48 protein-coding genes and 3 pseudogenes (1 of these 51 running past the window's edge) are annotated in these 57,671 nt (G+C 47.4%); 29 read left to right on the top strand and 22 right to left on the bottom strand.

The genetic code is table 11. The features are described 5' to 3' along the window. The 3 genes from BEA93_RS02465 to bioD form a co-directional block, all read left to right on the top strand. Positions 1-608, top strand: partial view of a LysR family transcriptional regulator gene (locus BEA93_RS02465; protein ID WP_001516353.1) — the 3' portion only. 283 nt of this gene lie to the left of the window's left edge; only the last 608 of its 891 coding nucleotides appear in the window; its start codon lies beyond the left edge, outside the window; the stop codon is at positions 606-608. Positions 609-745: 137 nt separating this feature from the next. Continuing rightward, positions 746-1,966, top strand: coding sequence for a sugar metabolism global transcriptional regulator Mlc (gene mlc / locus BEA93_RS02460; protein WP_000225254.1), 1,221 nt, complete (start codon positions 746-748; stop codon positions 1,964-1,966). A 125-nt stretch (positions 1,967-2,091) separates the two neighbouring features. Then, complete coding sequence (bioD, locus tag BEA93_RS02455) at positions 2,092-2,787, top strand: dethiobiotin synthase (RefSeq protein ID WP_000919218.1); 696 nt, start codon at positions 2,092-2,094, stop codon at positions 2,785-2,787. On the opposite strand, the gene clcB is transcribed toward bioD, so the two are convergent. The 6 genes from clcB to BEA93_RS02425 form a co-directional block, all read right to left on the bottom strand. Next, positions 2,740-4,032, bottom strand: a complete 1,293-nt coding sequence (gene clcB, locus BEA93_RS02450) for a voltage-gated ClC-type chloride channel ClcB (protein WP_105224341.1) — start codon at positions 4,030-4,032, stop codon at positions 2,740-2,742. The genes bioD and clcB overlap by 48 nt on opposite strands. Positions 4,033-4,189: 157 nt before the next feature. Further along, a complete protein-coding gene (gene dmsD / locus BEA93_RS02445) occupies positions 4,190-4,804 on the bottom strand; it encodes a Tat proofreading chaperone DmsD (protein ID WP_000148720.1) in 615 nt (204 codons plus the stop codon). A gap of 42 nt (positions 4,805-4,846) precedes the next feature. Next, the gene (gene ynfH, locus BEA93_RS02440) at positions 4,847-5,701 is read right to left on the bottom strand and encodes a selenate reductase membrane anchor subunit YnfH (protein WP_105224325.1); all 855 of its coding nucleotides are present in this window, start codon (positions 5,699-5,701) and stop codon (positions 4,847-4,849) included. 1 nt (position 5,702) lies between these two features. After that, positions 5,703-6,320 (bottom strand): DMSO reductase like molybdoenzyme iron-sulfur subunit YnfG, encoded by a 618-nt coding sequence (gene ynfG, locus BEA93_RS02435; RefSeq protein WP_038354333.1) that lies wholly within the window; start codon positions 6,318-6,320, stop codon positions 5,703-5,705. Positions 6,321-6,330: 10 nt separating this feature from the next. Then, positions 6,331-8,757 (bottom strand): selenate/tellurate reductase subunit YnfE, encoded by a 2,427-nt coding sequence (gene ynfE / locus BEA93_RS02430; RefSeq protein WP_105224326.1) that lies wholly within the window; start codon positions 8,755-8,757, stop codon positions 6,331-6,333. 197 nt (positions 8,758-8,954) lie between these two features. Next, positions 8,955-9,263: a DUF1161 domain-containing protein gene (locus tag BEA93_RS02425; protein ID WP_105224327.1), complete on the bottom strand. Its 309-nt coding sequence runs from the start codon at positions 9,261-9,263 to the stop codon at positions 8,955-8,957. 106 nt (positions 9,264-9,369) lie between these two features. Between BEA93_RS02425 and BEA93_RS02420 the strand changes: the two genes are divergently transcribed. After that, on the top strand, positions 9,370-10,080 hold the full coding sequence (locus BEA93_RS02420) for a YnfC family lipoprotein (RefSeq protein WP_085947941.1): 711 nt from the start codon (positions 9,370-9,372) through the stop codon (positions 10,078-10,080). Between the two features lie 2 nt (positions 10,081-10,082). Here the strand turns inward: BEA93_RS02420 and speG are convergent, their stop codons facing one another. Together speG and BEA93_RS02410 are read right to left on the bottom strand one after the other, a co-directional pair. Next, entirely contained in the window at positions 10,083-10,643 is a 561-nt protein-coding gene (speG, locus tag BEA93_RS02415; RefSeq protein WP_000199502.1) for a spermidine N1-acetyltransferase, read from the bottom strand. 34 nt (positions 10,644-10,677) lie between these two features. Further along, positions 10,678-11,019: a DUF1283 family protein gene (locus BEA93_RS02410; RefSeq protein WP_001027860.1), complete on the bottom strand. Its 342-nt coding sequence runs from the start codon at positions 11,017-11,019 to the stop codon at positions 10,678-10,680. Positions 11,020-11,153: 134 nt separating this feature from the next. On the opposite strand from BEA93_RS02410, the gene BEA93_RS02405 reads away from it, so the two are divergent. The 5 genes from BEA93_RS02405 to BEA93_RS02385 all read left to right on the top strand — a co-directional run bounded on the left by BEA93_RS02405 (position 11,154) and on the right by BEA93_RS02385 (position 16,920). After that, on the top strand, positions 11,154-11,480 hold the full coding sequence (locus BEA93_RS02405; RefSeq protein WP_001516354.1) for a YnfA family protein: 327 nt from the start codon (positions 11,154-11,156) through the stop codon (positions 11,478-11,480). Positions 11,481-11,695: 215 nt separating this feature from the next. Further along, positions 11,696-12,910, top strand: a complete 1,215-nt coding sequence (gene rspA / locus BEA93_RS02400; protein WP_000706280.1) for a starvation-sensing protein RspA — start codon at positions 11,696-11,698, stop codon at positions 12,908-12,910. Positions 12,911-12,921: 11 nt separating this feature from the next. After that, positions 12,922-13,941 carry a Zn-dependent oxidoreductase gene (locus tag BEA93_RS02395; protein ID WP_105224328.1) on the top strand — a complete coding sequence of 340 codons (1,020 nt, stop codon included), beginning with the start codon at positions 12,922-12,924 and terminating at the stop codon, positions 13,939-13,941. A gap of 57 nt (positions 13,942-13,998) precedes the next feature. Then, complete coding sequence (gene ydfJ, locus BEA93_RS02390) at positions 13,999-15,366, top strand: MHS family MFS transporter YdfJ (RefSeq protein WP_105224329.1); 1,368 nt, start codon at positions 13,999-14,001, stop codon at positions 15,364-15,366. 93 nt (positions 15,367-15,459) lie between these two features. After that, complete coding sequence (locus BEA93_RS02385) at positions 15,460-16,920, top strand: mannitol dehydrogenase family protein (protein WP_105224330.1); 1,461 nt, start codon at positions 15,460-15,462, stop codon at positions 16,918-16,920. Between the two features lie 35 nt (positions 16,921-16,955). On the opposite strand, the gene ydfZ is transcribed toward BEA93_RS02385, so the two are convergent. From ydfZ to ydfG, 3 genes are all read right to left on the bottom strand, one after another. Then, positions 16,956-17,159 (bottom strand): putative selenium delivery protein YdfZ, encoded by a 204-nt coding sequence (ydfZ, locus tag BEA93_RS02380; protein WP_000214710.1) that lies wholly within the window; start codon positions 17,157-17,159, stop codon positions 16,956-16,958. Positions 17,160-17,333: 174 nt separating this feature from the next. Beyond that, positions 17,334-18,020, bottom strand: coding sequence for a GntR family transcriptional regulator (locus BEA93_RS02375; RefSeq protein ID WP_000215557.1), 687 nt, complete (start codon positions 18,018-18,020; stop codon positions 17,334-17,336). Between the two features lie 88 nt (positions 18,021-18,108). After that, positions 18,109-18,855 (bottom strand): bifunctional NADP-dependent 3-hydroxy acid dehydrogenase/3-hydroxypropionate dehydrogenase YdfG, encoded by a 747-nt coding sequence (gene ydfG, locus BEA93_RS02370; protein WP_000636576.1) that lies wholly within the window; start codon positions 18,853-18,855, stop codon positions 18,109-18,111. 129 nt (positions 18,856-18,984) lie between these two features. On the opposite strand from ydfG, the gene dcp reads away from it, so the two are divergent. Continuing rightward, positions 18,985-21,030: a peptidyl-dipeptidase Dcp gene (gene dcp / locus BEA93_RS02365; RefSeq protein ID WP_105224331.1), complete on the top strand. Its 2,046-nt coding sequence runs from the start codon at positions 18,985-18,987 to the stop codon at positions 21,028-21,030. Positions 21,031-21,407: 377 nt separating this feature from the next. Beyond that, positions 21,408-22,298, top strand: a complete 891-nt coding sequence (gene dgcZ / locus BEA93_RS02360; RefSeq protein WP_000592792.1) for a diguanylate cyclase DgcZ — start codon at positions 21,408-21,410, stop codon at positions 22,296-22,298. Between the two features lie 114 nt (positions 22,299-22,412). On the opposite strand, the gene mgtT is transcribed toward dgcZ, so the two are convergent. From mgtT to ydeE, 4 genes and pseudogenes are all read right to left on the bottom strand, one after another. Then, positions 22,413-22,517: a protein MgtT gene (mgtT, locus tag BEA93_RS25515; protein WP_214678605.1), complete on the bottom strand. Its 105-nt coding sequence runs from the start codon at positions 22,515-22,517 to the stop codon at positions 22,413-22,415. Next, on the bottom strand, positions 22,517-22,612 hold the full coding sequence (gene mgtS / locus BEA93_RS02355) for a protein MgtS (RefSeq protein ID WP_000901364.1): 96 nt from the start codon (positions 22,610-22,612) through the stop codon (positions 22,517-22,519). The genes mgtT and mgtS overlap by 1 nt, the downstream gene beginning before the upstream one ends. A gap of 107 nt (positions 22,613-22,719) precedes the next feature. Then, positions 22,720-22,902, bottom strand: a pseudogene (locus BEA93_RS02350) (helix-turn-helix domain-containing protein); the annotation flags it as partial. Positions 22,903-22,943: 41 nt separating this feature from the next. Further along, entirely contained in the window at positions 22,944-24,131 is a 1,188-nt protein-coding gene (gene ydeE, locus BEA93_RS02345; RefSeq protein WP_105224332.1) for an efflux MFS transporter YdeE, read from the bottom strand. Positions 24,132-24,325: 194 nt separating this feature from the next. Here ydeE and eamA point away from each other — a divergent pair, with 194 nt between their 5' ends. Beyond that, a complete protein-coding gene (gene eamA / locus BEA93_RS02340; protein ID WP_000087186.1) occupies positions 24,326-25,225 on the top strand; it encodes an O-acetylserine/cysteine exporter in 900 nt (299 codons plus the stop codon). Positions 25,226-25,255: 30 nt separating this feature from the next. Here eamA and marB read toward each other — a convergent pair whose 3' ends face one another. Genes marB through marR form a run of 3 tightly spaced genes read right to left on the bottom strand, consistent with a single transcriptional unit; the run spans position 25,256 to position 26,344 of the window. Beyond that, entirely contained in the window at positions 25,256-25,474 is a 219-nt protein-coding gene (gene marB, locus BEA93_RS02335; protein WP_000803534.1) for a multiple antibiotic resistance protein MarB, read from the bottom strand. 31 nt (positions 25,475-25,505) lie between these two features. Next, complete coding sequence (gene marA, locus BEA93_RS02330; RefSeq protein ID WP_000091195.1) at positions 25,506-25,889, bottom strand: MDR efflux pump AcrAB transcriptional activator MarA; 384 nt, start codon at positions 25,887-25,889, stop codon at positions 25,506-25,508. A 20-nt stretch (positions 25,890-25,909) separates the two neighbouring features. After that, complete coding sequence (gene marR, locus BEA93_RS02325; protein ID WP_000843428.1) at positions 25,910-26,344, bottom strand: multiple antibiotic resistance transcriptional regulator MarR; 435 nt, start codon at positions 26,342-26,344, stop codon at positions 25,910-25,912. Positions 26,345-26,555: 211 nt separating this feature from the next. On the opposite strand from marR, the gene marC reads away from it, so the two are divergent. Beyond that, entirely contained in the window at positions 26,556-27,221 is a 666-nt protein-coding gene (gene marC / locus BEA93_RS02320) for an NAAT family transporter MarC (RefSeq protein WP_000885037.1), read from the top strand. Between the two features lie 159 nt (positions 27,222-27,380). Here marC and ydeA read toward each other — a convergent pair whose 3' ends face one another. Both ydeA and ptrR read right to left on the bottom strand, forming a co-directional pair. Further along, on the bottom strand, positions 27,381-28,571 hold the full coding sequence (ydeA, locus tag BEA93_RS02315; protein WP_000210461.1) for an L-arabinose MFS transporter: 1,191 nt from the start codon (positions 28,569-28,571) through the stop codon (positions 27,381-27,383). A gap of 169 nt (positions 28,572-28,740) precedes the next feature. Continuing rightward, a complete protein-coding gene (gene ptrR / locus BEA93_RS02310) occupies positions 28,741-29,601 on the bottom strand; it encodes a putrescine utilization regulator PtrR (RefSeq protein WP_016248687.1) in 861 nt (286 codons plus the stop codon). A gap of 100 nt (positions 29,602-29,701) precedes the next feature. Between ptrR and sad the strand changes: the two genes are divergently transcribed. From sad to BEA93_RS02270, 6 genes are all read left to right on the top strand, one after another. Then, positions 29,702-31,090 carry a succinate-semialdehyde dehydrogenase gene (gene sad / locus BEA93_RS02305; protein WP_001516363.1) on the top strand — a complete coding sequence of 463 codons (1,389 nt, stop codon included), beginning with the start codon at positions 29,702-29,704 and terminating at the stop codon, positions 31,088-31,090. Between the two features lie 63 nt (positions 31,091-31,153). Next, positions 31,154-32,080 carry a glutaminase B gene (gene glsB / locus BEA93_RS02300; protein ID WP_000257432.1) on the top strand — a complete coding sequence of 309 codons (927 nt, stop codon included), beginning with the start codon at positions 31,154-31,156 and terminating at the stop codon, positions 32,078-32,080. Continuing rightward, positions 32,080-32,439, top strand: coding sequence for a DUF4186 domain-containing protein (locus BEA93_RS02295; RefSeq protein ID WP_105224333.1), 360 nt, complete (start codon positions 32,080-32,082; stop codon positions 32,437-32,439). The genes glsB and BEA93_RS02295 overlap by 1 nt, the downstream gene beginning before the upstream one ends. Before the next feature lie 138 nt (positions 32,440-32,577). Further along, positions 32,578-33,996: a sensor domain-containing diguanylate cyclase gene (locus tag BEA93_RS02285; RefSeq protein ID WP_001516364.1), complete on the top strand. Its 1,419-nt coding sequence runs from the start codon at positions 32,578-32,580 to the stop codon at positions 33,994-33,996. A 217-nt stretch (positions 33,997-34,213) separates the two neighbouring features. Continuing rightward, a complete protein-coding gene (uxaB, locus tag BEA93_RS02280; protein WP_016248689.1) occupies positions 34,214-35,665 on the top strand; it encodes a tagaturonate reductase in 1,452 nt (483 codons plus the stop codon). Between the two features lie 332 nt (positions 35,666-35,997). Further along, positions 35,998-36,912 carry a bestrophin family protein gene (locus BEA93_RS02270; protein WP_001516366.1) on the top strand — a complete coding sequence of 305 codons (915 nt, stop codon included), beginning with the start codon at positions 35,998-36,000 and terminating at the stop codon, positions 36,910-36,912. A gap of 3 nt (positions 36,913-36,915) precedes the next feature. Here the strand turns inward: BEA93_RS02270 and tam are convergent, their stop codons facing one another. After that, positions 36,916-37,674, bottom strand: coding sequence for a trans-aconitate 2-methyltransferase (gene tam, locus BEA93_RS02265; RefSeq protein WP_061090837.1), 759 nt, complete (start codon positions 37,672-37,674; stop codon positions 36,916-36,918). Between the two features lie 427 nt (positions 37,675-38,101). Between tam and BEA93_RS02260 the strand changes: the two genes are divergently transcribed. The 4 genes from BEA93_RS02260 (at position 38,102) to BEA93_RS02245 (ending at position 42,175) form a co-directional block, all read left to right on the top strand. After that, positions 38,102-39,103, top strand: a complete 1,002-nt coding sequence (locus tag BEA93_RS02260) for a hypothetical protein (RefSeq protein WP_105224334.1) — start codon at positions 38,102-38,104, stop codon at positions 39,101-39,103. A 218-nt stretch (positions 39,104-39,321) separates the two neighbouring features. Then, positions 39,322-39,588 (top strand): type II toxin-antitoxin system antitoxin HipB, encoded by a 267-nt coding sequence (gene hipB, locus BEA93_RS02255; RefSeq protein ID WP_001516368.1) that lies wholly within the window; start codon positions 39,322-39,324, stop codon positions 39,586-39,588. Further along, on the top strand, positions 39,588-40,910 hold the full coding sequence (gene hipA, locus BEA93_RS02250; RefSeq protein WP_105224335.1) for a type II toxin-antitoxin system serine/threonine protein kinase toxin HipA: 1,323 nt from the start codon (positions 39,588-39,590) through the stop codon (positions 40,908-40,910). Before hipB ends, hipA begins: the two co-directional genes overlap by 1 nt. 407 nt (positions 40,911-41,317) lie before the next feature. Further along, on the top strand, positions 41,318-42,175 hold the full coding sequence (locus BEA93_RS02245) for a helix-turn-helix domain-containing protein (protein WP_001516370.1): 858 nt from the start codon (positions 41,318-41,320) through the stop codon (positions 42,173-42,175). Positions 42,176-42,315: 140 nt separating this feature from the next. Here BEA93_RS02245 and BEA93_RS02235 read toward each other — a convergent pair whose 3' ends face one another. Next, positions 42,316-47,208, bottom strand: coding sequence for an invasin domain 3-containing protein (locus tag BEA93_RS02235; protein ID WP_105224337.1), 4,893 nt, complete (start codon positions 47,206-47,208; stop codon positions 42,316-42,318). A gap of 783 nt (positions 47,209-47,991) precedes the next feature. On the opposite strand from BEA93_RS02235, the gene BEA93_RS02225 reads away from it, so the two are divergent. The 6 genes and pseudogenes from BEA93_RS02225 to BEA93_RS02200 all read left to right on the top strand — a co-directional run. After that, positions 47,992-49,674: a sulfatase-like hydrolase/transferase gene (locus BEA93_RS02225; RefSeq protein ID WP_001516373.1), complete on the top strand. Its 1,683-nt coding sequence runs from the start codon at positions 47,992-47,994 to the stop codon at positions 49,672-49,674. A 52-nt stretch (positions 49,675-49,726) separates the two neighbouring features. Further along, positions 49,727-50,887: an anaerobic sulfatase maturase gene (locus tag BEA93_RS02220; protein WP_105224338.1), complete on the top strand. Its 1,161-nt coding sequence runs from the start codon at positions 49,727-49,729 to the stop codon at positions 50,885-50,887. 276 nt (positions 50,888-51,163) lie between these two features. Further along, positions 51,164-52,849 carry an ABC transporter ATP-binding protein/permease gene (locus BEA93_RS02215; RefSeq protein WP_105224339.1) on the top strand — a complete coding sequence of 562 codons (1,686 nt, stop codon included), beginning with the start codon at positions 51,164-51,166 and terminating at the stop codon, positions 52,847-52,849. A gap of 37 nt (positions 52,850-52,886) precedes the next feature. Next, positions 52,887-54,638, top strand: a pseudogene (locus tag BEA93_RS02210) (TonB-dependent receptor plug domain-containing protein); the annotation flags it as partial. Continuing rightward, positions 54,634-56,943, top strand: a pseudogene (locus tag BEA93_RS02205) (M16 family metallopeptidase); the annotation flags it as partial. The pseudogenes BEA93_RS02210 and BEA93_RS02205, both read left to right, overlap by 5 nt. Positions 56,944-57,303: 360 nt before the next feature. Next, the coding region (locus BEA93_RS02200) for a pyridoxal-dependent decarboxylase (protein ID WP_236942287.1) at positions 57,304-57,671 on the top strand (368 nt) is incomplete at its 3' end.

Here is a 57,671-nt window from a genome sequence, read left to right as displayed (position 1 = left end):
TACGCATTGGCTTTACCTCATCAGCGCCATTTATTCGCGCAGTATCTGATACCTTATCGCTGTTTCGTCGCGAATTTCCTGATGTTCATTTGCAGACACGCGAGATGAACACCCGCGAGCAAATAGCACCCCTTATCGAAGGGACGCTGGATATGGGGTTGCTACGAAATACTGTGTTGCCGGAGACGCTGGACCACGCGGTCATTGTGCATGAACCACTTATGGCGATGATCCCGCATGATCATCCTTTGGCCAATAAATCGAATGTAACGCTGGCAGAACTGGCAAAAGAACCCTTTGTTTTTTTTGATCCGCACGTAGGGACGGGGCTGTATGATGACATTCTCGGCCTGATGCGACGTTACAATCTCACCCCAGTCATCACCCAGGAAGTCGGCGAGGCGATGACTATCATCGGCCTGGTTTCCGCGGGTCTTGGCGTTTCGATTTTGCCCGCATCTTTCAAACGCGTACAACTCAATGAAATGCGTTGGGTATCTATTGCGGAAGAGGATGCGGTTTCTGAGATGTGGCTGGTTTGGCCAAAACATCATGAACAAAGCCCGGCAGCACGTAACTTTCGTATTCAGCTACTGAATGCTCTCTGATGAGGAAAAATTCAGCAAAAAATCCCGAAAAATGTGCTGTCAATCACATGGCTAAGTAAAAATTTGACGTTACGCATTGAAGTGCTTCACCATAGCCTACAGATTATTTCGGAGCGCGAAAATATAGGGAGTATGAGGTGGTTGCTGAAAACCAGCCGGGGCACATTGATCAAATAAAGCAGACCAACGCAGGTGCTGTATATCGCCTGATTGATCAGCTTGGTCCCATTTCGCGTATCGACCTTTCTCGCATGGCGCAGCTCGCGCCAGCCAGTATTACCAAAATTGTCCGCGAAATGCTTGAAGCGCACCTGGTGCAAGAGCTGGAAATTAAAGAGGCTGGAAACCGTGGCCGTCCGGCGGTGGGGTTGGTAGTAGAAACGGAAGCCTGGCACTATCTTTCTTTGCGTATTAGTCGTGGCGAGATTTTTCTTGCACTGCGTGATTTAAGCAGCAAGTTGGTGGTGGAAGACTCGCTGGAGTTGGCGCTGCAGGATGAATTACCGCTGTTGGATCGCATCATTACTCATATTGATCAGTTTTTTATTCGCCATCAGAAAAAACTCGAGCGCCTGACTTCTATTGCCATTACCATGCCGGGAATTATTGATACGGAAAATGGTATTGTACATCGTATGCCGTTCTACGAGGACGTAAAAGAGATGCCGCTCGGTGAAGCGCTTGAGCAGCATACCGGTGTACCGGTTTATATTCAGCATGATATCAGCGCATGGACGATGGCCGAGGCCTTGTTCGGCGCATCCCGCGGAGCGCGCGATGTGATTCAGGTGGTTATCGATCACAATGTGGGAGCGGGTGTGATTACCGATGGTCATCTGTTACACGCAGGAAGCAGTAGCCTTGTGGAGATAGGCCACACTCAGGTCGACCCCTATGGAAAACGCTGTTATTGCGGTAACCACGGCTGCCTGGAAACCATCGCCAGTGTTGACAGCATTCTTGAACTGGCGCAATTACGTTTGAATCAATCCATGAGTTCGATGTTACACGGACAGCCGTTAACCGTGGACTCATTGTGCCAGGCGGCACTGCGGGGCGATCTGCTGGCAAAAGATATTATTACCGGTGTGGGGGCGCATGTTGGGCGCATTCTTGCCATCATGGTGAATTTATTTAACCCACAAAAAATACTGATTGGTTCACCGTTAAGCAAAGCGGCAGAAATCCTGTTCCCTGTCATTTCTGACAGCATCCGTCAGCAGGCGCTTCCTGCCTACAGCCAGCACATTAGCGTCGAAAGCACGCAGTTTTCTAATCAGGGGACGATGGCGGGAGCCGCATTGGTAAAAGACGCTATGTATAACGGTTCTTTGTTGATTCGTCTGTTGCAGGGTTAACATTTTTTAACTGTTCTACCAAAATTTGCGCTATCTCAAATTGGGGCAGGAAAGCATAACTTAGACTTCCAAAGTTGAATTATTTTCCTGGCTTATATTTGTGAAGCATAACGGTGGAGTTAGTGATGCTGAAGCGTTTCTTTATAACAGGTACAGACACTTCTGTAGGGAAAACGGTGGTTTCCCGCGCATTGCTACAAGCGTTAGCCTCCCAGGGAAAAACGGTTGCGGGGTATAAACCCGTAGCGAAGGGGAGCAAAGAGACACCCGATGGGCTACGTAATAAAGATGCCCTGGTGTTGCAGAGTGTTTCATCTATTGAACTGCCTTATGAAGCAGTCAATCCCATTGCGTTAAGCGAAGAAGAAAGTAGTGTGGCGCACAGTTGCCCGATCAATTACACCCTCATTTCAAATGGTCTGGCTAACCTGACGAATAAAGTCGACCATGTGGTGGTCGAAGGCACTGGCGGCTGGCGTAGTCTGATGAATGACCTGCGTCCGCTCTCTGAATGGGTGGTTCAGGAGCAGCTACCGGTGTTGATGGTGGTGGGCATTCAGGAAGGCTGTATTAACCATGCGCTTCTGACCGCACAGGCGATTGCGAACGATGGTCTTCCGCTCATTGGCTGGGTGGCTAACCGTATCAACCCAGGGTTAGCACATTACGCTGAAATCATAGATGTATTGGGTAAAAAACTCCCGGCACCGCTCATTGGCGAACTGCCTTATTTGCCGCGCGCAGAACAGCGTGAACTGGGGCAATACATCCGCTTACCCATGCTGCGCAGTGTGTTGGCGGTAGATAGAGTCACGGTGTAACGTCCGCGACGTTACTGACGCAATCACACAAGCAATTAATAAACCGGGGAGTAGCTGATACTCCCCAGTCATTTCGCATATCATCAATGTCGACATAATTGGCGCATGCGTGGTTGCAGCCAGTAGTGTTGCCATCCCGGTTAGCCCGAGTAACAGCGTAATTTCTTCTCCGCCAGGAAGCCATAACCCCAGGCTACGACCATACAGCATACCAATCGCCAGTCCGATAAATAGTGTTGGCGTAAACACACCGCCTGGCGCGCCGGAACCACTGCTGGCCAGCACGGCAAAAAGTTTGCAAAGAAAGATCCCTGCAATGACCGTAAGCAGTGGCGGGGCAGTTAAAAAGGATTGTACCGTACTATAGCCGTTGCCCCACACAGCCGGTGTGAGCAGGGAAAGCAGTCCCACGATCAAACCTCCCAATGCCAGTTGCCAGGGGGGCGCAAGTTTGAGATTAACAAAGCCCCGATGACTGGCGTTCATTAGCTTTAAAAACAGTGGACCGCACAGTCCCATCAGTACACCAGTACTAATAATCAGCGCATAGTCACGGGTCTTAACTATTACTGAGAGTTGCACGCTGTAGAGCAAAGCATCGCTATTATTAAGAAGATGGCTGATAAGCAGAGCCACTACGGCGGAAATTACCACCGGACCGAGAGAGGCCTGCATCATGGTGCCAAACAGCACTTCAGCAATAAACAAACTTCCGGCAAGCGGGGCGCGATAGGCCGCAGCCATCCCCGCAGCAGCGCCACAGGCAATCCACAATTTCCACTCTTCACGCGGTGTAAGACGTTGTGCAAACCAGGAGGCGGCAAGCGCTGCCAACAGGATCATCGCACCTTCACGTCCAATGGCACTGCCGCTCGTCACCACCAGCAAAGACGCGAAAGATTTGACCAGACTGGTGGCATAATCAAACTGCCCATCGGTTTGTAATGCCTCCATATAATCGGTAGGCGCGTGAGGGCGTTGTTGCGTGAATTTCTGCCATCCCATCAGCAATAGACCTGCTGCCAGTCCGCCAAGTGCCGGAGTTAGCAGGCGACGCCACGGCGAAAGGTTCATGGCAGCATTAACCAGACTTCCGGAATCATTGTTCAGGAACAACCACTCCAGCAACAGCATCGCATGATGAAACCCTGCGACGGCAAGAGCCGCGAGAATACCGATCACCGTCGCAATAAACAGACGGCGGAACATGGTGCGTAGATCCGGGTAGATGTGTAGATGATGCATGAGCAGAAATGGCAAATTAAACACAGGCATCTATTTTGCGGGAAAAGGGGTCTGGAGCAAAAGCTGTATGTGCTTTATGAGAAATTAATCGTGACGTTGTCACTTATTTTATCCGAAAGGCGTGCAGTTACCGCCTTTCGGTCATACTAACGATTATTCAACGAAACAGAGGCTTAACCGCGACAGGAATTAACAATTGTGACTGCCATTGTGCCAGTGTTAAACGGGCCAGCTCACCGAGTGAGCGATAAAAAGGGTGTTCTGCTTTTTCGATAAACACCTCAAGAAAACGTGTCGACCACGGTAAAAGGTGCCACGCCAGCAATTCTTCGCACTCGGTCTGGCGACCGTTCTCTGCCAGCCATGCTGCCATCAATAGCAGTGAACCAAAATGATCTTCCGGTTCGTTTTGTTTCATTTCAAACTGAATGCCTTTTTCGCGCATCCATTGACGGAGCGCCAATGTAGAATCGCCAAACAGCACCGATTCGCGATCCAGCCAGACAGATCCCCACGGCGGTGACGGTAGCGCATACGGGCCGACAAACAGCCGTTGCCAGGCCTGATTACGCGACTCTTCACACTCTTCCTTAAAAGTCGTTACCAGCGGTGCTAATGACGTTTGTGACAAGGGCCACTGGGTATCCCAGCCGTCGCCGGTTAACGCAGAAACCAGCGGAGAGGCTTCTGCACTCTCTGGAGCGTAATAAAACAGCGCGCCCAGCACGCGCGCCGCGACAGAAAAATTATCTTGTTGTGAAAAATGCGTCATTCTTATCATCCTGAAACGTGCGGGGTAACCCGCACTAATTTGTTAACCTGCGACGGCCATTCCGACGGTCATATGCAGGCCATAAAAGAGCGCACGCCCGATCATCTCGCCGCTAAGTATGAGGATTAACCCCAGCACAAGCCCGATAACGTGAGGTTCATGGCGACGGATTAACGGACACAGCCAGCATCCCAGACCAGCGCATAACAATACCACACGCCAGACCTGTAATGAGGCGTAATCTGGCACCAACGTGCTGGCTTGTTGTACAGATGAGTGAATGGATGCCAGAGACAAACCTTGCAGCACAATCACTCCGACACAGGCGATCAGCGCCAGAACGTTAATGATGGCAAACGGCGTGGTATTAAACGTAACGCGGGCGGCCCGCAGAATAGCGGCCGCAAGTATCGGTCCACTCAGCAAGACCGTCAGGAAAAAAGCCAGTGTAGTGTAACCGTTATACCAGGTTGGTATGGTGTCGATTTGATAAACACAGGTCATCATCCAAATGAAAACAACGCCGAGCACCATACTGGCAAGTAACCAGAGTTTTCCCAACGCTTGCGGCATCTTACCGATGACCGCCACCAGCCACCATAACCCGCCAACGGCAAAGAACAATGAACCGGCAGCAATCTCGTTACTCAAGCCCGAAGATCCGATTCGATTCAGTGAGTTAAACGCACGTAGTGGCGATCCCAGGTGCATGACAGAGGCGATAAAACCGATGCTCATCAGCAACCAGAGGAAAAACATGCCACGGACAATACGCCGACGGTCTGCGTCATTTTTGGCAGCGTACCAGCCAATTCCGCTAACAATCAGCGCGCCCACAACACATTGGCCCAATACGGTAAAGACCATTAGTGGCCATTCATGCCATCCATTTCCCATTTTAAACTTCCTCCGGGTTAGCCAGATAACCAGTGGTATCGCCGGTTGGGCGGCTGTTGGCGTTAGGTTTGATAACGATATTGGGTTTTGTGAAATGTGCGCGCGGCAGTGGCGCGACGGCAGCCAGAGTGCCGTGCTTCCTGCGTAGCTCTTCAATCGAACCGAACTCAAGGGCGCGCAGCGGGCATGATTCGACGCATATTGGCTGTTTCCCTTCGGCGACGCGTGAATAACAACCATCGCACTTAGTCATGTGTCCTTTTTCCGCATTGTACTGTGGCGCGCCGTAGGGGCAGGCCATATGGCAGTAGCGACAGCCGATACAAATATCCTCATCAACCACCACAAAGCCATCTTCACGCTTATGCATTGCGCCGCTGGGGCATACTTTTGTACAGGCAGGATCATCGCAATGGTTACAGGAAATCGAGAGATAATAGGCGAACACGTTCTGATGCCAGACACCGTTATCTTCCTGCCAGTCGCCACCCGCGTATTCATAAATACGGCGGAAACTTACCTCGGTGCCAAGATCTTTAAAGTCTTTGCACGCCAGTTCGCAGGTTTTACAACCGGTGCAGCGACTGGAATCAATAAAAAATCCATATTGCGTTGTCATGGGCTACTCCTTAAACCTTCTCGATCTCAACCAGATTGGTGTGCTGCGGGTTGCCTTTCGCCAGTGGTGAAGGGCGCAGAGTGGTCAGGGTATTAATACAACCGCCGTGATCGATTTTATCACCAGACATATCGGCTTCGTGCCATGCCCCCTGACCCATAGCGCTAACGCCGGGGATAATACGAGGTGTCACTTTCGCTGGCAGACGGACTTCGCCACGATGGTTAAACACCCGTACCATATCGCCGTTGGCAATACCTCGCTTCTGCGCATCGATAGGGTTGATCCATACTTCCTGACGGCAGGCCGCCTTCAGCACATCAATGTTGCCGTAGGTGGAGTGAGTACGGGATTTATAATGGAAACCAAACAGTTGTAGTGGGAAGGTGCTGCGTTCAGGGGAATCCCATCCTTCAAAGGTTGAGGCGTAAACCGGCAGTGGGCTTATCACTTCATCGTTTTCCAGCTCCCAGGTACGGGCAATTTCCGCCAATTGGCTGGAATATATTTCAATCTTACCGGATGGTGTTTTTAGTGGATTCGCTTCGGGGTCGTCACGAAATGCTTTGTAGGCGACAAAATGACCATTGGGATCTTTACGCTTATAGATACCCATTTTTTTCAGTTCGTCGTAAGGCGGTAACGCCGGATCTTTGGCAAGCATTTTGGCGTACAGATGTTGTAACCATTGTTCCTGAGTACGTCCTTCGGTGAACTTCTGATAGACATCAGGCCCAAGCCGTTTTGCGACTTCGCTCAGGATCCAGTAAATCGGTTTGCGCTCGAATTTTTCGCTGGTGGCTGGCTGGAGGAAAATGAGGTATCCCATGTTACCGGCGTAATCGTTAGGAATAATATCTTCCTGCTCAACGGTCATCAGGTCTGGCAGCAGAATGTCGGCGTATTTTGCCGAAGAGGTCATAAAGTTTTCGATGACCACAATCATTTCGCATTTCGATTCGTCCTGAAGAATTTCATGCGTTTTGTTGATGTCCGAATGCTGATTTACCAGGGTATTGCCCGCATAGTTCCAGATGAACTTAATAGGCACATCCAGCTTCTCTTTACCGCGAACGCCGTCACGTGTAGCCGTCATTTGCGGACCATGATCAATAGCATCCGTCCAGCTAAAGCAGGAAATTGACGTCTTGACCGGGTTATCCAGTACCGGCAGACGTTCAATGGTAATAGTGTAGGTTGATTCACGCGCGCCACTATTCCCGCCGTTGATGCCAATATTGCCCGTCAGAATAGGTAACATAGCAATAGCGCGTGCGGTCAACTCGCCGTTGGCCTGGCGTTGCGGCCCCCAGCCCTGACAGATATAGGCTGGTTTTGCTGTGCCGATCTCACGCGCCAGTTTGATGATACGGTCTACAGGGATGCCGGTGATTTGCGAAGCCCACTGCGGCGTTTTCGCTGTTTTATCGTCACCTTCGCCGAGAATATACGCTTTGTAGTGACTATTTCTCGGCGCATCTGCGGGTAAGGTTTTTTCGTCATAACCGACGCAGTATTTATCGAGGAATGGCTGGTCAACGAGATTTTCGTTAATCAATACCCAGGCGATACCCGCCACCAGCGCAGCATCAGTTCCTGGACGAATAGGTATCCATTCGTCTTCACGACCGGCGGCGGTATCGGTATAACGCGGATCGATAACAATCATTTTGGCGTTTGATTTCTCACGCGCTTTTTCAAGAAAGTAAGTGATTCCGCCGCCGCTCATTCGCGTTTCCGCCGGGTTATTACCAAACATCACCACCAGCTTACTGTTTTCGATATCTGAGGTACTGTTGCCATCGTTACTGCCGTAGGTATAGGGCATAGCGCAGGAAATTTGTGCAGTACTGTAAGAGCCATACTGGTTAAGCGAACCACCGTAACAGTTCATCAGGCGTTTGACCGCAGAAGCTGATGGGGAAGAGCGGGTTATATTGCCGCCGACGATCCCCGAAGAGTACTGAATATAAACAGCTTCGTTGCCATATTGCTCGACGGTTTTTTTCAGGCTAGTGGCGATAGTGTCAAGCGCCTCATCCCAGCTAATCTTTTCAAATTTTCCTTCGCCGCGTTTGCCTACGCGTTTCATCGGATAATTCAATCGATCGGGATGATTAATGCGTCGACGGATAGAGCGACCGCGTAAACAGGCGCGCACCTGATGATTGCCATATTCGTCGTCGCCGGTGTTATCGGTTTCCACCCAGGTAACTTCATTATCTTTAACATGTAGCCGAAGTGCGCAGCGGCTACCACAGTTGACGGAACAGGCCCCCCAGACTACTTTTTCGCTGGTCTGTTGCACTGCCGCCGCCGCACTACGCATCGTAAAAGGTAATGAAAAACCGCCTGCTGCCAATGCCAACGAACCAATAGCGGTAGATTTAACTAATGTTCTGCGGCTAATGCCCACCGGTTGTTCTTTTTTGGACATAACTCACTCCCTGATATCTATCGTTATATATTTGCTTATATATTGAATATTTAGCGTGCTAACAATAGATGAAGTCTACCCATTTGGAGTTAAGAGTTATTAATCCATATCAATAGAAAAGGATGTCAGAAGGTGAGCTAATGTCGCTTTAGAAGCAGATTTTTGTGGCTGTCTGATCACATCAGGCAGCCACAGGTTTATTGATGCGGTTCGGCAGGGCCACTATCATGGGTTGGTTGAGAGTGGGCAGAAACATTACCGCTGGTGGTGCGGGTATAGAGAATTTTATGCGTGTCGTTGGCACAATGCCCGACGACCTGTGAATCAGGCTGATCAACCTGATCATTCGGCACAATACTTAAAGTGAAGCTGCTTTCCGGGACGCCGTTATTGATAATGCGCTGTGAAATATCGCTTTTTATACGCTCACAAGAATCCGACGCGGCGAGCACTGTGGATGAGGCCAGGGCGAGCAGAAGTGCGGCACTACAGGCGACGTTTTTCATCATTGGCTCCTTACATGAATATTACTACCTAAGCATAGCATTTCACGTGTAAATTACTGTATTTGCTACTATGATTGAGAATCATCTTTACTGTCAGGTGACTGATGTGAATGCCAAATTACTGCCATGTTTGCTCGCGATAACGCTTACAGGATGTGACCGCACAGAAGTAACGCTCTCTTTTACGCCAGAGATGGCCAGTTTCTCTAATGAATTTGATTTTGATCCGCTGCGTGGTCCGGTTAAGGATTTCACTCAGACATTAATAAATGAGCAAGGGGAAGTAACGAAGCGCGTTTCAGGTACTTTATCGGAGGAAGGCTGTTTTGATTCTCTCGAATTGCTGGATCTGGAGAATAATACTGTAGTTGCCCTGGTGTTAGACGCAAATTATTACCGTGATGCACAGACGCTGGAGAAGCGAGTACGTTTACAGGGGAAATGTCAGTTAGCGGAATTACCTTCCGCAGGGGTGAGTTGGGAAACCGATGATAATGGCTTCGTGGTTAAAGCCAGCAGTAAACAGATGAAGATGGAGTATCGGTATGATGGCCAGGGGTATCCGCTGGGTAAAACGACAATAAGCAACGACAAAACGTTATCTGTCACCGCGACACCGTCAAAGGACCCGATCAAAAAACTCGATTATACGGCCATTACTTTGCTGAATAATCAACAAGTTGGTAATATCAGGCAGACCTGTGAATATGACAGCCACGCCAATCCGGTGGACTGCCAATTAATCATTGTGGATGAGGGGGAAAAACCCGCTGTCGAACGGGTTTACACCATCAAAAATACCATTGATTATTATTAATGCTATTGCGCGGTCGGTTTCAGTAGAGTCTGCCCCTGCGTTTTATGTTCCGCCAGATACTGATGCTGGAATATGCACATGCGAATGGCATTGCGATATTGACCGTTAATAAAGAATTCATGCATCAGTTCACCTTCGACCGTAAAACCGAGCTTACGGTAAATATGAATCGCTTTTTCATTCTCTTTATCGACGATCAGATAAAGTTTATAGAGATTAAGAACAGTGAAGCCATAATCCATCGCTAATGTCGCGGCGCGGGTTGCCAGACCTTTACCCTGGTATTCCGGGGAGATGATTATCTGAAATTCAGCGCGGCGATGGACGTGGTTAATTTCCACCAGCTCCACCAGACCGGCTTTTTCGCCATCACATTCCACGACGAAACGGCGTTCACTCTGATCGTGAATATGTTTATCGTACAGATCAGAGAGTTCAACGAAGGCTTCGTAGGGTTCCTCAAACCAGTAACGCATTACGCTGGCGTTATTGTCGAGTTGATGCACATAGCGTAAATCTTCACGCTCCAGCGGACGTAGCTTAACACTGTGGGCGCTTGTCATAACGTGTCCTTACATTCCTTATATCAATAACAGGTTAGGGGATGATTACGCGGCCAGTACGACGGTCCAGACAGCGTAAAGTATTCGGCTCCCAGTAGGCATTAATGTTGGCACTCTGCTCACATTTATCGCGGTTATCGAATGCGGCGTCAGCTTTATCCCATTCTTTCTCGGTGCGTTTGTTGACTTTCTGACGCAGATTACGCGTGTCATTCCATTGCTCTTTTTCCATCGCCGCCTGCTGGCGACTCTGTGCGCTGTCGCCAGATTCAATCACCAGTTTGTTAGTTTCTGCATGAGTAGTTGCGCTAAATGCCAGTGCGCAAGGCAGCAGAAAAGCGAGCAGGCTGAGTTTTTTGCAGAGAGTGATATTCATGATTCATTCCTTGTATGAATGATTAAAGGCGATTTTACACGATCCACTGTGAACACGAAACGTAACAGAAGGATGTATATGTTGATGATATTATGTCGCCCTATAAATATACATGATGTCAATAAGTGACAAAGATGATTAAAACAACGTTACTGTTTTTTGTTACTGCCCTGTGTGAAATCATGGGTTGCTTTTTACCCTGGTTATGGCTGAAACGAAATGCCAGCGTCTGGCTGTTGGTTCCGGCGGGGATTTCCCTGGCGCTGTTTGTCTGGCTGTTAACGTTACATCCCGCAGCAAGTGGGCGAGTTTATGCGGCTTATGGTGGCGTTTATGTCTGTACGGCGTTGATTTGGCTGCGTGTGGTGGATGGGGTGAAGCTCAGTCTCTACGACTGGACAGGCGCGATAATTGCGCTTTGCGGTATGTTGATTATTGTTGCTGGCTGGGGACGTGCCTGATTTTTCTGGTCTATAAGATATTTTATTATCAATGACATACGCGTTTTCAGGGCACTGAAAAACAATAAGCTTTGACTATTTTTAGAACTATTCATGGCGCAAATATGCGCTTTTTTTTGTGATCGTTCTGGCTTTTTTTGATCTTCATACTTGTATGGTAGTAGCTCAGTTGCGTAGATTTCATGCATCACGATAAGCGATGCAAGGAATAGAACATGAAGATTGTAGGGGCTGAAGTTTTTGTTACCTGTCCGGGGCGTAATTTCGTCACCTTAAAAATCACCACCGAGGACGGTATTACCGGTCTTGGTGATGCCACTCTCAACGGACGCGAGCTTTCCGTTGCGTCCTATTTGCAGGATCACCTGTGTCCGCAACTTATAGGCCGTGATGCCCACCGTATCGAAGATATCTGGCAGTTTTTCTATAAAGGTGCTTACTGGCGTCGCGGCCCGGTGACTATGTCGGCCATTTCAGCCGTTGATATGGCGCTATGGGACATTAAAGCTAAAGCTGCCAACATGCCGCTTTACCAGTTACTCGGCGGCGCGTCTCGCGAAGGGGTGATGGTCTATTGCCATACCACCGGTCACAGTATTGATGAGGCACTGGATGATTATGCCCGTCATCAGGAACTGGGATTCAAGGCCATCCGCGTGCAGTGCGGTATTCCTGGCATGAAAACGACTTACGGTATGTCTAAAGGAAAAGGGCAGGCCTATGAACCTGCAACCAAAGGGCAGTGGCCAGAAGAGCAGTTGTGGTCAACGGAAAAATATCTCGACTTCATGCCAAAACTGTTCGACGCGGTACGTAACAAGTTTGGTTTTGATGAACATTTGCTGCATGACATGCATCATCGCTTAACGCCTATTGAAGCGGCGCGCTTTGGTAAAAGCATTGAAGATTTTCGCATGTTCTGGATGGAAGATCCGACCCCCGCAGAAAACCAGGAGTGTTTCCGTCTGATTCGCCAACATACCGTCACGCCAATTGCGGTGGGTGAAGTCTTCAATAGCATTTGGGACTGCAAACAGCTCATTGAAGAGCAACTTATCGACTATATCCGTACCACGCTGACCCATGCAGGCGGCATTACCGGTATGCGTCGGATTGCGGATTTTGCTTCGCTTTATCAGGTGCGCACAGGCTCACACGGTCCTTCCGATTTGTCACCAGTCTGCATGGCTGCGGCTTTGCACTTTGACCTGTGGGTGCCGAATTTTGGCGTACAAGAATACATGGGCTACTCAGAACAAATGCTCGAAGTGTTCCCGCACAACTGGAGCTTCGATAACGGCTATATGCATCCGGGTGACAAGCCAGGTATTGGCATCGAGTTCGATGAAAAGCTGGCGGCGAAATATCCCTACGAACCTGCTTATCTGCCAGTCGCACGTCTGGAAGATGGCACGTTATGGAACTGGTAAGGAGTAAAATAATGAAAAGCATCTTAATTGAAAAACCGAATCAACTGGCGATTATCGAACGGGAAATACCTACCCCATCAGCGGGTGAAGTGCGAGTAAAAGTGAAACTCGCCGGGATTTGTGGATCGGATAGTCATATTTATCGCGGTCATAATCCATTTGCGAAATATCCGCGCGTCATTGGGCACGAGTTTTTTGGCGTGATTGATGCCGTAGGTGAAGGCGTAGTGAACACCAGAGTTGGCGAACGTGTTGCGGTAGATCCGGTAGTCAGTTGCGGACATTGTTATCCGTGTTCAATTGGTAAGCCGAACGTCTGCACAACGCTAGCAGTATTAGGTGTTCACACCGACGGCGGTTTTAGCGAATATGCGGTAGTTCCGGCAAAAAACGCGTGGAAAATTCCCGATGCAGTGGCTGATAAATTCGCGGTAATGATCGAACCCTTTACCATTGCGGCGAACGTTACCGGACACGGTCAACCGACTGAAGATGACACCGTGCTAGTTTATGGCGCAGGTCCAATTGGTCTGACTATTGTTCAGGTATTAAAGGGGGTCTATAACGTTAAAAATGTGATTGTTGCCGATCGCATTGATGAACGACTGGACAAAGCGAAAGAGAGCGGAGCAGATTGGGCGATTAATAACAGCCAGACACCGCTTGGCGAAATATTCGCTGAAAAGGGTATTAAACCAACATTAATTATTGATGCCGCTTGTCATCCATCAATTCTGAAAGAAGCGGTTATGCTGGCATCTCCTGCGGCACGAATTGTGTTAATGGGATTCTCCAGTGAGCCGTCTGAAGTTATTCAACAGGGAATTACCGGCAAGGAACTCTCTATTTTTTCTTCTCGGTTAAATGCCAATAAATTTCCGGTGGTTATCGACTGGCTAAGCAAAGGTTTAATTAACCCTAATAAATTAATTACTCATACCTTTGATTATCAACATGTCGCTGATGCTATTTCATTATTTGAAAATGATCAAAAGCATTGCTGCAAAGTTTTACTCACTTTTTCTGAATAATATCAATAACAGCGGATAAGCAGTACGCATCTTACCTCTTATTTAGAGATAATAATTATGACAATAGAAAAACATGAAAGAAGCACTAAGGATTTAGTGAAGGCAGCGGTATCAGGATGGTTAGGTACGGCACTTGAATTTATGGATTTTCAGTTGTACTCGCTCGGTGCAGCGTTAGTATTTCATGAAATATTTTTTCCGGAATCATCAGCCGCAATGGCGTTAATTCTGGCAATGGGAACCTACGGTGCTGGTTATGTAGCACGCATTGTTGGGGCATTTATTTTCGGCAAAATGGGCGACAGAATAGGGCGTAAAAAAGTTCTCTTTATTACCATCACTATGATGGGGATCTGTACTACCCTAATTGGTGTGTTGCCGACTTATGCACAGATTGGTGTTTTTGCGCCAATCTTGCTGGTGACTCTACGTATTATTCAGGGGTTGGGGGCTGGTGCTGAGATTTCCGGAGCTGGTACGATGCTGGCGGAATATGCGCCGAAAGGCAAACGCGGCATTATCTCCTCATTCGTCGCGATGGGAACGAACTGCGGTACTTTGAGTGCAACGGCAATCTGGGCTTTTATGTTCTTTATTCTCAGCAAAGAAGAGTTGCTGGCATGGGGATGGCGTATTCCGTTTCTCGCTAGTGTTGTGGTGATGGTCTTTGCTATCTGGTTGCGCATGAACCTGAAAGAAAGCCCGGTTTTTGAGAAAGTTAATGACAGTAAGCAGCCTGCGCCAAAAGCTGTTCCTTCTGGCAGTATGTTCCAGAGTAAGTCTTTTTGGCTGGCAACGGGTCTGCGTTTTGGACAGGCAGGAAACTCAGGTTTGATTCAAACCTTCCTTGCCGGATATTTAGTGCAGACTCTGCTGTTCAATAAAGCAATTCCAACAGATGCATTAATGATCAGTTCCATTATTGGTTTTATGACGATACCTTTCCTCGGTTGGTTATCCGATAAAATTGGCCGTCGTATTCCCTATATCATTATGAATACTTCAGCCATTGTACTGGCGTGGCCAATGCTTTCTATTATCGTAGATAAAAGCTATGCTCCAAGTACCATCATGGTTGCGTTGATTGTAATTCACAACTGTGCGGTGTTGGGATTATTTGCCCTGGAAAACATTACTATGGCAGAAATGTTCGGCTGTAAAAGTCGCTTTACCCGAATGGCAATATCCAAAGAAATAGGTGGTCTTGTTGCTTCAGGTTTTGGTCCTATTCTGGCAGGTATTTTCTGCACCATGACCGAATCCTGGTATCCGATTGCAATAATGATTATGGCTTATTCTGTTATCGGATTAATTTCCGCGCTGAAAATGCCAGAAGTTAAAGACCGCGATCTGAGTGCGTTGGAAGATGCCGCGGAAGATCAACCACGTATTGTAAGATCTGCGCAACCTTCAAGAAGTCTGTAAATCCTGAATCCCTTCTTTTACGGAGAAGGGATTTTTTATTCATATAACAAGCCATTCATCTCATCTTGCCAAATTTAAATTAAAGGAATTGTCATGGGAAATAATTTGTTATCAGCGAAGGCTACGCTTCCTGTCTATGAGCGTAATAATTTGATACCTCGAATTGTTCATTTAGGTTTTGGCGCATTTCATCGCGCGCATCAAGGCGTGTATGCCGATATTCTTGCCGCTGAACATTGCAGTGACTGGGGATATTATGAGGTCAACTTAATCGGCGGGGAACAGCAAATCGTCGATCTAAAACAGCAAGATAATCTCTATACCGTTGCGGAGATGTCCGCAGATGCCTGGACTGCTCGTGTCATTGGCGTAGTGAAAAAAGCGCTGCATGTGCAAATCGACGGTTTGGAAGCGGTACTGGCTGCCATGTGTGAACCGCAAATTGCTATTGTCTCCCTGACAATTACGGAGAAAGGTTATTTCCACTCACCGGCGAGCGGCCAGTTAATGTTGGATCACCCAATGATCGTCGCTGATCTGAACAATCCTCACCAGCCCAAAACGGCACCAGGGGTTATCGTCGAGGCGTTGGCACGACGTAAAGCGGCAGGGTTACAGGCATTTACGGTGATGTCATGCGATAACATGCCTGAGAATGGTCATGTTATGCGTGACGTTGTCACTTCTTATGCGCGTGCTGTCGACGAAAAACTGGCGCAATGGATTGTAGAAAACGTGACTTTCCCATCGACAATGGTGGATCGCATTGTACCCGCGGTCACGGCAGAAACACTGGATAAAATCGAACAACTCGCCGGTGTGCGTGATCCGGCAGGTGTTGCCTGTGAACCTTTCCGCCAGTGGGTGATTGAAGATAACTTTGTTGCCGGACGCCCGGAATGGGAAAAAGCGGGAGCCGAACTGGTTAGTGATGTACTGCCATATGAAGAGATGAAACTGCGTATGCTCAACGGCAGCCATTCCTTCCTGGCTTATCTGGGATATCTGGCGGGTTATCAGCATATTAATGATTGTATGGAAGATGGTAATTATCGCCGTGCAGCGCTTACATTAATGTTGCAGGAACAGGCACCGACGCTGAAAGTGCAGGGGGTGGATCTGCAAGATTATGCTAACCGATTGATTGAGCGCTACAGTAACCCTGCTTTACGCCATCGGACCTGGCAGATTGCGATGGATGGTAGTCAGAAACTGCCGCAACGTATGCTGGATTCTGTGCGCTGGCATTTGGCGCATGGCAGTTCATTTAATCTCCTGGCGCTTGGTGTCGCGGGTTGGATGCGTTATGTCGGCGGTGTAGATGAGCTGGGTAATCCAATTGAGATCAGCGACCCGTTATTGTCTGTGATCCAGCAGACCGTACAAAATAGTGAGGAAGGGAAAGAACGCGTGCGGGCATTGATAGCGATTGAGGCGATCTTTGGTAACGATTTGCCGAACAATGCTTTATTCACAGATAAAGTAACAGAGGCGTATTTGTCTTTATTGACTGAAGGCGCGAAAGCAACCGTGGCAAAATATACCGTGGCGTAAAAACAGCAATGCCGCCATCGGCGGCATTCACACGCTTAGTTCATGCCGAGACGAATCAGGTCCAGAGGCGCGAGTTTTTCATCACAACCTTCAACAACCACGGTTTTTCCGCGGCGGATTTGCTCTGCGGTCAGACCTTCAGTATCAATCGACAGGATCTTGCCAGTGTGACCGGTGCCGCTAACCATAACACGGCTGCCAGTGGTGATTGCGTTACGGTTACGATCGTAGGTCGTCATAGGTGTTTTCTCCTTTCTGATTTACAGTCGAAGCCCACGTAACGGGCGCAATATAAATACTCCTGTCGAGTGAATATTTTTTTGTTTATGATCAAGTTCACATCTTTTTTGATGCTTGCATGAACCAGAAGAAGGGAATGGAGTCTCATCCCGGGTGGGATGAGAGGACATGAATTACTCTTCGCTAAACCAGTCGCTGTTTTCCTGGCGGATTTGCTGCACGGATTCACTTATTTCCTGCAAATGCAGTGTCATTGCTTTTTCTACCGCAGTGACATCATGCTTTTGTAGCGCAGTAAAAATATCCATGTGTTGGCGCAGCAACATATCTGGTGGCGAGACGTGGTCAAAACTCATATAGCGTACCCGGTCAATGGTCGCTTTCAGGTTTTCAATGGTGTCCCACGCGAGCTGACAGTCGGCAATCTGCGTCAGGATTTGGTGGAAGTTATCATCAAGTTCAAAAAAATCATCCAGTTGTTTGCGTTCAATGGCTATACGTTGCTGGTGGAGATTTTGCTCAAGCAGGTAGCACTGGCTATCGGTAATCATGGTCGCCGCTCTGCGGACTACGGCGCACTCAATGGCCTGGCGGATAAAACTACCGTTGCGTACCTGAGTCATGGAGATTTTATTGACGTAGCTGCCACGTTGCGGGCGAATTTGAATCAGGCCATTTTCCGCCAGCTTAATGAAGGCTTCACGAACTGGCTGGCGCGACACATTGAAACGAACAGAAACTTCTTTTTCCGATAACGGCGTACCCGGTGCAATCAGACAATGCACAATGTCGCGACGGAGAATACGATAAATCTGTTGATTGACTGGTTGCGTGGGATTGAGTTGTGTTTCGACGGTCATTCGTTCTTGCTTTTGAGTGGGTTAACTGAGCAAGTCTACCACTTTTTTGTGACAAACAATAACCCGGCGGTTAGGCCGGGTATAAAAATTAATGGCGATGGATATTCAGTCCGGCATAGCTCTGGGTAACTGGCATCATTTCCAGAGTATTGATGTTAACGTGAGCCGGGAGAGTCGCCACCCACCAGACGGCTTCACAGACATCTTCTGGCGTCAGCGCAACGGTGTTTTGATAGGTTTTTTCCGCTTTACCGTCATCGCCTTTAAAGCGGACATTGGAAAATTCAGTACCGCCGACCAGACCTGGCTCGATGTCAGTGACACGAACCGCAGTGCCATGCAGGTCAGTACGCAGATTCAGGCTGAATTGACGAACGAATGCTTTTGTTGCGCCATAAACGTTGCCACCAGCATATGGCCAGCTACCTGCCGTTGAACCAATGTTAATAATATGACCTCGATTACGCTCAACCATGCCAGGCAGCACGGCACGCGTCATATACACCAGGCCTTTATTGTTGGTATCAATCATTGTTTCCCAGTCTTCGACACTGGCTTTATGTGCAGGTTCCATACCCAGCGCCAGCCCGGCGTTATTCACCAGAATATCAATGTCACGCCAATCGGCAGGAAGCGATTCCATCATCTCTTCAATAGCGGCGCGATTACGAACATCGAGCTGGGCGATATAAAGGTTATCGCCCAGCTCGTCTTTTAACTCCTGCAACCGCTCCTGGCGTCGACCCGTAGCGATAACTTTATGGCCTTGTTGAATAAAACGACGAGTAATGCATTCACCAAAACCTGCCGTTGCTCCAGTTACTAAAACGATCATCTCACTGTTCCTCAACGCTTTTGTGTGTCCCTTAACATAGCACGTGATGCTTAAGAGCAGGTAATACTGGTTTGCACTCCGTTACCAGTCAGCCTACGCTATGGGACACCTCGCGTTCAGGAGAAGAAAATGACAACAATGAACCCTTTCCTTGTGCAAAGCACACTGCCGTATCTGGCTCCCCGTTTTGATCAAATTGCAGATCATCACTATCGTCCGGCTTTCGACGAGGGGATGCGGCAAAAGCGTGCTGAGATTACCGCTATCGCGATCAACCCGCAGACACCTGATTTCACTAACACGATTTTGGCGCTGGAACAGAGCGGTGAATTGCTTACCCGCGTCACCAGCGTCTTTTTTGCCATGACAGCGGCGCATACCAACGATGAGTTACAGCGTCTTGATGAACAGTTTTCCGCCGAACTGGCGGAACTGGCTAATGATATCTATCTGAACGGCGAATTATTCGCGCGGGTGGATGCAGTCTGGCAGCGCCGCGGAACCCTGGGGCTTGATAGTGAATCCATTAGACTGGTTGACGTTATTCATCAGCGTTTTGTCCTTGCCGGAGCCCAACTTGAAGATGCGGATAAAGCAAAATTAAAAGTGCTGAACACCGAAGCCGCGACGCTGACCAGTCAGTTTAACCAGCGGTTATTAGCTGCGAACAAATCCGGTGGAGTGGTGGTTGACGATATTCAGCAACTGGCAGGCATGAGTGAGCAAGAGATTGCCCTGGCGGCCGGGGCGGCTCGCGAGAAAGGTCTGGATAACAAATGGCTTATCCCACTGCTGAACACTACGCAACAACCGGCGCTTGCGGAACTCCGCGATCGTTCCACACGTGAAAAACTGTTCACTGCAGCCTGGACGCGTGCGGAAAAAAATGATGCCAACGATACCCGCGCTATCATTCAACGGCTGGTGGAGATCCGCGCGCAACAGGCAACATTACTTGGCTTCCCTCATTATGCCGCATGGAAAATAGCCGACCAGATGGCAAAAACGCCAGAAGCGGCACTCAACTTTATGCGGGAAATTGTTCCGGCGGCGCGTCAGCGTGCGAGCGATGAATTAGCGTCTATTCAGGCGGTTATCGGAAAACAGCAAGGCGGTTTTAGCGCACAGCCGTGGGACTGGGCGTTTTACGCCGAACAGGTACGTCGTGAGAAATTCGATCTTGATGAGGCGCAACTCAAACCTTATTTTGAATTAAACACGGTACTGAATGAAGGGGTATTCTGGACCGCCAATCAGCTTTTCGGCATTAAGTTTGTCGAACGGTTTGATATACCGGTATATCACCCGGATGTGCGGGTCTGGGAAATCTTTGATCATAACGGTGTTGGACTGGCGCTATTTTACGGTGACTTCTTCGCCCGTGATTCAAAAAGTGGCGGCGCGTGGATGGGTAATTTTGTCGAGCAATCTACGCTCAATGAAACGCGCCCGGTAATTTATAACGTTTGCAATTATCAAAAACCAGCCGCTGGTGAGCCTGCCTTGTTGCTGTGGGATGACGTTATTACCTTATTCCATGAGTTTGGACATACATTGCATGGTCTGTTTGCCTGCCAGCGTTATGCCACGCTTTCCGGCACCAATACGCCGCGTGATTTTGTTGAATTTCCGTCGCAAATCAACGAACACTGGGCAACGCATCCGCAGGTGTTCGCCCGCTATGCCCGGCATTATCAAACCAGAGAAGCCATGCCGGAAACTCTGCAACAGAAAATGCGCAATGCCAGCCTGTTCAATAAAGGCTATGAGATGAGCGAACTGCTTAGTGCTGCGCTTCTCGATATGCGTTGGCACTGTTTGCAAGAGAATGAGGCGATGCAGGATGTGGACGATTTCGAACAGCGGGCGCTGGTGGCGGAAAATATGGATCTTCCTGCTGTACCGCCACGTTATCGCAGCAGTTATTTCGCCCACATTTTTGGCGGAGGATATGCGGCGGGTTACTACGCGTATCTGTGGACGCAAATGCTGGCAGACGATGGTTATCAGTGGTTTGTTGAGCAGGGCGGATTAACGCGTGAAAATGGGCAATATTTTCGCGAGGCAATCCTCTCCAAAGGCAACAGCGAAGATTTAGAACGTCTGTATCGTCAATGGCGCGGTAAGGCACCACAGATTGCACCAATGTTGCAACATCGCGGGCTGGATGTTTAACTCTCCCATATTGCCCCGGACTGATTCCTGCCCGGGGCAATATATACTATGTTATTCATTTCTGTTTTTAGTTTCCCACTGCTATGTCTGGAATTGTTATTCGGTATCTCCGTACATTTGTAGAATTATAATACTGCCAGATGCTCTAATCCATCTGGCCATTGTTTTCCCCCCTTCGGCATAATCAGTATTATATCTTCTGGCTTAAATTGAACCTGTTTTGCCAGAATTAATTATTTTTTTCTGCGTATTTTGTTTTAAATCACGCGGTTATGTTTTTATCCATTAGTAAATATTTTTCTATGGAATTGTTGACATAAGTTTTCTTTTCTCCCGTTACAATAGAACGCACAAGGAACTGTGAAAAAGGAGTGGCAATGATCAAGAAGACAACGGAAATCGATGCCATCTTGTTAGATCTCAATAAGGCTATTGATGCCCATTACCAGTGGCTGGTGAGTATGTTTCACAGCGTGGTAGCGAAAGATGCCAGTAAGCCAGAAATTACAGATAACCATTCTTATGGGCTGTGCCAGTTTGGTCAGTGGATTGATCATCTGGGGCCACTCGATAACGATGAATTACCTTACGTTCGGCTAATGGATTCTGCGCATCAGCATATGCATATCTGCGGACGGGAGTTAATGCTGGCTATTGTCGAAAATCGCTGGCAGGAAGCGCATTTTGACGCATTTCAGGACGGGTTACTTTCTTTTACCGCGGCATTAACCGATTACAAAATTTACCTTTTAACTATTCGTAGCAATATGGATGTTCTGACTGGCTTACCCGGTCGTCGGGTTCTTGATGAGTCCTTTGATCATCAATTACGCAATGCTGAGCCGTTGAATCTCTATTTAATATTGCTGGATATAGACCGATTTAAATTGGTTAATGATACCTACGGGCATTTAATAGGCGATGTGGTATTACGCACGCTGGCAACTTACTTAGCTACCTGGACGCGTGATTACGAAACGGTTTATCGCTATGGCGGCGAAGAATTTATCATCATCGTCAAAGCTGCTAATGATGAAGAGGCATGCCGTGCCGGAGTTCGTATTTGCCAGTTAGTCGATAACCACGCAATTGCACATTCTGACGGGCATATCAACATAACCGTGACCGCTGGAGTCAGCCGGGCATTTCCTGAAGAGTCGCTGGATGCGGTAATCGGAAGAGCAGACAGAGCAATGTATGAGGGTAAGCAGACCGGAAGAAACCGCTGCATGTTTATTGATGAACAGAGCGTGATTACTCGAGTTTAAACACCGTTTAACATTCATTGAGAAACGTGATGCTACTGTGTCAGCGATCCGCTACCAGTGCAGGAAAATGCCTGTTAGCGTAAAAGCAAAACACAAATCAATCCATGCAAGCATTCACCGCCGGTTTACTGGCGGTTTTTTTTCGCCGTCAGAAAAATCAGGCCCCTTGTACACAACTGTAACAAGGGGCCGGTTAGGTGAGGGATTATCTCCGTTCATTAGTCATCCCATTTGTGGCTGAAATACGCGGCCAGAAAACCAGAAAATAAAATTATTCCCAGTACGGCGATAAAAACATTCATATTACCCAGCATTATTTGCCTCCGTTTATGGTGTGGTGTATTTCCTCGCTTACCTTAATTTTCATCTCAATGAGGAAGATATTAGCAGAGGTAACCTAAACGAAGGCTGAATTAGGTGGTTAATGTGATGGTGGTCGGTTGTTTTTCCAATATTGTGAAGGGGATAATAAAAAACGCTGGTGAAAATGATGACGCAGTAACGCTGAATGACTAAACCCCGTCAGCTCGGCAATTTTATCGATGTTAAAAGCCGAATTTTGCAGATAATCCTGTACGCGTATTAATCGCCGTTGTCGCAGGAAAATAATCCGCAGCGCCGTACCACACTGGCACGGCTCGTCCGTCAACAAAGCACCTGCTGCCCCCACGTTCTGGTGCGAATACCTTTTAACATCAGCATCCACGCCGCAATGATCACCAACGCTAAGATGACAAACAGCGAGGAAGGCGGCATGGTAGTGAGCACGATACCACTCACCAGTGGATTTATCGCTGCGCCAAGCCAGCCTAATGACTGGGCGGAAAAATAACTGGCTTTCATCCCCGGCGGCGCAATATGGTCAATCAACATGTACTCACCAGGGGCATAAATGATCTCACCGAGGGTAAATACCGCGGCTGAAATTCCCCAAAGTAGCAGGCTGTTGCCGGAAAAGATAAACCCGATCAGACCGACGACAAAACAGAGGGTGCCCACCGTCATTAATGCGCGAATGTTGGTCGGATTAATGCGACGACCCACGGAATATTGCAACGTAACCACCATCGCAGCATTAACCGGAAGAACAACCGCGACCACCTTTTCGGCAAAATCGCCATCAGCAATCACCATCACATATTGTGAAATGCACGAGGCAAAAGCACCGCTCACGAAAGAAGCAAGAAAAGCAGAGCAGGTGAACCACAGCAGAGCTTTATCCTGTAACAAAACTTTTGGCGACCAGACGCTACCCGCCTCTGTGGCGATGATTTTCTCGCTGCGCTTTACCCAAATTTGAATGAAAAGCATGGGGAACGCGGAACAGATGGCGGCCAGCCAAAAGGGCAGATTGATGCTTTGCATCACCAATAGCGTGCCGAGCGGTGGGCCGATGGTCCAGCCAATGTTGAGCATGGTGTAGTTGATCGAGAAGATCTTCGTTTTGCTGGTGGATGAAAGATTATCGGCAAACCAGGCTTTCAACACGGTAGCAAAAACGGAATAGGCGCAGTTGATGAGAGCAAAGAACAGCACCACCAGCGTTACGCTGTCCACCAGGGGAATGGCGATAAAACCGCTGGCGAAGGCGGTAATTGCCAGTAACATATAACGTTTCTTGTCGAACTTATCCGCCAGAATGCCAAATCCAAGGCTAAAAACCACGCCGATGGTTAGTGCAATTGTCATCGCATAACCGATCAGATCGACTCCCAGACCGTACTGGCGACTCAAATAAATGGTCATAAACGGTAGCGTGGCACCCCGTCCGATGGTTAATAACAACGATGAGGCGAGAAGGGCGCAGGTAGAGCGTCTCAGGGATAAGTTCATTTGGCTGTCCGGCGGTGCGTTTTGTTATGTTTTGTTTTCGAGATGTAAAGAAATAGCATGGCAAAAATCCGAAGTATAGCGACTTATTTGCCATTAATGCCGTCGGAAACGATGGCTAACGAATCAACTGTTAAAGAAAAGTAAATTCAGCTAAGTTGATTGCTTACAAAAGATGAAAATTCAGAGGCGGTAGAATGTCGCGAAAAGATGGGTTATTGGCGCTACTGGTTGTGGTGGTGTGGGGGCTTAATTTTGTGGTCATCAAAGTGGGACTTCACAACATGCCACCGCTGATGCTGGCCGGTATGCGCTTTATGCTGGTCGCTTTCCCGGCTATCTTTTTTGTCGCACGGCCGAAAGTACCGCTGAATTTACTGTTGGGGTATGGTTTAACCATCAGTTTTGCGCAGTTTGCCTTTCTCTTCTGCGCCATTAACTTCGGTATGCCGGCTGGACTGGCCTCGCTGGTATTACAGGCTCAGGCGTTTTTTACTATCGTGCTTGGCGCGTTTACTTTCGGTGAGCGACTGCATGGCAAACAACTGGCGGGGATCGCCTTAGCGATTTTTGGTGTACTGGTGTTAATCGAAGATAGCCTGAACGGTCAGCATGTAGCGATGCTCGGCTTTATGTTGACCCTGGCGGCAGCATTTAGCTGGGCGTGTGGCAACATCTTCAATAAAAAGATCATGTCGCATTCATCGCGTCCGGCGGTGATGTCGCTGGTGATATGGAGTGCATTAATTCCCATTATTCCGTTCTTTGTCGCTTCACTCATTCTCGATGGTTCTGCAACCATGATTCACAGCCTGGTCACTATCGACATGATCACCATTTTATCTCTGATGTATCTGGCGTTTGTGGCGACAATTGTCGGTTATGGGATCTGGGGGACGCTGCTGGGTCGCTATGAAACCTGGCGTGTTGCACCGTTATCGTTACTGGTGCCGGTAGTTGGTCTGGCAAGTGCGGCATTATTGCTGGATGAACGATTAACGGGTCTGCAATTTTTCGGTGCGGTGCTGATAATGGGTGGGCTGTATATCAATGTGTTTGGTTTGCGCTGGCGTAAAGCGGTGAAGGTGAGAGGCTAATAAGCCCCGATATCCCGGGGCCAGAATTAATTACATGGTGTGTTGATTATAATAAGGCACGCCCAGCGCATCCGACTTATCACTGCCTGTCCCCATGTGATTTAAATCGAAAGGGGGTTGTTCCTGCGATGGAGGAACAATCACTTCATCGCCGCAGGGAGTAACGACCGGCTGCGTAGTTTGTTCCGCAAATCCCTGCGCGGAAAAGAGAATAAGCGCGGTTGCTATTGCGGATAAAAGTGGTTTCATGATTGCCTCAAGTGACGTTGTCACGTTTTAACTAACTATTGTAATGATTCAATGGATGTAAAAAGCGCGATTCGCCCTGTATATTCGCCATCCGATATTTATGCGGCGGAACATCAAAATAGTTTTTGAAGGTGCGGGTCAGGGTTTGCTGGGACTCGAAACCATAACGTTCTGCCAGATAGAGTATTGGCTCGTTACTTTCTTTCAGCTTTTGCGCGATTTCCGTCATTTTACGGCTGCGGATGTATTGACCTAATGAATGGCCAGTTTCTTTTTTAAACATCCGTTGCAGGTGCCATTTGGAGTAACCTGAACGCTCTGACACTTTTTCCAGTGACAGTGGTGATTCCAGGTTGTCCTCGATCCAGTCCAAAATGCTATGAATAGTAATAGCGTCAGTATTGCGTCTGGACATCGTCATACCTCTTTTTTTGTTTACGGCAGGACTTTCTTAAGCAAATGCTCAAGCGTTGCCACTTCGTCCGCCGTCAGGTTTTTTGTTAATTCTTGATGCAGGTCCTGGCCAACTAATTGATGGCATTGTTCACATATTGCCGCGCCGCTGGCGGTGAGCTTTACCAGCACGCCGCGCTTGTCATTCGGGTTAGGCAACCGTTCCACCCAACCTTTACAGACCAGGCGATCCAGCATACGGGTCAGTGCTCCCAGGTCGACTGACAACACTTTTTTCAGCTCGACCGGTGTAATGCACGCTGCGCAGCGGATAGAGCAGAGCACCTTAAACTGTGCCGCAGTGATATCCAGCGGTGACAGATAATCGTTAAGCAGACGGTCTTTCTTCTGATTAACCATATAGATTAAGCGACCCAATGGGATGATTTCATTGAACAGGTCGCTGGTACTTTTCACATTAGTTGCCCTGGCAAGTAATTAGTTGCGGGGGATAATATTGCCCAGGCAAGTATAAGTCAAATGAATGGGTTGGCAGATGCCACGTTTTGCTAAATCGGTTCAAGTTTTGGTCAGCGCAATGCAAGGAAAGTTAAAGAGTGAAACTTTCTCCTTGTTTACCCTTTATACTTTTCGCTGATAACTAAGAGACACAGGATAACAATCACCAATGTTAGATTTGTTTAAAGCGATTGGTCTGGGGCTGGTGGTGTTACTGCCGTTAGCTAACCCGCTTACTACCGTAGCGTTGTTTCTCGGTCTGGCGGGCAACATGAACAGTGCCGAACGTAATCGCCAGTCGTTGATGGCCTCAGTGTATGTATTTGCCATCATGATGGTGGCGTATTACGCCGGGCAACTGGTGATGGATACCTTCGGCATTTCGATTCCCGGTCTGCGGATTGCTGGCGGACTAATCGTTGCGTTTATCGGTTTTCGTATGCTCTTTCCACAGCAAAAGGCAACGGACTCTCCGGAGGCAAAAAGTAAATCGGAAGAACTGGAAGATGAACCCAGCACCAATATTGCTTTTGTGCCGCTGGCAATGCCAAGTACCGCCGGGCCGGGAACCATTGCGATGATCATTAGCTCGGCGTCCACTGTGCGTCAGAGTTCAACTTTCGCGGACTGGGTACTGATGGTTGCGCCGCCGCTGATCTTTTTCCTGGTGGCGGTCATTTTATGGGGAAGTCTGCGTAGCTCTGGTGCCATTATGCGGCTGGTGGGCAAGGGAGGAATTGAAGCGATCTCCCGCCTGATGGGGTTCTTACTGGTTTGTATGGGTGTGCAGTTTATTATTAACGGCATCCTGGAAATTATTAAAACTTACCATTAAAAAAGGCCCGAATGGGCCTTTGAGACTGATAACAAAAGCAAAATTGCCTGATGCGCTACGCTTATCAGGCCTGATCTCTGCAATGTATTGAATTTGCGTGGTTTTGTAGGCCGGATAAGGCGTTCCCGCCGAATCCGGCACCGCGTTCGGGCCTTCCAATTATCGTGTCTGTTCTTCGAGTGCCACAGGCCAGCGGCGGAATATTATGATCGACCATATCAATGCGGCGAGTGCCGGAACTGCGCCCACATAACCAATCATCGACATTGACCAGTGCAGACTGACCTGATTACCCACCAGCGCCCCGGCACCAATGCCAATATTAAATATCCCGGAGAATAGCGCCATCGCAACGTCGGTGGCATCCGGTGCCAGCGCCAGCACTTTAACCTGCATCCCAAGCCCGATGATCATCATCGCGATCCCCCAGAAAATGCTCAGTACGCCGAGGTGTATCTCGCTACTTGCCGAAGGTAACAGTAACGCCAGGCACACCAGCAACAGCGCAATCGCAGCACTGACCAGAATAGATGCATACTGGTTACCAAGCTTACCGAAAATCAGGCTACCAATAATGCCCGCGCCACCGAGCATCAACAGCAATGCCGTGGCAAAGTTGGCGCTGAATCCCGCAACGTTTTGCACAAAAGGTTCGATATAGCTGTATGCCGTGTAATGGGCGGTAACGACCACCACAGTCAGCAAATAAATGCTTATCAATGCCGGGCGGCGGAACAGTTGCGGAAGGCTTTTTAATGAGCCGGAATGTTCGCTGGGCAGTAATGGCAGTAGCTTGATGAGGCACAGAAGGGTAAGAAGCGCCCCGATACCGATCGCGAGGAATGTCGTTCGCCAGCCGAAATATTGCCCCACAATGCGCCCGATAGGTAAACCTAATACCATTGCCAGTGCTGTGCCGGTGGCAATTAAACTCAATGCCTGCGCTCGCTTTCCGGCGGGTGCCATACGGATCGCCAGTGACGCCGTAATCGACCAGAAAATAGCATGAGCGAAAGCTACGCCAATACGGCTGATCACCAGAACAGTAAAACTCCACGATAAAAACGACAGGATGTGGCTGGCGATAAACACCACAAACAGGCAGATCAGCAACTTGCGGCGTTCGACCTGGCTGGTCATTAGCATAAAAGGCAGTGACATTAGCGCCACTACCCACGCATAAATGGTCAACATGATACCGACTTGTGCGGTTTGCATATGGAAGCTTTGCGCAATGTCAGAAAGCAGACCAACAGGAACAAATTCAGTGGTATTGAAGATAAAGGCGGCGACTGCCAGCGTAACTACCCGTAGCCACGCCACTTTGCGGGAAACAATATTCGTTGTCATAACAGATTATCGGGTGAGTTGCGAAAAGGTAATGAAATGATCTTAAAACGGTTAATGATCTGAATACAATGACTTTGTGACCTGTGTCGCGTTTTGCCGCTTCATGTTGTGCCAACTACTGCGTGAGTGGCAGGTACAACATACAGAGCAGAAAATTTTTTCATCATGCTTAGTCTGGCACATCCAGCAGCTCAATAAATGCCTCAAGCGGACGTGTTTTCGCACCGCGACGCCAGACCAGCCAGGTTGTTAACCAACGCCATTGCTCACCTAACGGCCAGGCTTCAACCTGATGATGCCCTGGCATACTTTCCAGCATAGAGCGAGGGATAAGCGCAATGCCTGCACCCGCGATAACACAAGCCAGCATGCCGTGATATGACTCCATCTCATGAATAGTCCCCGGCGCTGCGCCGTCAGCATGAAACCAGCGCTCAAAATGGCGGCGATACGAGCAATTGGCACGGAAGGCATAAATGTTACAGCCATTAACCTGACTGGCGTGGGTTACTGGCATATGCCCTTGTGGCGTGACGATCATCAACTCCTCGCGGTAAACCGGTATCCCGTCGATGGCAGTATGGCTGATTGGCCCATCGATAAATGCCGCATTCAGTTTCCCCTCCAGTACACCGTCCAGCATGGTGCCGGATGGGCCGGTAGAGAGTGAAAACTGAATTTTAGGGTAGCGACGGTTAAATTCAGCCAGCGTTGCCGGAATACGCACAGCGGCGGTGCTTTCCAGCGACCCGAGAGAAAACAGACCTTGCGGCTCATCGCCAGCTACAACGTTCCGCGCCTCATCCACCAGCGCGAGAATTTGTTGGCTATAGCGTAAAAAATTATGCCCGGCGGGAGAAAGCCGTAACCGCTGATTCTCGCGAATAAACAGTTCAACGCCGAGTTCTGTTTCCAGTTGGCGTATACGGGTCGTGAGATTAGAAGGTACACGATGCACTTTTGCCGCAGCCTGGGTAATGCTGCCTGCCTCAGCAACGGCGTTAAACATCTCCAGTTGGGTTAGATCCATAGTATTCTCAATTCGTGAATAAGTGGCTTAATATTATTCATTTTAAAGTAAGAGTAAATCTGCGTATCTTTTTACCCTGACTCATGAAGGAGATACCCCAATGACCATCACTCCGGCGACCCATGCCATTTCGATAAATCCAGCCAATGGTGAACAACTTTCTTCACTGCCGTGGGCTGGTGCTGACGATATTGAAAACGCTCTTCAGCTTGCGGCGACAGGCTATCGCGACTGGCGCGAGACGAGCATAGATTACCGGGCGAAGAAACTGCGTGATATCGCTAAGGCTCTGCGTACGCGTAGCGAAGAGATGGCGCAAATGATCACCCGTGAAATGGGTAAGCCCATCAAACAGGCGCGTGCCGAAGTGGTGAAATCAGCGAATTTGTGCGACTGGTATGCAGAGCATGGCCCGGCAATGCTGAAAGCTGAACCTACACTGGTTGAGAACCAGCAAGCGGTCATTGAATATCGTCCAATGGGGACAATCCTTGCGGTTATGCCGTGGAACTTCCCGTTATGGCAGGTCATGCGCGGTGCTGTTCCTATCATTCTTGCGGGTAACAGTTACTTACTTAAACATGCGCCGAATGTGTCAGGTTGTGCACAGTTAATTGCCCAGGTATTTCAAGATGCCGGTATCCCACAAGGCGTATATGGTTGGCTGAATGCTGACAACGATGGTGTCAGCCGGATGATTAAAGACCCGCGTATTGCAGCGGTCACGGTGACCGGCAGTGTCCGTGCGGGAGCGGCTATTGGCGCACAGGCCGGCGCAGCGCTAAAAAAATGCGTACTGGAACTGGGTGGTTCGGATCCGTTTATTGTGCTTAACGATGCCGATCTGGAGCTGGCCGTGAAAGCTGCGGTTATCGGACGTTATCAGAATACCGGGCAGGTATGTGCGGCGGCAAAACGCTTTATCATCGAAGAGGGAATTGCTTCGGCATTTACCGAACGTTTCGTAGCGGCTGCAGCGGCGTTAAAAATGGGCGATCCACGTGACGAAGAGAACGATCTCGGCCCGATGGCACGTTTTGATTTGCGTGATGAGCTACATCATCAGGTGGAAAAAACACTGGCGCAGGGGGCGCGTTTGTTACTGGGCGGAGAAAAGATGGCAGGGGAAGGTAACTACTATCCGCCAACGGTTCTGGCTAATGTCACCCCCGAAATGACGGCGTTTCGTGAAGAGCTTTTTGGCCCCGTTGCCGCAATCACCATAGCAAAAAATGCGGAACATGCGCTGAAACTGGCTAATGACAGCGAGTTCGGTCTTTCTGCGACGATCTTTACCGCTGACGAAACACGAGCCAGACAGATGGCAGCACGTCTGGAATGCGGTGGCGTGTTTATCAATGGTTTTTGCGCCAGCGATGCGCGAGTCGCCTTTGGTGGTGTGAAGAAGAGTGGTTTTGGTCGTGAGCTTTCCCATTTCGGTTTACATGAGTTCTGTAATATCCAGACGGTGTGGAAAGACCGGATCTGACGTCACATATTTAGCTCTGTTATACTCGCAGGTCTTTTCAGACCTGCGAGCAAGGAGCAGAGTGTGGCTGTCGCCATGGATAATGTAATTTTAGAAAACATCTTGCGGCAAGTGCGGCCGCTAATTGGTCAGGGTAAAGTCGCAGATTATATTCCGGCACTGGCAACCGTCGATGGCTCCCGCCTGGGGATTGCCATTTGTACCGTTGATGGGCAGCTTTTTCAGGCCGGAGACGCGCAAGAACGTTTTTCCATTCAATCTATTTCCAAAGTGCTCAGTCTCGTTGTCGCTATGCGTCATTACTCCGAAGAGGAGATCTGGCAACGCGTCGGCAAAGATCCGTCTGGATCGCCGTTCAATTCCCTGGTGCAACTGGAAATGGAGCAGGGCATTCCACGCAATCCGTTTATTAATGCCGGTGCGTTGGTCGTCTGCGATATGCTGCAAGGGCGGTTAAGCGCCCCGCGGCAGCGTATGCTGGAAGTGGTGCGCGGCTTAAGCGGCGTGTCTGATATTGCCTACGATACGGTGGTGGCGCGTTCCGAGTTTGAACATTCTGCGAGAAATGCGGCGATCGCCTGGCTGATGAAGTCGTTTGGTAATTTCCATCATGATGTAACTACCGTTCTGCAAAACTACTTTCATTACTGCGCACTGAAAATGAGTTGTGTTGAGCTGGCGCGGACGTTTGTCTTTCTGGCGAATCAGGGGAAGGCTTTTCATATCGATGAGCCAGTAGTAACGCCGATGCAGGCACGGCAAATTAATGCGCTGATGGCAACGAGCGGAATGTACCAGAACGCGGGTGAATTCGCCTGGCGAGTGGGGCTTCCGGCGAAATCTGGCGTTGGCGGCGGTATTGTTGCGATCGTCCCGCATGAAATGGCTATCGCGGTATGGAGCCCGGAACTGGATGATGCGGGCAACTCTCTTGCCGGTATCGCAGTACTTGAACAATTGACGAAACAATTAGGACGCTCGGTTTATTAATGCAGTCACTTGATCCACTCTTCGCGCGTTTATCCCGTTCAAAATTTCGCTCCCGCTTTCGTTTGGGTGTGAAAGAGCGTCAGTATTGTCTGGAGAAGGGCGCGCCGGTTATAGAACAACATGCGGCGGATTTTGTCGCTAAGCGTCTTGCTCCGGCATTACCGGCGAACGATGGTAAGCAAACCCCCATGCGTGGGCATCCGGTGTTTATCGCTCAGCACGCCACCGCGACCTGTTGCCGTGGTTGTCTGGCTAAGTGGCATCACATTCCGCAGGGTGTTTCGTTAAGTGAGGAACAACAACGTTATATCGTGACGGTTATCTACCACTGGCTGGTTATACAGATGAATCAGCCATAAGAATGGTGGTAAAAGCCAAAAGATCATCTGACTGATATCTTTCCTTGTCGCCGCTGTCAGCGAACATGCTATCCTTTATGAGAATTTACTTATTGCGTTGAGATAATTGCCATCCGCAATTGTATGGACAGATAATTAATGTATGTACACCCCATATCCACTTTCCGTTTGTTCCAGGAAGGTCATCTGCTACGTAATAGCATTGCAATTTTTGCGCTAACGACGCTGTTCTATTTTATTGGTGCAGAGCTACGCCTGGTTCATGAACTCTCTCTTTTCTGGCCGCTCAATGGTGTAATGGCAGGGGTATTTGCCCGCTATGTCTGGCTTAATCGTCTGCATTACTATGCTATCTGTTACGTGGCAATGCTGGCTTATGATGCCATGACCACCGAATGGGGGCTGGTCTCGCTGGTTATTAATTTATCCAATATGATGTTTATTGTGACCGTTGCTCTGTTGGTGGTACGGGATAAGCGTCTGGGGAAAAATAAATATGAACCAGTAAGTGCCTTACGGTTATTTAATTACTGTCTGATTGCCGCTTTATTATGTGCCATCGTCGGCGCGATTGGTTCGGTCAGTATTGATAGTCTTGATTTCTGGCCTTTGCTTGCTGACTGGTTTAGTGAACAATTCTCAACAGGCGTGTTGATTGTTCCTTGTATGCTGACGCTGGCAATTCCGGGAGTATTACCGCGTTTTAAAGCAGAGCAGATGATGCCTGTCATTGCGCTGATCGTGTCGGTCATTGCCTCAGTGGCGATTGGCGGTGCAGGGAGTCTGGCATTTCCGCTGCCGGCATTAATCTGGTGTGCGGTGCGCTATACGCCACAGGCTACGTGTCTGTTGACCTTTATCACCGGAGCGGTAGAAATCGTGCTGGTGGCTAATTCGGTGATTGATATCGCTGTTGGTTCGCCGTTCTCGATTCCGCAAATGTTTTCCGCTCGTCTGGGCATTGCCACGATGGCCATTTGCCCAATTATGGTTTCTTTTAGCGTGGCGGCGATTAATTCACTGATGAAGCAAGTTTCTCTGCGTGCCGATTTTGATTTTCTGACACAGGTGTACTCACGATCCGGTCTTTATGAGGCGCTGAAAAGTCCATCGCTGCAACAGACACAACATCTGACCGTCATGCTGCTTGATATCGACTATTTCAAAAGCATTAACGACAACTATGGTCATGAATGTGGCGATAAAGTCTTAAGCGTATTTGCTCAGCATATTCAGAAAATTGTGGGCGATAAAGGGCTGGTGGCGCGGATGGGAGGAGAAGAGTTTGCCGTTGCTGTACCTTCAGTGAATCCTGTCGATGGTCTATTGATGGCGGAGAAAATCCGCAAAGCTGTCGAACTTCAACCTTTTACCTGGCAACAAAAGACGCTCTATCTTACGGTCAGCATCGGTGTCGGTAGTGGATGTGCTTCATACAGTACACTAACTGATGACTTCAATAAATTGATGGTTGAAGCTGATACGTGTCTCTATCGCTCGAAAAAAGATGGGCGTAACCGCACCAGCACCATGCGTTATGGTGAGGAAGTTGTCTGACAGCTTTATTATTTTTCCGCTGTTTCAGAATAATGTGTTCTACCACTCTGGCGGTTGAATAAATACCGTCAGAACCATGATCTGCGCCACATTTTTCTCTTAAACCTGCTAATTAATCACCACGAGTTGATCAAAACAGGGGTTCAGCGTATTAAAGTTTGCTAATCTGTTATACCAATTCAAGCAGGTTGTATGACTAATCAAAAGGGAACCCATTGTGAAAACACTAAATCGTCGCGATTTTCCCGGTGCACAGTATCCAGAACGTATCATTCAGTTTGGTGAAGGTAACTTTCTGCGCGCCTTTGTTGACTGGCAAATTGATCTCCTGAATGAGCACACCGATCTGAATTCTGGTGTGGTCGTTGTTCGTCCGATTGAAACTTCATTCCCGCCGTCACTTAGCACTCAGGATGGTTTGTACACCACCATTATTCGTGGCCTGAATGAGAAGGGCGAAGCAGTCAGCGATGCGCGTTTGATTCGTTCTGTAAACCGTGAAATTAGCGTCTACGGTGACTACGATGAATTCCTGAAGCTGGCGCACAATCCGGAAATGCGTTTCGTCTTCTCTAACACCACCGAAGCGGGCATCAGCTATCATGCAGGCGACAAATTTGATGATGCGCCAGCGGTAAGCTATCCGGCAAAACTGACGCGTTTGCTGTTCGAACGTTTTAGCCATTTCAACGGTGCGCTGGATAAAGGTTGGATCATCATTCCGTGTGAACTGATTGATTATAATGGTGATGCGCTGCGTGAACTGGTGCTGCGTTATGCGCAAGAGTGGCAGCTACCGGAAGCGTTTGTTCAATGGCTGGATAAAGCTAACAGCTTCTGTTCTACGCTGGTGGACCGTATCGTTACCGGTTATCCGCGTGATGAAGTAGCGAAACTGGAAGAAGAACTCGGTTATCACGATGGTTTCCTCGACACCGCTGAACACTTTTACCTGTTTGTGATTCAGGGACCGAAATCCTTAGCGTCTGAATTGCGTCTGGATAAATATCCGCTCAACGTACTGATTGTTGACGATATTAAACCGTATAAAGAGCGCAAAGTAGCAATCCTTAATGGTGCTCACACCGCGCTGGTGCCGGTGGCGTTTCAGGCTGGGTTGGATACTGTAGGCGAAGCGATGAACGATGCAGAAATCTGTGCATTCGTTGAAAAAGCCATTTATGAAGAGATTATTCCGGTACTGGATCTGCCGCGAGATGAGCTGGAATCTTTCGCCAGTGCAGTCACCGGGCGTTTCCGTAACCCGTACATTAAGCATCAGTTGCTGTCCATTGCGCTCAACGGTATGACCAAGTTCCGTACCCGCATCCTGCCGCAGTTGCTGGCAGGGCAGAAGGCGAATGGTAAACTCCCGGCTCGTCTCACTTTCGCGTTAGCGGCACTGATTGCATTCTATCGCGGTGAGCGTAACGGTGAAACCTATCCGGTGCAGGATGATGCTCACTGGCTGGAGTGTTATCAGCAATTGTGGAGTCAGCATCGTGATCGTGTCATCGACACCCAGGCACTGGTTGCTATTGTGTTGGCAGAAAAAGACCACTGGGAGCAGGATCTGACGCAAGTGCCTGGTCTGGTAGAGCAGGTGGCCAATGACCTGGATGCGATTCTGGAAAAAGGGATGCGCGAAGCTGTACGTCCGTTGTGCTAGCACTTAATAATTGCATTATTTTGTAAGCCGGATAAGGCATTTATGCTGCATCCAGCCGCACTTTTCCAACTAACTGAAATCACATAGCTAGTTGGAGGCGCTGATAAGCGCAGCGCATCAGGCAATTAACGGCGCAATCTCTGAACCCGGTTTCGGCCGGGTTTGTTATTATGCATTATTAGTTACAACATCCTATATACCCTTATCATAACCAGGTGCCACATGTTGCATCTGTGATTGTTGTAGTCTTGTAGGTAATTTGTAAATTGACACTTGAGAACGTGATCGCAATCACGTTTAATAGGGCGACTTTTCCATGTTTGAAGATAATCATGATTGTTCGCCCACAACAACACTGGTTGCGCCGTATTTTTGTCTGGCACGGTTCAGTATTATCCAAAATATCCTCGCGCTTGCTACTCAACTTTCTTTTTTCTATCGCGGTTATTTTCATGCTGCCCTGGTATACGCATCTGGGCATCAAATTTACCCTCGCGCCGTTCAGCATTCTCGGTGTTGCTATCGCCATTTTTCTGGGGTTTCGTAATAACGCGGGGTACGCTCGTTATGTTGAAGCGCGCAAACTGTGGGGACAGTTGATGATTGCCTCACGGTCATTATTGCGTGAAGTAAAAACGACGTTGCCCGATTCAGCAAGCGTAAAGGAGTTTGTCCGGCTACAAATTGCCTTTGCTCACTGTTTACGCATGACATTACGCAAACTGCCACAGGCAAAAGTGCTGGCACATTACCTCAATGAAGAAGATCTTCAGCGGGTGCAGGCTACAAACTCCCCAGCTAATCATATTTTGCTGATGATGGGGAAGTGGTTAGCTGTTCAGCGCCGGAATGGGCAACTTTCTGACATTCTATTTATTAGTCTGAACGATCGGCTCAATGATATTTCTGCGGTGCTGGCAGGATGTGAGCGCATCGCATATACACCAATTCCTTTTGCTTACACACTCATTTTGCATCGTACCGTTTACCTGTTTTGCATCATGCTACCGTTCGCGCTGGTCGTGGATCTGCATTACATGACGCCTTTTATCTCAGTACTGATTTCCTACACCTTCATTTCGCTTGATTGTCTGGCGGAAGAGTTAGAAGACCCGTTCGGTACAGAAAACAATGACTTACCACTGGATGCCATCTGCAATGCTATTGAAATTGACCTGTTGCAGATGAACGATGAAACGGAGATCCCGCCGAAGATTCTTCCCGACCGCCATTACCAGTTGACGTAACAATTACTCTGTTCGCCGGGCAACAATGAACAAGCGCGGAAATGCCAGCAGTATTTGACCATCCTCCTGCAGTGGATACTGCTCTTCCAGCATCTGATGGTAGCGCGTAAGAAAATGCTGCTGTTCACTCTCAGTCAGATCCTGCAACCACGGGCGTAATCCGGTGGCGGTCACCCAGTCAATAATCGCCTGGTGAGATGGCATCTGGTGATAGTAGGTGGTTCGCCAGATATCAACCTCACATGCGGTTTCACTCAGAATATCGTAGTAAGCATGAACGCCTGCCAGTGGTTCGCGTCCACGATCCGGATAATGCTGCTCCCAGGCGACTTCGCGCATTAATACATGTGTCGGCTCCAGCCAGTTGTCCGGCATTTGTACCGCCAGTACGCCATGCGGATTGAGTAACGACACAAGATGTGGAAACAGTTCGTAATGATCAGGCAACCATTGCAACGAGGCGTTGGCGAAAATCAGATCGAATGCGTGATCCGGTTGCCAATTGCGGATATCTGCTTCAACAAACTGACATTCTGGCAACACTGCACGCGCTTCAGCAATCATCGCCGGAGACGAATCAATGCCAGTAATTTTTACCATTGGCCAACGTTGATGTAGCAGGGCGGTGCTGTTGCCTGGGCCGCAGCCGAGATCGGCTATTTGCCGGACGTTTTCCAGAGGAACTCTGGCAAGCAGTTCTACCGCTGGTCGCGACCGTTCGGCGGTGAAGTGCAAATATAAAGAGGGGTTCCAGTCAGCCATTTTTTTACTCCCGTCAGCGCGTTAACCCAAGTGTAGATAAAATTGATGAATTCGCCTCACGTCATCAATCCACCGAACACGCGCATTAAATCAAGGATACCCAAAAGTGATTGACTATGTGCTGGTCAAGATTCATCAGACATATTTATTAATCAATAAAATATTAGAGCCGAGCGGGGTAGGGAAGAGTAAATTTCGCATAAAATCAATTTAAAACAAATAAAGCCTCCTTCTTGTTGTTTTTATTCATTTCATATAAATATATTAACATGCAATATATTCAAAATTAATATCTATCTGTGGATAGTGAATAATCACAAAGTGACTTTTTTTTGATATCCTTAGGACAGGAACCAGGTTTGAAGTTTTTTGTGTGAAACTCCTGGCATTTTGGACGCTAACTCTATCGGATATAGCGATATAAAATATGACGAGAAAATTTGCATTCAACATTATATATATCATCGATGTTTTAGGTGATGAAGATCTTGACTCCTCGAGTGACATCAAAATTAACACCAATAGACCAGATGATATAACACTTAAAAGCAATACCGCTTCAAAACTATTTAAATCGATCTCAAGCTTGAAAGTCCCCATCCCCATTGTGTTTGTTAAGATCCATAATATCCCCATGCTAATATCTTTCTTTAAGGAGCTGGAAAAAGGAGTCATAAAAAAAGGTTTAATTCCGATAGTGCATTTTGAGTGTCATGGCTCACCCGATGAGGGAATGTTTTTCCCTGGCATTAAAAAGTATATATCCTGGAGTGAGATGAATGATCTGTTTTTAATGATAAACAAACATACAATGAATAATCTACTCGCCATAGTCGCTGGATGTGATAGTTTCAAATCAACAGAAAACATTGACTTTGCAAAAGGAAGTCCTTATGGCTGCTATATTGGCGCAAATAAAGTTACCGACGCAAGCATAATTAGTAGGTTTAAGGATTTTTACCGTTATATCTTTATATATAACGATTTCGATGGGGCTTGTGATCTTTTAGGTTCCGATTTTTCTATGGTTTTTTCATATGATATCTGTATGCAAAGATTCTTACTTCCGTTAGTTTTAAGTTATTTCGGAGAAGATAAAAAAGAGTTTGTTGAGTATACAATCAACCGCCTAATAGACAATGGGCAGCAGGGGTCTATAGGTGAAATAAGAAAATTAGCAAAATACAGGTTAAAGCATATTGATAAGTATTATGAACGTTCTGGCGTTCAATTTTTACATGGGCAAAGACCGCTTGCATTTACGGAATTAAAACGCATTGCGCTTGATCTTAAGGACAACCTCAGTGACGAGGCTAAATTCAATATCGAACTGAGGAATGCCATTAAATTGAAAAGAAATATAATCATGGGAAAAGGCGCCTGCTCCCGAAGTGCCAGACTTGCCGCGAGTGTACATCAAGAATGGTGAGATCGCTGTGATGAGGCTTGTAATGCAGCTTAAATCAGCAACCTCAAATGGCACGTCAGCGCCGTTTTTTAAATCCTCCATTTTATCCGCGATCGGGGATATCGCAGTATTTATCCCGTAGAGCGGATAAAATGCGTTTACAGATTGACTTTATCCTCACTAAAGGATAAAACTGAAAATATCCCCTAAAGCGGATAAAATTCTTGTGGATGTATGGCATGATGAGCTTTCCGATGATCTATAGCCCAACGCAATTAGCAAATGCAATGAAACTGGTTCGTCAGCAAAATGGCTGGACGCAGAGCGAGCTGGCGAAAAAAATCGGCATAAAACAGGCGACTATTTCCAATTTCGAAAATAACCCTGACAACACCACACTAACGACATTTTTTAAGATATTACAGTCACTTAATCTCTCGATGACGCTATGCGACACGAAAAATGACTCGCCAGAATCAACCGATCAGCAAGATCTGGAGTGGTAATGCCAAAACTTGTCACGTGGATGAACAACCAACGGGTAGGCGAGTTGACGAAGCTGACCAACGGTGCCCATACCTTTAAGTATGCGCCGGAGTGGTTGACCAACCGTTATGCCAGGCCATTGTCGCTTTCGCTGCCATTGCAGAGGGGGAATATCACCTCTGATGCTGTATTTAACTTCTTCGATAACCTGTTACCCGATAGCCCGATTGTACGCGACCGCATCGTTAAACGTTATCATGCTAAATCCAGGCAACCGTTTGATTTATTGTCAGAAATAGGGCGAGATAGCGTTGGCGCCGTGACGTTATTACCAGAAGACGAAACTGTGACGCGCCCAATAATGGTATGGGAAAAGCTTACTGAAGCCAGACTTGAAGAAGTATTAACGGCTTATAAAGCAGATATCCCGCTAGGCATGATTAGGGAGGAAAATGACTTTCGCATCTCGGTTGCTGGCGCGCAGGAGAAGACTGCGCTGCTCAGAATGGGCAATGACTGGTGCATTCCGAAAGGAATAACGCCGACGACGCATATCATTAAATTGCCGATTGGTGAAATCAGACAGCCCAATGCGACGCTCGATCTCAGTCAGAGTGTTGATAATGAGTATTACTGTCTGCTGCTGGCAAAAGAATTCGGGTTGAATGTTCCCGACGCAGAAATCATTAAAGCGGGAAGGGTGCGCGCGTTAGCGGTCGAACGCTTTGACAGACGCTGGAATACTGAACGAACGGTTTTACTTCGCTTGCCGCAGGAGGATATGTGTCAGACATTCGGTTTACCTTCATCGGTGAAATATGAATCTGACGGAGGCCCAGGCATCGCGCGGATCATGGCTTTTTTGATGGGGTCCAGCGAGGCGCTTCGCGATCGTTATGATTTTATGAAATTCCAGGTATTCCAGTGGTTGATTGGCTCGACAGACGGCCATGCGAAAAATTTCTCAGTGTTTATCCAGGCCGGTGGCAGTTATCGACTCACGCCATTTTACGACATCATTTCAGCATTTCCGGTATTGGGTGGCGCGGGAATACATATCAGCGATCTCAAACTGGCAATGGGGCTTAACGCATCCAAAGGCAGAAAAACGGAAATCGATAAAATATATCCGCGACATTTTTTGGCGACAGCAAAGGCACTGAAATTTCCGGAAGTGCAGATGCATGAAATCCTGAGTGACTTTGCCAGAATGATTCCCGCAGCATTGGATAACGTGAAGGCTTCATTACCGGCAGATTTTCCGGAGAACGTGTTGACGGCAATTGAAACCAATGTGTTGAGGTTGCACGGTCGGTTAAGCAGAGAATATGGAATTAAGTGAGATATGGGGTTTGGCCGGTTTTAGCGAGCAAGACAATCTCGACCGCGAAAAATGAGTCCGGTGAAGTACCGGCAGCATCCTGGGATCACAACATAACAGCCCAGGGAAACCTAGCCGCGCAACATTAGAATATTGCAGTTATAACCTTGGTGCGCATAATGTATATTATGTTAAATGAATAGTATCAGAATGCACTCAGCCACTGTGGCCACCTCATAGCGTGATGTTCATGACACCTCCCCCATGTTATTGGCCAAAACCACTTTTATGGCATTCACGATTACCCGGCAAAATGAAGATGCACTATCAATCGTTTGTTTAGCCTCGGGCATTTCTGTTTTTGATATACTCAAAGTCATTGTCGCAAGGAAAATGTGCAAAGTGACTAAAGATAAATGGAGAATGTTATGATCAGGCAGAAGATTTTACAGCAGCTCCTGGAGTGGATTGAGTGCAATCTCGATCACCCTATCTCAATCGAAGATATCGCACAGAAATCTGGCTACAGTAGACGCAATATTCAACTTCTGTTCAGAAACTTCATGCACATGCCCCTGGGATCATACATCCGCAAACGAAGACTTTGTCGGGCAGCCATTCTTGTCAGACTTACAGCTAAATCAATGCTTGATATTGCACTATCTTTGCATTTTGATTCACAGCAGTCATTCAGCCGCGAATTTAAAAAGTTGTTTGGATGTTCTCCCAGAGAATATCGGCTCCGTGACTTTTGGGATCTCACCAACATCTTGCCTCCTTTATTAACGCGTCAGTACCAAAAGACTGATTGCAGATTAATCAATTTACCTGAGACACGTATTTGGGGTAATTCATTTAAATATGACATTGAAATCTCTAACAAACCACCAGATGAAGAAGTAAAACTGCGGCGTAATCATTTATCCAGATGTCTTCAGAATTTGAAGACGGATATCTATTACGTCTCAACATATACACCATCTACAAAATCGGTAGATTTGCTCACAGTTGAAACCTTCGCCGGTACAGTATGCGACCATGCGGATACGGAGATGCCAAAGGAATGGATAACGGCTGGAGGGCTTTATGCCTCTTTCCGCTATGAAGGAGATTGGGAGTATTATGCGAACTGGGTGCGGAACCTCTATCTGATAGAACTGCCTGCCAGGGGGTTAGTCAGAGTAAACGGTTGTGATATCGAACGTTTTTACTGCAATGAAACTTTTGTAGAAAAGAATAACAACTATGTTGTTTGCGAAATTTTTATCCCCGTTCGCCCGGCTTAGCCTGCATCTATATCTCATTGAGGATTACCCTACCCTGCTACTGTCTAATCAGTATCAGGGTAGGTGTTCAGTAAATAATGGCGTTGCGTGTGTCAACGCCATTATTCTTTATTACAGCGAATTTTTCATACCTGGAGAAATTATTTTATTGCCTCCTCACCTTCTTCAGTAGCAGCCTCCACTGCGTTAATTGTCACCGTCACTGGCTGCATTTCGTACCCACCATACGTCAGAGTGTTGAATGTGAATGTATATACCCCTGGCTTAGTAGTACTGAATTTACGCGTGATTTTTCCGCTCACAAAATGATCGGCTTTCGATGGCAGGAACTGGTAATCATCCTCCGTCACCCCTTCCGGAGCCTGAATGTCGACCCACATACTCCCCCCAACAGGGTTGCCTGCCGACATCAGAGTGATCTCCAGTGTTGCGGTCGCCACCCCGTCTGCCACCAGAGACTCTACTCGTTCAGGAGAGACCGCAAGTACCGCATTTTTATCATCCGCGACGAATCTGGATTCGGCTGTTTTCGTCGATACCTGACCGTCAGTCCGATTCACTTTCGCGGTTAGCGTATATATCGCCGCTTTAGTGGTAGAGGCGGTGAATACAGCCTGCCCCTGCTCATTGGTTGTTGCAGTCCCGTTCGGCTCCAGGTCTAACGTTGCTGGCTCGGCGCTCAGCGTCACTTCACTATCTTTCACGATATTGTTATTGGCATCAGTAACCGTGACTTTATAAGTCTGTTTGGCTTTACCATCTGCCAGTGCGCGGTTGCCAATCACCTCAATGTTCGAGATGGTTGCCGTAGCCTTGTCGGCCACAAACGTGATGCTCTGCGCATCCGAAGTCTGGTCATTTCCTGCCGTGGCTGTGATTGCATACGTTCCTGCAACCACAGAAACAACACGCAGCCCGGCTTTACCTTCATCGTTAGTCTTCACCCAGGTACTCTCGTCATTAAGCGGTGTGACGCCCCGGGGAAGATTAAAGGCGACCATAGTTCCGGGAACAGGGTTGCCGTGTTTATCCTCAACAGTTGCCGTCAGCGTAAAGGCATCATTGCCGTTTGCTGCTTTTTGGGCGGTATCAACCTGAAGGCTTGCCTGGCCAGTTTTGGCATCCGCTTTGAACTTCACCGTGGCAGTCTTCTGGGAGTTTTTCACCGAAGCCGTGATTTTGTGTTCCCCGGCAACGGTTGATATCAGCTCAATATCGGCTTTACCTGCAGCATTCGTTGTTACCTTATTCCCCGTCTTACTGCTCACTCCCTCCGGCAGAGTCAGCGTTACAGTTTGATCCTGCAACGGGTTACCATAGGAATCCGTTACGGTCAGAGTAACCTTGTTGGCAGACTGTCCATCAGCCAGTTGGTTATCAACATTCACTGAAATATCGTGAATGTTAGCCTCAGATGCGTTACCCACAACGTTCAGCAATAGCGGTTGCGAAGCAGCATCTTTGCCATTCACCCGCGGCCAGATAACCAGTTGGCCGGCTGCAGAGCCTATAGTTAACGTCGTAACATAAGTGCCATCACTTTGTTCCGTCCAGGCTCCTGCCGAAGGTTGCTCCGTCCCTGTGCTGGCTGCGCCACTAATTTCTGGAGCATCAGGTTTCAGACCTCTGACTGGGTTACCGTTCGCATCCTTCGCCGTGAAGATCAGTTGTGTCGTTGTTTTGATCATCGGGGCATCGTTATCAGCTACGAACGTGGAGTTCACTAATGACATCTCCCCGGCGGCAATGGTGACAGAAACCGCCTGTTTCAGAGCGTCAGAGCCATCAACTCGCGGCATGATAGTCAGCTCACCAACTCCCGTTGCGCCAGCAGTCAGCACCGCCGTATAGGTTCCATTGCCCTTATCCGTCCACTGACTGACGGATGGACGCTGCTGGTTGATGTTGTATGCATCACCACCAAATTGTGGTGTTTCAGGCGTAATGCCGGTGATTGCGTTGCCGTATTTATCCGTCATCGTCAGCGTCAGTGTGACGCTTTCACCAACGGTAATCGACGTTTTCGATACCGTCATTTCCGCGTGGTCAACCGAAACAGTACCCGCTTTAACATTAATCGGAGTTGCCTTTGCTGTAGCGTTTTTGCCATCAATTTGCGGCATAATGTTCAACGCGCCTGCCCGTGTTCCCGAACGCAGAATAGCCGTGTATTCGCCGTTGCCTTTATGGCTCCAGCCTGTAACCGAACTACCAGACGCGGCATCACCGGAAAGCGATACGCCAAGTTTAGCAGTGTCGATATCGGTAAGCGCATTTCCAAACTGATCTCTGGCGGAGAAAGTCAGTTCCGTTGCGCTTTCAACAGCAAGAACGCTATCTTTTACCGTCAACGTTGAGTTAGAAACCGCCTGATCCCCCGCAACAACGGTCAACTGCGCAGCGTCGGTGGCTGCTGGCTGGCCGTTGAATAGCGGCATGATGTGAAGATCACCCGTCTTTCCGCCGGTAGTCAGCGTAGCAACATAGGAACCGTCGCCTTTCTCAGTCCAACTGGAAACGGTCGCTCCTTCAGACGCGGCACCCGTCAGACTTGCTGACAGGGAAAGACCGCTGATAGCGTTACCATGCGCATCTTTTGCCACAAGCGTCACTGTCGTGCTTTCCCCTGCTTTAATGCGATCCGCTGCAACGGATACTTTCGACTGGCCTGAAGATAAAGCATCAGCTACCACAGTCACTTTAGCCGCATTAGCTGCTGCATCCTGACCGTTGACCTTCGGCATAACAATTAATTCACCCGCCGTAGTACCCAGAGAAATTTGCGCGATCCACGTCCCGTCGCCATTATCCGTCCAGCCTGAGACTGAAGAACCCGCAGCGGCTGCACCCGTTAATGACGGTGTATCTGGAGTAAGGCCGGTCACTGGGTTGTCATAGGCATCTTTTGCCGCCCAGGTTACCGTAAGCGTGCCGCCAACCACCGGTTTATCCGGGTTCAGAGTGATGGTTGAGCGCGCTGCATCAAGCGGTCCGGCAACAAACTTCAGCGTTTGTTGTAACGTGCCCAACTGATACTGCTCGCTAAAGGCACGCACAACAATGTTTCCGGCACGGGTCGAAGAAACCGTGGCGCTGTAGACCCCCGGCTTTATCTCCGAAATGGTGCCAATGGTAACACCGCTGTTGTCCTGTGGAACAAAGCGCAAACGGCTGGCTTCTCCCTCCACCGGGTTGCCATCGGTATCCACCGCAGTAAGCGTCAACGTGTAAGATTTCTGACCATCGGCAATCACATCACCTGACGTCTCATTCACACTCAGAGTCGATTTTGTCACATCCATCATAGTGGCACGCAGTTCAGCCGTGACGGTTTTGCTCATGCCATCAACGCTCACAGTAATGGTTGCTTCACCTGATTGCGTACCGGTGGTGAAGACAGACTTGTACACCCCGGCTTCTGTTTCGGTGATCTCACCCAGTGTTGGCTGTGCCTGTGATTTAGCGGACTTAAGGGCCCGCGTTACGATGTTTCCGGCAGGTTTAAACGTCAGTTCAGTTTTGATCTGATCTTTCATGCCCGTGATTGGCTGTCCCTCGGCGTCTCGCAGAGACAGAACCAGCGGCTTTTGCGCACTCCCGTTAGCAAGCATTTGGATACGGCTCTGGCCATCAAGCGTTAACGTAGTACGATCGGCGCTCATACCCGCTCCGGTAATGACCACCGCTGTCTGCACGCGTTTCGAGGCATTGCCTTTGTTATCGTATGCGACCGCAGAGATCGCGTAATAATTGTCTTTGCCTGCACGATAAGCCGGGAGCGTCACTTGCCACTGGTTACCCTGACCGGTAATTTTACCGCCTGCGGCCAGCAAAGACGGCGCTTCCCATTGCACATTTTTCAGGCCGTGAGTTGCTTTGCTGACCACGAGGCCAAGAGACACCGTCTGCCCGCCCTTACCTTCAATACGGTCTGGCAAGGCAATACGGATCACCTCAGCTTTGCGATACTCAAGAACGATATTGTTATTACGTTCAACCAGATCATAGCGGCTGCCTGCCAGTACCCGACGCTCGCGAATGCTATCCGTATCGAGTTGTTTCTCCAGAGGTTCGCCAATCCGGTAGTTAACTTCCAGGCCAAAGCGAGTGTCATTCTGACCGCTCTTGCCCTGTTTGTGCTCTGCACTCAGTGTCAGAAGAGGCACTGGCGTATAGTTCACCTCGGCAGAAATGGCATGTGGATCTTTCTGGCGTTTATCTTTACCAAACAGACCTACCTCATCGCCATAATACTGTTCATACATCAGGCTTGCGCCAAGCTGCGGCCAGGCCGGTAAATAGCCCTCGGCGCGGATATCCCAACCATTAGCCGGACGCTCCTGATAATCCTCAATATCCGGCGATTTTTTCCAGCCAGATGCCCGGATATAACCGTTGGCGCTCAGTTTCAGATAATCGCGCCAGTATTCCGCACCAACACCAATGCGGGTATGGCTACGGGATAAATCATGATCGATAAATGTGTTCAGCCCCGCCATCCAGTCATTGCCTGAAAAATGACGCCAGCCGAAACCAATATTTGACTGAGTACGATCGTCGGTACGATGTATTGCCCCCTGAGTGAACAGCATATCTGTCGGGGTATCATAAATTGGATAAAGCATTTCCAGCGAAGAGTCCTTCAGCGAGAAATCTTTATCGGCATTCAATTTGACTCGAGCCGTACCATATTTGCCAAGCCACTCCTGGATTTCCTGAGTAGCCTTCGCTGTGGCCATTCCGGTAACAAAATTGCGTGTCGCATCGCTATCCGGCTGACTGCTTAAAAATTTACCGGCATTCGCGGCAAACGACGCGATGTTTTTGTCTGCATTATTGTCAGTAGCAACCGCAGTATTTTCCGTACTTAGACGTGGCAGAGCCGCATTATGCGCTCGCGCCGTCATTGTCGGTGTAAAGGTAACAGCCAGTGGGAAAAGAACCTGAATAGAGATGTTTGCCCACGCCACGCAGTGGGCCAGGGCTGAATAACGAAAACGTGGTTGTTTATAAGCCTTTTTTAAACGTGACATTGAGATAATTTCCTGATGAACGAATTAACGAACATAAGCAAACGCAAATAAAACGTTTGCTTGTCAGAAAAACCGGGTATTTCCCGGTTTCCTTTTCCGCAGAAAAGGAAATACCTTTATGAAAGAAAGCGCATCGTCACCCTGAATATTCAGTGGTTGCGACTACTCGCCGGATGACAGGGCCGGGATTATATTTTTGTTTGTGAGTGCAAATTTAGCTTTTTGTGCAAGCCGTAAAATATATTCTTACGTTCTATTTTTTTGCTAAAAAATCGCAGCAACTTCATTATTTAAACAGCGTGAGATGAAATATTTTTGTGGTAGAGCTAATTTGGCTTTTATTGATAGAAACATATTTCACAGTGATAAGGAGATAAAATAGCAAGAACATTTAAATTATAAAATAAAAGCATGCATTAGAACGCTTAATTAATAAAGTATCTATAAGCGCCCCTCTTTTTATCTTCCCGACGCATCAGTTTATATTGTGATGAACATCACAACTTTATGCACCGGAGTGGAAAGTTGCAATAAAAAATATGAAGCAATAATGTTTGTATTGCGCTCAACACCAAAAAATATCTAATCTTTTCAAGATGATAGTTATTTGGTGATCAGAATTTACTTAGTTAACATCTTTCATTTGTCAACCAATTATGGCCTTTAGTTTGCTTATTTTTAGTCAAATCTACTGTCCCTTAATGTGACTTACTTCACTTACATTCACTTATTTTTCTTCGTAAAATTACTTTGGAATTAAGTACAATAAAAAGAGGAAATTTTATGACGTCTGCACTAAAAAAAAGTGTTGTGAGCACATCCATATCCTTAATACTGGCATCAGGTATGGCCGGATTCGCGGCTCATGCAGCAGAAGATGTAAAACTGAAAGCAACAAAAACTAACGTGGCTTTTTCGGATTTTACGCCGACTGAATACAGTACCGAAGGAAAGCCGAATATTATCGTACTGACCATGGATGATCTTGGGTATGGACAACTACCGTTTGATAAAGGGTCTTTTGATCCAAAAACAATGGAAAACAGGGAAGTTGTCAATACCTACAAAATAGGTATTGATAAAGCCATCGAAGCGGCTCAAAAATCAACGCCAACTCTTCTTTCTTTAATGGATGAAGGTGTACGTTTTACTAATGGTTATGTCGCTCACGGTGTTTCTGGTCCATCCCGTGCTGCAATTATGACGGGCCGAGCGCCTGCCCGTTTTGGTGTTTACTCCAATACCGATGCTCAGGATGGTATTCCCCTGACAGAAACTTTCCTGCCCGAATTATTCCAGAATCATGGCTATTACACCGCGGCTGTGGGTAAATGGCATCTGTCTAAAATCAGTAATGTCCCGGTTCCGGAAGATAAACAAACCCGTGACTATCATGACAACTTCACCACATTCTCCGCGGAAGAATGGCAACCACAAAACCGCGGCTTCGATTACTTTATGGGGTTCCATGCAGCGGGAACAGCCTATTACAACTCACCTTCGCTGTTCAAAAATCGTGAACGCGTACCTGCAAAGGGTTATATCAGCGATCAGTTAACGGACGAAGCAATTGGTGTTGTTGACCGGGCTAAAGCACTCGACCAACCATTTATGCTTTATCTGGCTTATAACGCGCCGCATCTGCCGAATGACAATCCAGCACCGGAGCAATATCAGAAGCAATTCAATACCGGTAGCCAAACTGCAGATAATTACTACGCATCGGTTTACTCCGTCGATCAAGGTGTAAAACGGATTCTCGAACAGTTGAAGAAAAATGGTCAGTACGACAACACCATTATTCTCTTTACGTCTGATAATGGTGCGGTCATCGATGGCCCACTACCGCTAAATGGTGCGCAAAAAGGCTATAAGAGTCAGACTTATCCTGGCGGAACGCATACGCCGATGTTCATGTGGTGGAAAGGAAAACTTCAGCCAGGAAATTATGACAAGTTAATTTCTGCTATGGATTTCTACCCTACTGCTCTGGATGCTGCCGATATCAACATTCCAAAAGATCTTAAACTGGACGGCGTTTCATTACTCCCGTGGTTGCAAGATAAGAAGCAAGGCGAACCCCATAAAAACCTGACCTGGGTAACGTCCTACTCTCACTGGTTTGATGAGGAAAATATTCCATTCTGGGATAATTACCATAAATTTGTCCGCCATGAGTCAGATGATTATCCTCACAATCCGAATACCGAGGACTTAAGCCAGTTCTCTTATACGGTGAGAAATAATGATTACTCTCTTGTCTATACCGTGGAAAATAACCAGTTAGGTTTGTACAAACTCACCGATCTACAACAAAAAGAGAATCTCGCTGCTGCTAAACCACAAGTTGTTAAAGAGATGCAAGGTGTGGTAAGCGAGTTTATCAACAGCAGCCAACCGCCGCTTAGTCAGGTGAATCAGGAGAAGTTTAACAATATTAAGAAAGCACTTAGCGATGCCAAATAACTAACCCCTTATGCGGCGGAGATTTTCCGCCGCCTTATTGAGTGAGATAGCAATGCACGTGACAGCCAAGCCCTCCAGTTTTCAATGTAATCTCAAATGTGATTACTGTTTTTATCTTGAAAAAGAGTCGCAATTTAGTCATGAAAAATGGATGGATGACAGCACTCTGAAAGAGTTCATTAAACAATACATTGCTGCCTCAGGTGATCAGGTCTATTTTACCTGGCAAGGTGGCGAACCTACTCTCGCGGGTCTTGATTTTTTTCGTAAGGTTATTCACTACCAACAACGCTATGCTGGGGGAAAAGGTATTCATAATGCGTTACAAACCAATGGTATTTTATTGAATAATGAATGGTGCGCCTTTCTCAAAGAGCATAAGTTTCTGGTCGGTATTTCAATTGATGGCCCGCAAGAATTACATGATCGTTACAGACGCAGTAATTCGGGTAATGGGACATTTGAAAAAGTCATGACGGCAATTGATCGTCTGAAGAAGTATAAGGTTGAGTTTAATACGCTAACTGTCATTAACAATATTAACGTCCAACATCCTCTTGAGGTTTATAACTTTTTAAAATCTATCGGTAGTAAGCATATGCAGTTTATAGAACTACTGGAGACGGGGACACCGAATGTAGATTTTACGGGCAATGGTGAGAATACGTTCAGTATCATCGATTTTTCTGTTCCACCCACCGCCTATGGCAAGTTTATGTCAGCTATTTTTATGCAGTGGGTTAAAAATGATGTTGGTGAAATATTCATCCGCCAGTTTGAAAGTTTTGTCAGCCGTTTTCTGGGAAATGGGCATACTAGCTGTATTTTCCAGGAGTCATGTAAAGACAATCTGGTAGTGGAAAGTAATGGTGATATTTATGAATGCGATCATTTTGTCTACCCGCAATATAAAATTGGCAACATCAATAACGCTGCACTAAAAATGATGAAAAGCGTGCAGTTGACTGCACAAAAAAAGTTGATATCAAAAAAATGCCAGCAATGTGTTTACAAGCCAATTTGTAATGGTGGTTGTCCTAAACATCGCATCACAAAAGTGAATAATGAGGTAGTATCGTACTTCTGTGAAGGTTATAAAATCCTATTTACAACTATGGTGCCATATATGAATGCAATGGTTGAACTCGCTAAAAATAAAGTCCCCCTTTATCACATTATGGATGTCGCAAAACGAATGGAGAGTAATAAATAATACTCCTGCATTCACTCCGGTCATATCATCCTTCTTACGACTTCAGCAGAACACCCGGCACAGACTCAGGCCGGGGGGTTCAGCCATCATTATCTGTTGTTCTGGAGGAGCGTCTTCAGACATGCTTTTGCAATACTCTTGATAATCAAGGGCATGAAAGTAACCAGTACAACAATAATTATCAATATATATCATATAGTTACAGACACTTAAGTAAATTTCATCAGTAAATCATTGCTATAGCCAATCATTGGGTGGCACAATCAAATTTCGTTAATGATAATTGTTCCCATTACCATTTGTATGCTAATTGCAAAGTACCTCTGCTTGCTGAAGCCTTTTTGGCTACGTAAGAATAATAAAACTTCAGTATTATTAATCATTATTATCCTCGCCATGATCCTTGGCGTGGTTAAAATTCAGGTCTGGTTGAATGACTGGAACAATGATTTTTTCAATGCGCTAAGCCAGAAAGAAACCGATAAACTTTGGCAGCTTGTCCTGTGGTTTCCTGCTCTGCTGGGGATCTTCGTATTAATATCCGTTAACAAAACATGGTTAATTAAACTACTGACTATTCGCTGGCGCGAATGGTTAACAGATTACTACCTCAATCGTTGGTTTACAGATAAAAACTACTACTTCACACAGATCTACGGCGAGGATAAGAATACCGATAATCCTGACCAACGTATCGCTGAAGATATCCTTCTATTGATCAGCAAAACACTTAGCCTTTCATTCGGATTCATTCAGTCACTGAGTATGCTGATTACCTTCACCGTTATTCTGTGGCAAAGCGCGGGGACACTCTCATTCACGGTTGGTGGAACGGAGTGGAATATCCAGGGTTATATGGTTTATACCGTCGTGCTCATTGTTATTGGTGGCACGTTGTTTACCCATAAAGTGGGTAAACGTATCCGCCCGCTTAATGTGGAGAAGCAACGTAGCGAAGCGACTTTTAGAACTAACCTTGTGCAGCATAATAAGCAAGCGGAGTTAATTGCGTTAAGCAATGCTGAAACGCTGCAACGTCAGGAGTTGAGCGACAATTTTCATACAATAAAAGACAACTGGCACCGTTTAATGAATCGTCAGCGTTGGCTTGACTATTGGCAGAATGTTTATTCACGCTCGCTTAGTGTTCTCCCCTACTTTCTATTGCTACCGCAGTTTATCAGCGGGCAGATCAATTTAGGTGGGCTGATGAAATCACGTCAGGCATTTATGTTGGTATCCAACAATCTGAGTTGGTTTATTTATAAATACGATGAACTTGCAGAGCTGGCAGCGGTTATCGATCGGTTGTATGAATTTCATCAACTTACTGAACAGCGCCCGACAAATAAACCCAAAAATTGCGATCATGCCGTTCAGGTTGCTGATGCCAGTATCCGTACCCCCGATAATAAAGTCATATTAGAAAACCTGAACTTTCATGTTTCTCCAGGTAAATGGCTACTGCTGAAAGGATACTCTGGTGCGGGAAAAACAACGCTGCTTAAAACATTATCCCACTGCTGGCCGTGGTTTAAAGGTGATATTTCTTCTCCTGCAGACAGTTGGTATGTGTCACAAACGCCGTTAATCAAAACCGGCTTACTGAAAGAGAACATTTGTAAAGCACTTCCGCACCCTATAGACGATGAGCCGTTGAGCGAGGTGTTGCATCAGGTTGGGCTGGGTAAATTGGCTACGCGCATTAATAACCACGATCGTTGGGGAGATATTCTTTCCAGCGGCGAAAAACAACGTATTGCGCTGGCTCGGTTAATTTTACGACGTCCGAAATGGATATTTCTCGACGAAGCAACGTCACATCTGGAGGAGCAAGAGGCTATCCATTTACTGCGTTTAGTGCGCGAAAAATTACCTGAAAGCGGTGTGATTATGGTGACCCATCAGCCTGGTGTTTGGGATCTGGCGGATGATATTTGTGACATTAGCGCGGTTTTATAAAAACGATAAATGCCCTGCTATACGGAGATAAAAATAAATGAAGCGAGTTCTTATTTCTGGCGTCATTTTATGTGGCGCTGGCGCTGATATGGCGCAGGCCGTCGACGACAAAGACAAGTATATGCCTGTTTTTGAAGAGATGACAGTCTATGCTCCTGTCCCTGTGCCCGTAAACGGTAACACGCATTACACCAGTGAAAGCATCGAGCGTTTACCGACAGGTAATGGCAATATCAGCGATTTATTAAAAACAAACCCAGCGGTGCGTATGAATTCAACGCAAAGCACCTCGTTGAATCAGGGGGAGATCCGCCCGGAGAAAATATCCATTCACGGTGCATCGCCCTACCAGAATGCTTATTTGATTGATGGTATTAGCGCCACCAATAACCTGAACCCGGCGAATGAATCGGATGCCAGCAGTGCAACCAATATTAGCGGGATGTCACAGGGTTATTATCTTGATGTCAGCTTACTGGACAATGTCACGCTTTATGACAGTTTTGTTCCGGTTGAATTTGGTCACTTTAATGGTGGAGTGATAGATGCAAAGATCAAACGCTTTAATGCTGATGATGACAGCGTAAAGCTGAGTTATCGCACAACGCGTTCGGACTGGTTAACGTCTCATATCGATGAGAATAACAAGAATGCATTTAACCAGGGGTCTTCAGGAAGTACTTATTATTCTCCCGACTTTAAAAAGAACTTTTACACCTTGTCATTTAATCAGGAACTCACTGATAACTTTGGCGTGACTGCTGGTTTCTCCCGCCGCCAGTCTGACATTATCCGCGCAGATTATGTTTCGAATGACGGTATTGTTGCAGGTCGGGCGCAGTATAAAAACGTTATCGATACAGCATTAAGTAAATTTACCTGGTTTGCCAGTGAGCGTTTTACCCACGATTTAACCTTTAAATATACCGGTTCTCGCCGGGATTATAATACCAGCACCTTCCCCGAGTCTGACCGCGAAATGGGCAACAAATCTTATGGCCTGGCATGGGATATGGACACACAACTCGTATGGGCCAAACTGCATACCACTGTCGGCTGGGATCATATCAGTGACTATACCCGTCACGACCATGACATTTGGTACACCGAACTCTCATGCACATATGGTGATATTACAGGACGTTGCACCCGTGGCGGGCTGGGGCATATTTCGCAGGCTGTTGATAATTACACCTTCAAAACACGACTTGACTGGCAAAAAGTTGAAGTGGGCAATTTCTCGCATCAGCCTTACTTCGGTGCGGAATACATCTATTCCGATGCATGGACGGAACGTCATAATCAGTCTGAATCTTATGTAATTAATGCCGCAGGAAAGAAAACTAACCATACCATTTACCATAAAGGTAAAGGTAGCCTTGGAATTGACAACTACACGCTGTACATCGCGGATCGTATTAGCTGGCGCAATGTGTCGCTGATGCCTGGCGTGCGTTATGACTATGACAACTACCTGTCAAACCACAATATCTCTCCCCGCTTTATGACGGAATGGGATATTTTCGCTGATCAAACCTCAATAATTACCGCCGGATATAACCGCTATTATGGCGGAAATATTCTCGATATGGGGTTACGAGACATCCGTAATAGTTGGACAGAATCAATTTCAGGCAATAAAACGCTCACCCGTTATCAGGATTTGAAAACACCCTATAATGACGAACTGGCAATAGGTTTGCAGCAAAAGATCGGTAATAACGTTATTGCGCGGGCAAACTATGTTTACCGTGAGGCGCATGATCAAATCAGTAAAAGTAGTCGTACCTACCGAGGAATGGCGCGCGCATCAGGATGTTAAATGGCGCACATCTCAGGCGCGTCGCCCTTTCCTGTTGGCAAATACACGCAATTTAGACCGTGAACCGATCGGTTTGATGGATATTGTCGCAACGGTCGCGCCGGAACAACTGCGCCAATTTTATCAACGCTGGTATCAGCCGAATAATATGACCTTTATCGTCGTTGGTGATATCGACAGTAAAGAAGCGCTGGCGTTGATAAAGGAAAATTTAGGTAAACTTCCGGCAAACAAAGCGGCTGAAAATCGCGTATGGCCAACGGAAGCAGAAAACCGCCGGCGCTTTAATATCATTAATGATAAAGAAAATCGGGTGAACGGTATCGCACTCTATTATCGCATGCCAATGGTTCAGGTGACCGATGAACAAAGCTTTGTCGAACAGGCAGAATGGAGCATGTTGGTTCAGTTGTTTAATCAGCGATTACTGGAACGGATCCAGTCCGGTGAGTTGAAGACTATTTCCGGTGGCACCGCGCGCAGTATTAAAATTGCGCCTGATTATCAGTCGCTGTTTTTCCGTGTAAATGCGCGGGACGATAATATGCAGGATGCTGCGAATGCATTAATGGCAGAACTGGCAACTATCGACCAACATGGTTTTTCCGTTGCAGAGCTTGATGATGTAAAAGCCACCCGTCTGACCTGGCTGAAAAATGCGGCTGAGCAACAGGCTGAACGCGATCTGCGGATGCTGACCAGCCGCCTGGCATCCAGCTCGTTAAATAATACGCCATTCCTTTCACCGGAAGAGACATACCAGCTTTCTAAACGCCTGTGGCCACAAATTACCGTGCAAAGCCTGGCGAAAAAATGGCAGCAATTAAGAAAGAACCAGGACACATTTTGGGAACAAATGGTCAACAATGATACTGCAGCCCAAAATGCATTATCTCCTGCAGCCATTACGGCGCTGGAAAATGAATATGCCAACAAGAAACTGGCGGCTTATGTCTTCCCTGGCAGAAATTTATCTTTAACGGTAAACGCTGATCCACAAGCAAAAATAACCAGCCAAAAAAGACTGGCTGAAAATCTGACGTCACTGACCCTTTCTAATGGCGCAAACGTCATTCTGGCAAAATCTACGGGCGAAGAAGAAAAGCTGCAAATTATTGCCGTCTCTGATAAAGGCGATTTGAGTTTCCCTGCGGGACAAAAATCACTTATTGCGCTGGCAAATAAAGCCGTTAGCGGTAGCGGAGTTGGCGATCTCTCCTCTTCCAGCCTGAAACGCTGGAGCGCAGAAAACTCAGTGACCATGAGCAGTAAAGTCAGTGGCTTGAATACACTACTGTCTGTTAGCGCACGGGCTAATAATCCTGAACCCGGTTTTCAGTTAATTAACCAGCGGATCACCCGCAGCACAATTAACGACAACATTTGGTCATCGTTACAAAATGCTCAAATTCAAGCGTTGAGAACGCTCGATCAACGCCCGGCAGAGAAATTCGCTCAGCAGATGTACGAAACACGCTATGCCGATGAGCGCACGAAATTACTGCAAGAAAAACAGATTGCACAGTTTTCTGCCGCAGACGCATTGGCTGCCGATCGTCAGTTGTTTTCTTCCCCAGCAGATATCACTTTTGTGATTGTCGGTAATGTGGCAGAAGACAAACTCCTGCCGTTAATTACGCGTTACTTAGGATCAATCAAACGTTCTGATTCAGCATTGGCTGCAGGTAAACCATTAACCCGCGCGACGGATAACGCGGCTGTTACTGTAAAAGAACAAAATGAACCTGTAGCACAAGTTTCACAGTGGACGCGGTATGATCCCCGGACACCTATTAACCTGGCGACACGCATGGCACTGGATGCATTCAACGTCGCATTGGCAAAAGATCTGCGGATAAATATTCGTGAACAGGCATCCGGAGCATACAGCGTTTCTTCTCGTCTCTCGGTTGATCCTAAGGCCAAAGATATCAGCCATTTGCTGGCTTTCACCTGTCAACCTGAACGTCATAGCGAACTGTTAACATTGGCGAATGAGGTAATGACTAAACGTCTGACTAAAGGGATCAGTCAGCAAGAGCTGGACGAATATCAGCAAAATATTCAACGCAGCCTCGATATTCAGCAAAATAGCGTTCAGCAATTAGCGAACACTATTGTGAATAGTATTATTCAATATGATGATCCTGCTGTGTGGATGACGCAGGAGAAAGTGTTAAAGAATATGACTGTGGAAAATGTTAATGCTACAGTTAAAGAATATCTGAGTAAACCCGCGAATACCTACACTGGAGTATTGCTGCCAAAATAATAACTTACCCCCGCCAACTTTGTTGGCGGGGTATTCTGTATAATTAACGTGTTTGTTTGACAACCTTTGAAAGTTTTTCAAAAAATTAACCGCGAACTAATAATGATATTTTAAAGGCCAATTTTTATGTGATAATTTCGGAGGGTAAGAGAACGGACTAAAATAACAATAAAAAGAGTGATATTATCATTGATTATCTTCCTATCTTATTGTTTTTACTTGTCAAAATAAAAAATCCATTTTCAAACAACAAAATAAAATTAGGATTTTGTTATTTGAAACCGAGGCCTTTACGCTTGCTTACTTTATCAATAAATCCTACTTTTTTTAATGCGTTCCAATCATTTTAAGGAGTTTGAAATGGATAAGAAGCAAGTAACGGATTTAAGGTCTGAACTACTCGATTCACGTTTTGGCGCAAAGGCAATTTCCACTATCGCGGAATCGAAACGTTTTCCGCTGCATGAAATGCGCGATGATATCGCCTTCCAGATTATCAATGATGAATTATACCTGGATGGCAATGCCCGACAAAACCTCGCCACATTTTGTCAGACCTGGGACGATGAAAATGTTCATAAGCTGATGGATCTGTCGATCAATAAAAACTGGATCGATAAAGAAGAATATCCGCAGTCCGCAGCAATTGATCTGCGTTGCGTAAACATGGTTGCTGATCTGTGGCACGCGCCTGCGCCGAAAAACGGTCAGGCCGTTGGCACCAACAC

Source organism: Escherichia sp. MOD1-EC5950 (genome assembly GCF_002965345.1).
GTDB lineage: Bacteria > Pseudomonadota > Gammaproteobacteria > Enterobacterales > Enterobacteriaceae > Escherichia > Escherichia marmotae.
The sequence above is the reverse complement of the archived record's forward strand: the minus strand, read 5'-3'. Positions and strand labels throughout refer to the sequence as shown.

Coding starts and splice junctions, on each gene's coding strand:
- ydfG (WP_000636576.1), bottom strand. CDS start 18,855: ATGATCGTTTTAGTAACTGGAGCAACGGCAGGTTTTGGTGAATGCATT.
- ydfZ (WP_000214710.1), bottom strand. CDS start 17,159: ATGACGACCTACGATCGTAACCGTAACGCAATCACCACTGGCAGCCGT.
- BEA93_RS02295 (WP_105224333.1), top strand. CDS start 32,080: ATGCAGTCACTTGATCCACTCTTCGCGCGTTTATCCCGTTCAAAATTT.
- mgtS (WP_000901364.1), bottom strand. CDS start 22,612: ATGCTGGGTAATATGAATGTTTTTATCGCCGTACTGGGAATAATTTTA.
- BEA93_RS02235 (WP_105224337.1), bottom strand. CDS start 47,208: ATGTCACGTTTAAAAAAGGCTTATAAACAACCACGTTTTCGTTATTCA.
- ydeA (WP_000210461.1), bottom strand. CDS start 28,571: ATGACAACGAATATTGTTTCCCGCAAAGTGGCGTGGCTACGGGTAGTT.
- eamA (WP_000087186.1), top strand. CDS start 24,326: ATGTCGCGAAAAGATGGGTTATTGGCGCTACTGGTTGTGGTGGTGTGG.
- dgcZ (WP_000592792.1), top strand. CDS start 21,408: ATGATCAAGAAGACAACGGAAATCGATGCCATCTTGTTAGATCTCAAT.
- BEA93_RS02410 (WP_001027860.1), bottom strand. CDS start 11,019: ATGAATATCACTCTCTGCAAAAAACTCAGCCTGCTCGCTTTTCTGCTG.
- BEA93_RS02425 (WP_105224327.1), bottom strand. CDS start 9,263: ATGAAAAACGTCGCCTGTAGTGCCGCACTTCTGCTCGCCCTGGCCTCA.
- sad (WP_001516363.1), top strand. CDS start 29,702: ATGACCATCACTCCGGCGACCCATGCCATTTCGATAAATCCAGCCAAT.
- BEA93_RS02225 (WP_001516373.1), top strand. CDS start 47,992: ATGACGTCTGCACTAAAAAAAAGTGTTGTGAGCACATCCATATCCTTA.
- dcp (WP_105224331.1), top strand. CDS start 18,985: ATGACAACAATGAACCCTTTCCTTGTGCAAAGCACACTGCCGTATCTG.
- ynfE (WP_105224326.1), bottom strand. CDS start 8,757: ATGTCCAAAAAAGAACAACCGGTGGGCATTAGCCGCAGAACATTAGTT.
- ydfJ (WP_105224329.1), top strand. CDS start 13,999: ATGACAATAGAAAAACATGAAAGAAGCACTAAGGATTTAGTGAAGGCA.
- BEA93_RS02270 (WP_001516366.1), top strand. CDS start 35,998: ATGATTGTTCGCCCACAACAACACTGGTTGCGCCGTATTTTTGTCTGG.
- BEA93_RS02385 (WP_105224330.1), top strand. CDS start 15,460: ATGGGAAATAATTTGTTATCAGCGAAGGCTACGCTTCCTGTCTATGAG.
- dmsD (WP_000148720.1), bottom strand. CDS start 4,804: ATGACGCATTTTTCACAACAAGATAATTTTTCTGTCGCGGCGCGCGTG.
- BEA93_RS02245 (WP_001516370.1), top strand. CDS start 41,318: ATGATCAGGCAGAAGATTTTACAGCAGCTCCTGGAGTGGATTGAGTGC.
- BEA93_RS02220 (WP_105224338.1), top strand. CDS start 49,727: ATGCACGTGACAGCCAAGCCCTCCAGTTTTCAATGTAATCTCAAATGT.
- ydeE (WP_105224332.1), bottom strand. CDS start 24,131: ATGAACTTATCCCTGAGACGCTCTACCTGCGCCCTTCTCGCCTCATCG.
- speG (WP_000199502.1), bottom strand. CDS start 10,643: ATGACAAGCGCCCACAGTGTTAAGCTACGTCCGCTGGAGCGTGAAGAT.
- BEA93_RS02395 (WP_105224328.1), top strand. CDS start 12,922: ATGAAAAGCATCTTAATTGAAAAACCGAATCAACTGGCGATTATCGAA.
- rspA (WP_000706280.1), top strand. CDS start 11,696: ATGAAGATTGTAGGGGCTGAAGTTTTTGTTACCTGTCCGGGGCGTAAT.
- bioD (WP_000919218.1), top strand. CDS start 2,092: ATGCTGAAGCGTTTCTTTATAACAGGTACAGACACTTCTGTAGGGAAA.
- marB (WP_000803534.1), bottom strand. CDS start 25,474: ATGAAACCACTTTTATCCGCAATAGCAACCGCGCTTATTCTCTTTTCC.
- BEA93_RS02375 (WP_000215557.1), bottom strand. CDS start 18,020: ATGACCGTCGAAACACAACTCAATCCCACGCAACCAGTCAATCAACAG.
- BEA93_RS02285 (WP_001516364.1), top strand. CDS start 32,578: ATGTATGTACACCCCATATCCACTTTCCGTTTGTTCCAGGAAGGTCAT.
- ynfG (WP_038354333.1), bottom strand. CDS start 6,320: ATGACAACGCAATATGGATTTTTTATTGATTCCAGTCGCTGCACCGGT.
- ynfH (WP_105224325.1), bottom strand. CDS start 5,701: ATGGGAAATGGATGGCATGAATGGCCACTAATGGTCTTTACCGTATTG.
- hipA (WP_105224335.1), top strand. CDS start 39,588: ATGCCAAAACTTGTCACGTGGATGAACAACCAACGGGTAGGCGAGTTG.
- mgtT (WP_214678605.1), bottom strand. CDS start 22,517: ATGAACGGAGATAATCCCTCACCTAACCGGCCCCTTGTTACAGTTGTG.
- hipB (WP_001516368.1), top strand. CDS start 39,322: ATGATGAGCTTTCCGATGATCTATAGCCCAACGCAATTAGCAAATGCA.
- clcB (WP_105224341.1), bottom strand. CDS start 4,032: ATGCATCATCTACACATCTACCCGGATCTACGCACCATGTTCCGCCGT.
- BEA93_RS02260 (WP_105224334.1), top strand. CDS start 38,102: ATGACGAGAAAATTTGCATTCAACATTATATATATCATCGATGTTTTA.
- BEA93_RS02215 (WP_105224339.1), top strand. CDS start 51,164: ATGATAATTGTTCCCATTACCATTTGTATGCTAATTGCAAAGTACCTC.
- tam (WP_061090837.1), bottom strand. CDS start 37,674: ATGGCTGACTGGAACCCCTCTTTATATTTGCACTTCACCGCCGAACGG.
- marC (WP_000885037.1), top strand. CDS start 26,556: ATGTTAGATTTGTTTAAAGCGATTGGTCTGGGGCTGGTGGTGTTACTG.
- BEA93_RS02405 (WP_001516354.1), top strand. CDS start 11,154: ATGATTAAAACAACGTTACTGTTTTTTGTTACTGCCCTGTGTGAAATC.
- ptrR (WP_016248687.1), bottom strand. CDS start 29,601: ATGGATCTAACCCAACTGGAGATGTTTAACGCCGTTGCTGAGGCAGGC.
- marA (WP_000091195.1), bottom strand. CDS start 25,889: ATGTCCAGACGCAATACTGACGCTATTACTATTCATAGCATTTTGGAC.